At 70.4% G+C, this 56,027-nt stretch carries 53 protein-coding genes, 1 tRNA gene, 5 pseudogenes and 1 riboswitch (2 of these 60 cut by a window edge); of the genes and pseudogenes, 42 read left to right on the top strand and 17 right to left on the bottom strand.

Annotation, left to right across the window (positions count from 1 at the left end):
* The 5 genes from ACFU8W_RS00535 to ACFU8W_RS00515 form a co-directional block, all read right to left on the bottom strand.
* On the bottom strand, positions 1–1,268 hold the 5' portion of the coding sequence (locus tag ACFU8W_RS00535) for a LutB/LldF family L-lactate oxidation iron-sulfur protein (RefSeq protein WP_345515813.1). The gene continues 271 nt to the left of window position 1, outside the view; the window shows 1,268 of its 1,539 coding nt (coding positions 1–1,268); the start codon lies at positions 1,266–1,268; its stop codon lies off the left edge, out of view.
* Positions 1,265–2,032, bottom strand: coding sequence for a (Fe-S)-binding protein (locus ACFU8W_RS00530; protein ID WP_345515814.1), 768 nt, complete (start codon positions 2,030–2,032; stop codon positions 1,265–1,267). Before ACFU8W_RS00530 ends, ACFU8W_RS00535 begins: the two co-directional genes overlap by 4 nt.
* Before the next feature lie 137 nt (positions 2,033–2,169).
* On the bottom strand, positions 2,170–2,895 hold the full coding sequence (locus ACFU8W_RS00525; protein ID WP_384030887.1) for a FadR/GntR family transcriptional regulator: 726 nt from the start codon (positions 2,893–2,895) through the stop codon (positions 2,170–2,172).
* 232 nt (positions 2,896–3,127) lie between these two features.
* Positions 3,128–4,171, bottom strand: coding sequence for a S66 peptidase family protein (locus tag ACFU8W_RS00520; RefSeq protein ID WP_384030885.1), 1,044 nt, complete (start codon positions 4,169–4,171; stop codon positions 3,128–3,130).
* A gap of 48 nt (positions 4,172–4,219) precedes the next feature.
* Positions 4,220–5,002, bottom strand: a complete 783-nt coding sequence (locus tag ACFU8W_RS00515) for a crotonase/enoyl-CoA hydratase family protein (protein WP_384030883.1) — start codon at positions 5,000–5,002, stop codon at positions 4,220–4,222.
* Between the two features lie 166 nt (positions 5,003–5,168).
* Between ACFU8W_RS00515 and ACFU8W_RS00510 the strand changes: the two genes are divergently transcribed.
* Entirely contained in the window at positions 5,169–5,759 is a 591-nt protein-coding gene (locus ACFU8W_RS00510) for a TetR/AcrR family transcriptional regulator (protein WP_384030881.1), read from the top strand.
* A gap of 128 nt (positions 5,760–5,887) precedes the next feature.
* On the opposite strand, the gene ACFU8W_RS00505 is transcribed toward ACFU8W_RS00510, so the two are convergent.
* Positions 5,888–6,994 carry a hypothetical protein gene (locus ACFU8W_RS00505; protein ID WP_384030879.1) on the bottom strand — a complete coding sequence of 369 codons (1,107 nt, stop codon included), beginning with the start codon at positions 6,992–6,994 and terminating at the stop codon, positions 5,888–5,890.
* Between the two features lie 357 nt (positions 6,995–7,351).
* On the opposite strand from ACFU8W_RS00505, the gene ACFU8W_RS00500 reads away from it, so the two are divergent.
* A complete protein-coding gene (locus ACFU8W_RS00500; protein WP_345516508.1) occupies positions 7,352–7,957 on the top strand; it encodes an XRE family transcriptional regulator in 606 nt (201 codons plus the stop codon).
* Between the two features lie 88 nt (positions 7,958–8,045).
* Here the strand turns inward: ACFU8W_RS00500 and ACFU8W_RS00495 are convergent, their stop codons facing one another.
* On the bottom strand, positions 8,046–8,888 hold the full coding sequence (locus ACFU8W_RS00495; protein WP_345516506.1) for an IclR family transcriptional regulator: 843 nt from the start codon (positions 8,886–8,888) through the stop codon (positions 8,046–8,048).
* 211 nt (positions 8,889–9,099) lie between these two features.
* Positions 9,100–10,068 carry a zinc-binding dehydrogenase gene (locus ACFU8W_RS00490; RefSeq protein ID WP_384030877.1) on the bottom strand — a complete coding sequence of 323 codons (969 nt, stop codon included), beginning with the start codon at positions 10,066–10,068 and terminating at the stop codon, positions 9,100–9,102.
* 325 nt (positions 10,069–10,393) lie between these two features.
* Between ACFU8W_RS00490 and ACFU8W_RS00485 the strand changes: the two genes are divergently transcribed.
* The 14 genes from ACFU8W_RS00485 (at position 10,394) to wrbA (ending at position 25,931) form a co-directional block, all read left to right on the top strand.
* A complete protein-coding gene (locus tag ACFU8W_RS00485) occupies positions 10,394–11,329 on the top strand; it encodes a VOC family protein (RefSeq protein ID WP_384030875.1) in 936 nt (311 codons plus the stop codon).
* The gene (locus tag ACFU8W_RS00480) at positions 11,326–12,633 is read left to right on the top strand and encodes an aromatic ring-hydroxylating dioxygenase subunit alpha (RefSeq protein ID WP_384030873.1); all 1,308 of its coding nucleotides are present in this window, start codon (positions 11,326–11,328) and stop codon (positions 12,631–12,633) included. The genes ACFU8W_RS00485 and ACFU8W_RS00480 overlap by 4 nt, the downstream gene beginning before the upstream one ends.
* A complete protein-coding gene (locus ACFU8W_RS00475; protein WP_345516500.1) occupies positions 12,630–12,977 on the top strand; it encodes a bifunctional 3-phenylpropionate/cinnamic acid dioxygenase ferredoxin subunit in 348 nt (115 codons plus the stop codon). The genes ACFU8W_RS00480 and ACFU8W_RS00475 overlap by 4 nt, the downstream gene beginning before the upstream one ends.
* On the top strand, positions 12,974–14,188 hold the full coding sequence (locus ACFU8W_RS00470; protein ID WP_384030871.1) for an NAD(P)/FAD-dependent oxidoreductase: 1,215 nt from the start codon (positions 12,974–12,976) through the stop codon (positions 14,186–14,188). Before ACFU8W_RS00475 ends, ACFU8W_RS00470 begins: the two co-directional genes overlap by 4 nt.
* Before the next feature lie 143 nt (positions 14,189–14,331).
* The gene (locus tag ACFU8W_RS00465) at positions 14,332–14,895 is read left to right on the top strand and encodes a 3-phenylpropionate/cinnamic acid dioxygenase subunit beta (protein WP_345516497.1); all 564 of its coding nucleotides are present in this window, start codon (positions 14,332–14,334) and stop codon (positions 14,893–14,895) included.
* Positions 14,896–14,971: 76 nt separating this feature from the next.
* Positions 14,972–15,847, top strand: coding sequence for an alpha/beta fold hydrolase (locus ACFU8W_RS00460; RefSeq protein ID WP_384030870.1), 876 nt, complete (start codon positions 14,972–14,974; stop codon positions 15,845–15,847).
* A gap of 3 nt (positions 15,848–15,850) precedes the next feature.
* Entirely contained in the window at positions 15,851–16,723 is an 873-nt protein-coding gene (hcaB, locus tag ACFU8W_RS00455) for a 3-(cis-5,6-dihydroxycyclohexa-1,3-dien-1-yl)propanoate dehydrogenase (RefSeq protein WP_384030868.1), read from the top strand.
* 66 nt (positions 16,724–16,789) lie between these two features.
* Positions 16,790–18,367, top strand: coding sequence for a long-chain fatty acid--CoA ligase (locus ACFU8W_RS00450; protein ID WP_384030866.1), 1,578 nt, complete (start codon positions 16,790–16,792; stop codon positions 18,365–18,367).
* Between the two features lie 160 nt (positions 18,368–18,527).
* Positions 18,528–19,073, top strand: a complete 546-nt coding sequence (locus ACFU8W_RS00445) for a GNAT family N-acetyltransferase (RefSeq protein ID WP_384030864.1) — start codon at positions 18,528–18,530, stop codon at positions 19,071–19,073.
* A gap of 352 nt (positions 19,074–19,425) precedes the next feature.
* Complete coding sequence (locus tag ACFU8W_RS00440) at positions 19,426–21,798, top strand: SpoIIE family protein phosphatase (protein WP_384030863.1); 2,373 nt, start codon at positions 19,426–19,428, stop codon at positions 21,796–21,798.
* Positions 21,799–21,917: 119 nt separating this feature from the next.
* Positions 21,918–22,012: riboswitch (TPP riboswitch) on the top strand.
* Complete coding sequence (locus tag ACFU8W_RS00435) at positions 22,004–23,410, top strand: purine-cytosine permease family protein (protein ID WP_384030861.1); 1,407 nt, start codon at positions 22,004–22,006, stop codon at positions 23,408–23,410. Its footprint overlaps the riboswitch before it by 9 nt.
* A gap of 59 nt (positions 23,411–23,469) precedes the next feature.
* Positions 23,470–24,279: a hydroxyethylthiazole kinase gene (gene thiM / locus ACFU8W_RS00430; protein ID WP_384030859.1), complete on the top strand. Its 810-nt coding sequence runs from the start codon at positions 23,470–23,472 to the stop codon at positions 24,277–24,279.
* Positions 24,276–24,953, top strand: coding sequence for a thiamine phosphate synthase (thiE, locus tag ACFU8W_RS00425; RefSeq protein ID WP_384030857.1), 678 nt, complete (start codon positions 24,276–24,278; stop codon positions 24,951–24,953). The genes thiM and thiE overlap by 4 nt, the downstream gene beginning before the upstream one ends.
* Before the next feature lie 369 nt (positions 24,954–25,322).
* The gene (gene wrbA, locus ACFU8W_RS00420) at positions 25,323–25,931 is read left to right on the top strand and encodes an NAD(P)H:quinone oxidoreductase (RefSeq protein ID WP_345516482.1); all 609 of its coding nucleotides are present in this window, start codon (positions 25,323–25,325) and stop codon (positions 25,929–25,931) included.
* 101 nt (positions 25,932–26,032) lie between these two features.
* On the opposite strand, the gene ACFU8W_RS00415 is transcribed toward wrbA, so the two are convergent.
* A complete protein-coding gene (locus ACFU8W_RS00415; protein ID WP_345516480.1) occupies positions 26,033–26,656 on the bottom strand; it encodes a histidine phosphatase family protein in 624 nt (207 codons plus the stop codon).
* A 406-nt stretch (positions 26,657–27,062) separates the two neighbouring features.
* Between ACFU8W_RS00415 and ACFU8W_RS00410 the strand changes: the two genes are divergently transcribed.
* Complete coding sequence (locus ACFU8W_RS00410; RefSeq protein WP_384032015.1) at positions 27,063–27,698, top strand: Imm21 family immunity protein; 636 nt, start codon at positions 27,063–27,065, stop codon at positions 27,696–27,698.
* 130 nt (positions 27,699–27,828) lie between these two features.
* Here the strand turns inward: ACFU8W_RS00410 and ACFU8W_RS00405 are convergent, their stop codons facing one another.
* From ACFU8W_RS00405 to ACFU8W_RS00395, 3 genes are all read right to left on the bottom strand, one after another.
* Complete coding sequence (locus ACFU8W_RS00405; RefSeq protein WP_384030855.1) at positions 27,829–28,473, bottom strand: DsbA family protein; 645 nt, start codon at positions 28,471–28,473, stop codon at positions 27,829–27,831.
* Positions 28,474–28,794: 321 nt separating this feature from the next.
* Complete coding sequence (locus ACFU8W_RS00400; protein WP_384030853.1) at positions 28,795–29,508, bottom strand: SDR family NAD(P)-dependent oxidoreductase; 714 nt, start codon at positions 29,506–29,508, stop codon at positions 28,795–28,797.
* Between the two features lie 520 nt (positions 29,509–30,028).
* A complete protein-coding gene (locus tag ACFU8W_RS00395) occupies positions 30,029–30,331 on the bottom strand; it encodes a muconolactone Delta-isomerase family protein (RefSeq protein WP_345516475.1) in 303 nt (100 codons plus the stop codon).
* A 364-nt stretch (positions 30,332–30,695) separates the two neighbouring features.
* Between ACFU8W_RS00395 and ACFU8W_RS00390 the strand changes: the two genes are divergently transcribed.
* From ACFU8W_RS00390 to ACFU8W_RS00340, 11 genes are all read left to right on the top strand, one after another.
* Positions 30,696–31,313 (top strand): TetR/AcrR family transcriptional regulator, encoded by a 618-nt coding sequence (locus ACFU8W_RS00390; RefSeq protein ID WP_384030850.1) that lies wholly within the window; start codon positions 30,696–30,698, stop codon positions 31,311–31,313.
* Between the two features lie 236 nt (positions 31,314–31,549).
* Entirely contained in the window at positions 31,550–32,584 is a 1,035-nt protein-coding gene (locus ACFU8W_RS00385; RefSeq protein ID WP_384030848.1) for a nitronate monooxygenase, read from the top strand.
* Between the two features lie 247 nt (positions 32,585–32,831).
* A complete protein-coding gene (locus ACFU8W_RS00380; protein WP_384030846.1) occupies positions 32,832–33,008 on the top strand; it encodes a hypothetical protein in 177 nt (58 codons plus the stop codon).
* Between the two features lie 327 nt (positions 33,009–33,335).
* Positions 33,336–33,926: a helix-turn-helix domain-containing protein gene (locus ACFU8W_RS00375; RefSeq protein ID WP_384030844.1), complete on the top strand. Its 591-nt coding sequence runs from the start codon at positions 33,336–33,338 to the stop codon at positions 33,924–33,926.
* Positions 33,927–34,126: 200 nt separating this feature from the next.
* The gene (locus tag ACFU8W_RS00370; protein ID WP_384030842.1) at positions 34,127–35,248 is read left to right on the top strand and encodes an ABC transporter substrate-binding protein; all 1,122 of its coding nucleotides are present in this window, start codon (positions 34,127–34,129) and stop codon (positions 35,246–35,248) included.
* A gap of 3 nt (positions 35,249–35,251) precedes the next feature.
* Positions 35,252–36,130 carry an ABC transporter permease gene (locus ACFU8W_RS00365; RefSeq protein ID WP_384030839.1) on the top strand — a complete coding sequence of 293 codons (879 nt, stop codon included), beginning with the start codon at positions 35,252–35,254 and terminating at the stop codon, positions 36,128–36,130.
* On the top strand, positions 36,127–36,918 hold the full coding sequence (locus tag ACFU8W_RS00360; protein ID WP_345516465.1) for an ABC transporter permease: 792 nt from the start codon (positions 36,127–36,129) through the stop codon (positions 36,916–36,918). Before ACFU8W_RS00365 ends, ACFU8W_RS00360 begins: the two co-directional genes overlap by 4 nt.
* Positions 36,908–38,080, top strand: coding sequence for an ABC transporter ATP-binding protein (locus ACFU8W_RS00355; protein ID WP_384030837.1), 1,173 nt, complete (start codon positions 36,908–36,910; stop codon positions 38,078–38,080). Before ACFU8W_RS00360 ends, ACFU8W_RS00355 begins: the two co-directional genes overlap by 11 nt.
* On the top strand, positions 38,077–39,495 hold the full coding sequence (locus ACFU8W_RS00350; protein WP_384030835.1) for an NAD(P)/FAD-dependent oxidoreductase: 1,419 nt from the start codon (positions 38,077–38,079) through the stop codon (positions 39,493–39,495). Before ACFU8W_RS00355 ends, ACFU8W_RS00350 begins: the two co-directional genes overlap by 4 nt.
* A gap of 17 nt (positions 39,496–39,512) precedes the next feature.
* Positions 39,513–39,893, top strand: coding sequence for a cupin domain-containing protein (locus tag ACFU8W_RS00345; RefSeq protein ID WP_384030833.1), 381 nt, complete (start codon positions 39,513–39,515; stop codon positions 39,891–39,893).
* A complete protein-coding gene (locus ACFU8W_RS00340; protein ID WP_384030831.1) occupies positions 39,890–41,536 on the top strand; it encodes an amidohydrolase in 1,647 nt (548 codons plus the stop codon). The genes ACFU8W_RS00345 and ACFU8W_RS00340 overlap by 4 nt, the downstream gene beginning before the upstream one ends.
* A 34-nt stretch (positions 41,537–41,570) precedes the next feature.
* Here the strand turns inward: ACFU8W_RS00340 and ACFU8W_RS00335 are convergent, their stop codons facing one another.
* Positions 41,571–41,945: a hypothetical protein gene (locus ACFU8W_RS00335; RefSeq protein ID WP_384030829.1), complete on the bottom strand. Its 375-nt coding sequence runs from the start codon at positions 41,943–41,945 to the stop codon at positions 41,571–41,573.
* Here ACFU8W_RS00335 and ACFU8W_RS00330 point away from each other — a divergent pair.
* Positions 41,938–42,210 (top strand): BTAD domain-containing putative transcriptional regulator, encoded by a 273-nt coding sequence (locus tag ACFU8W_RS00330; protein ID WP_384030827.1) that lies wholly within the window; start codon positions 41,938–41,940, stop codon positions 42,208–42,210. The genes ACFU8W_RS00335 and ACFU8W_RS00330 overlap by 8 nt on opposite strands.
* Before the next feature lie 141 nt (positions 42,211–42,351).
* Positions 42,352–43,158, top strand: a complete 807-nt coding sequence (locus ACFU8W_RS00325; protein WP_384030825.1) for a thioesterase family protein — start codon at positions 42,352–42,354, stop codon at positions 43,156–43,158.
* Positions 43,159–43,473: 315 nt separating this feature from the next.
* Here ACFU8W_RS00325 and ACFU8W_RS00320 read toward each other — a convergent pair whose 3' ends face one another.
* Positions 43,474–44,361, bottom strand: a complete 888-nt coding sequence (locus tag ACFU8W_RS00320; protein WP_384030823.1) for a helix-turn-helix transcriptional regulator — start codon at positions 44,359–44,361, stop codon at positions 43,474–43,476.
* A 264-nt stretch (positions 44,362–44,625) separates the two neighbouring features.
* Between ACFU8W_RS00320 and ACFU8W_RS00315 the strand changes: the two are divergent.
* The 7 genes and pseudogenes from ACFU8W_RS00315 to ACFU8W_RS00285 form a co-directional block, all read left to right on the top strand.
* A pseudogene (locus tag ACFU8W_RS00315) lies at positions 44,626–45,211 on the top strand (aldo/keto reductase).
* A 42-nt stretch (positions 45,212–45,253) separates the two neighbouring features.
* A pseudogene (locus ACFU8W_RS00310) lies at positions 45,254–45,550 on the top strand (aldo/keto reductase); the annotation flags it as partial.
* A 126-nt stretch (positions 45,551–45,676) separates the two neighbouring features.
* The gene (locus tag ACFU8W_RS00305; RefSeq protein WP_384030821.1) at positions 45,677–45,820 is read left to right on the top strand and encodes a hypothetical protein; all 144 of its coding nucleotides are present in this window, start codon (positions 45,677–45,679) and stop codon (positions 45,818–45,820) included.
* A 38-nt stretch (positions 45,821–45,858) separates the two neighbouring features.
* Positions 45,859–46,893, top strand: coding sequence for a zinc-binding dehydrogenase (locus ACFU8W_RS00300; protein ID WP_384030819.1), 1,035 nt, complete (start codon positions 45,859–45,861; stop codon positions 46,891–46,893).
* A 74-nt stretch (positions 46,894–46,967) separates the two neighbouring features.
* Entirely contained in the window at positions 46,968–47,183 is a 216-nt protein-coding gene (locus ACFU8W_RS00295) for a hypothetical protein (protein ID WP_384030817.1), read from the top strand.
* A gap of 8 nt (positions 47,184–47,191) precedes the next feature.
* A pseudogene (locus tag ACFU8W_RS00290) lies at positions 47,192–47,545 on the top strand (SDR family oxidoreductase); the annotation flags it as partial.
* Positions 47,546–47,714: 169 nt separating this feature from the next.
* Positions 47,715–47,939: pseudogene (locus ACFU8W_RS00285) on the top strand (alpha/beta hydrolase); the annotation flags it as partial.
* Positions 47,940–47,990: 51 nt separating this feature from the next.
* Here the strand turns inward: ACFU8W_RS00285 and msrA are convergent.
* Positions 47,991–48,506, bottom strand: coding sequence for a peptide-methionine (S)-S-oxide reductase MsrA (msrA, locus tag ACFU8W_RS00280; protein ID WP_345516451.1), 516 nt, complete (start codon positions 48,504–48,506; stop codon positions 47,991–47,993).
* A gap of 202 nt (positions 48,507–48,708) precedes the next feature.
* On the opposite strand from msrA, the pseudogene ACFU8W_RS00275 reads away from it, so the two are divergent.
* A pseudogene (locus ACFU8W_RS00275) lies at positions 48,709–48,965 on the top strand (transcriptional regulator); the annotation flags it as partial.
* Positions 48,966–49,090: 125 nt separating this feature from the next.
* Here ACFU8W_RS00275 and ACFU8W_RS00270 read toward each other — a convergent pair.
* Positions 49,091–49,167, bottom strand: a tRNA-Pro gene (locus ACFU8W_RS00270).
* A gap of 127 nt (positions 49,168–49,294) precedes the next feature.
* On the opposite strand from ACFU8W_RS00270, the gene ACFU8W_RS00265 reads away from it, so the two are divergent.
* Positions 49,295–49,996, top strand: a complete 702-nt coding sequence (locus ACFU8W_RS00265; RefSeq protein WP_384030814.1) for a transketolase — start codon at positions 49,295–49,297, stop codon at positions 49,994–49,996.
* A 73-nt stretch (positions 49,997–50,069) separates the two neighbouring features.
* Positions 50,070–50,966: a transketolase family protein gene (locus ACFU8W_RS00260; RefSeq protein WP_384030812.1), complete on the top strand. Its 897-nt coding sequence runs from the start codon at positions 50,070–50,072 to the stop codon at positions 50,964–50,966.
* An 84-nt stretch (positions 50,967–51,050) separates the two neighbouring features.
* Here ACFU8W_RS00260 and ACFU8W_RS00255 read toward each other — a convergent pair whose 3' ends face one another.
* Positions 51,051–51,428 (bottom strand): MmcQ/YjbR family DNA-binding protein, encoded by a 378-nt coding sequence (locus ACFU8W_RS00255; RefSeq protein ID WP_384030810.1) that lies wholly within the window; start codon positions 51,426–51,428, stop codon positions 51,051–51,053.
* Positions 51,429–51,686: 258 nt separating this feature from the next.
* Here ACFU8W_RS00255 and ACFU8W_RS00250 point away from each other — a divergent pair, with 258 nt between their 5' ends.
* Positions 51,687–55,175: a ThuA domain-containing protein gene (locus tag ACFU8W_RS00250; RefSeq protein WP_384030808.1), complete on the top strand. Its 3,489-nt coding sequence runs from the start codon at positions 51,687–51,689 to the stop codon at positions 55,173–55,175.
* 29 nt (positions 55,176–55,204) lie between these two features.
* Positions 55,205–56,027, top strand: the 5' portion of a protein-coding gene (locus tag ACFU8W_RS00245) for a sugar phosphate isomerase/epimerase family protein (protein ID WP_384030806.1). Its footprint extends 35 nt past the window's final position; the window shows 823 of its 858 coding nt (coding positions 1–823); its start codon is at positions 55,205–55,207; its stop codon lies off the right edge, out of view.

Raw genomic sequence — 56,027 nt, 5'->3', positions numbered from 1 at the left:
TTCTCGGCCGTCGTACCGGACTCTTCGGTGTGCTGGTGGCGCAGTTCGACCAGCAGCGACGGGATGTCGATCTTGACGGGGCAGGCATCGAAGCAGGCGCCGCAGAGGCTGGAGGCGTACGGCAGCGAGCTGTTGGGGTCGTCCTTGGCGGCGTGCATCCCGGCGAGCTGCGGCGTGAGGACCGCGCCGATGGGTCCGGGGTAGGTCGATCCGTACGCGTGACCGCCGGCCCGTTCGTACACCGGGCAGACATTGAGACAGGCCGAGCAGCGAATGCAGTTGAGCGCCTCGCGCCCGATCCGGTCGGCCAGCGCGGCGGTCCGCCCGTTGTCGAGGAGGACCAGATGGAAGTCCTGCGGTCCGTCGCCGGGCGTCACACCCGTCCACATCGAGGTGTACGGGTTCATCCGCTCCCCGGTCGACGAACGCGGAAGCAACTGCAGGAAGACTTCGAGGTCCTGATAGCGCGGCAGCACCTTCTCGATGCCCATGACGGTGATCAGGGTGTCGGGCAGGGTCAGGCACATCCGGCCGTTGCCCTCGGACTCGACGACGGACAGGGTGCCGGTCTCGGCGATCCCGAAGTTGGCGCCCGAGACCGCCACCTTCGTCGTCATGAACTTCTCCCGCAGATAGGCGCGGGCCGCGGCGGCGAGATGTGCGGGCACGTTGTCGAGCCGCGGGTCGACGCCGGGGATCTCCTTGAGGAAGATCTGCCGGATCTCGTCGCGGTTGCGGTGGATGGCGGGCACCAGGATGTGTGACGGTTTGTCGTGGGCGAGCTGCACGATGAGCTCGGCGAGGTCCGTCTCGTACGGGGTGATGCCGGCTGATTCCAGGTGCTCGTTGAGACCGATCTCCTGGGTGGCCATCGACTTGACCTTGATGACCTCCGTGGATCCGGTCGCCCGGACGAGCCGGGTGACGATCTCGTTGGCCTCGACGCCGTCGCGCGCCCAGTGGACGGTGCCGCCGCGCTCGGTGACCTGCTGTTCCAGCTGTTCCAGGAGTTCGGGGAGCCGGTTCATGGTGTCGGTCTTGATGGCCGAGCCGGCGTCGCGCAACTGCTCCCAGTCCGGGAGTTCGCCCGTGACGTTCAGGCGCTTGGCGCGGATCGTGTGGGTGGCCTTGCCCAGGTTGCGGCGCAGCTGCTCGTTGCGCAGCTCGTCGTGGGCGGCCGCGGGAAACTTCCGGTCGCCGCGCAGATTGCCCGTCCCGTACGGGGAGCGGGGCGGGGTGGCGGGCATGCCGAGGAAGGTGCTGCTCATCGGACGGCCTCCGTCAGGACGTACGGCGAGGTGCGGGTGGAGGAGAGGATCTGCGCGAGGTGCAGGGTGCGGGTGCCCGACTTGATACGGGAGAGTCCGCCGCCGATGTGCATCAGACAGGACGAGTCCCCGGCGGTGCACACGGCCGCTTCCGTGGTGGCGATATTGCGCATCTTGTCCTGGAGCATCGCGGTCGACGTCTCCGCGTTCTTCACGGCGAAGGTACCGCCGAACCCGCAGCAGGAGTCCGCCTCGGGGAGCTCCACGAGGTCGATGGAGTCGACGGCGCGCAGCAGCTTCAGCGGCTTCTCGCCGACGCGGAGCATCCGCAGGGAGTGGCAGGTGGGGTGGTACGTGACGCGGTGCGGAAAGTAGGCGCCGACCTCGGTGACGCCGAGGACGTCGACGAGGAACTCCGAGAGCTCGTACGTCTTGGTCTTGACGGTGGCGACACCCGCACGCAGGGCCGCGTCGCCGTATCGCTCGGCGACGATCTCGTGCTGGTGGCGCACGGATCCGGCGCACGATCCCGAGGGCATGACGACGGCGTCGATGGACGGGTCGCCGAACTGCTCGGCGAAGTTCCGCACCAGGGGGACGGGCTCGCGCTGGTAGCCGGTGTTGACGTGCATCTGACCACAGCAGGTCTGCTCCGGCGGGAACACCACTTCATGTCCCAGGCGGGCGAGCAGGACCGCGGTGGATTTCACCGCCTCGGGGAAGAGCGTGTCTCCCAGACAGGTGGCGAAGAGTCCGATACGCATGGGGCCTCTCCGATCGTTTCTCTGGCCTTTGTATGGTCGGACCATACTAGCCTCGGTCCGGAAGGTGAAGGGGCCGGGACATGCGAGAGGGGCGGTGCGCATGCACACCGCCCCTCGATCGCCCGATGTCCTGCGGGCTATTCCTTCTCGTCCACCAGCGTGCCGTGCAGGCTGCGGATGTGCCGCTCGACCAGATCTGCCGCCTTCGCCCCCTTGCCCGCGCGCACCAGCCGCAGCAGCTCGGCGTGCTGAGCGTTGAGCCCCGCCGCCGTGGCCGACCAGTCCTCGGCCGCCTCCAGCGCCCGCAGAATCAGCGGACGTACGGACTCACGCACGGCGGAGGTGAGAGTGGAGGTCAGTTCGTTGCCGGAACTGCGGGCGATCTGCACGTGGAAGCGGGTGTCCAGATCGTTGAACTCGGCCACGTCGACATCCGGCTCCCCCATGCGTACGAGCAGGCGCTCCGCCTCGTCCAGATCCTCGGCGGAGGCGTGGGTGGCCGCCGCTTCGAAGCTGGACCGTTCCAGCACGACGCGCGCTTCGAGGACATCCTCCAGGCTGTAGCTGCCGAGAGCGAAGTGCAGCCGCAGCAGTCGACCGAGGGCGTCGTCGGGGTTGCGCACGATCCGCGCCCCGGCATCCGGGCCGCGGCCGGGCTGGGCGACGAGCACCCCGATCGTCTCCAGCACCCGCAGCGCCTCACGCAGCGCGGATCGACTGACTCCGAGCACCGGTGCGAGTTCACGCTCGGGCGGCAGCCGGTCCCCCGCCCTGAGCTCTCCCGCGAACACCCGCTCCTCGATGCTCTGGAGCACGAGCTCATGCGTACGGGACTGCCGTACGGGTTGCCACTCGACGGGCACCGTTCACCCCCTGCCTCGGCTTTGCTCCCACTATGTCACACACACCATGTGGTCGGACCAAAGATTCGGCGCACCGCGACTGCCCCTGTCGCCTCCCGCCGCACACGGGACGCGGACAAGCTCGGCTACGTGACACCCAGTGCGTTCACGGCGATGTTCCGCCGGACGCCGGGCTCGACCCCTTCGGCATACTTCGCCGACCGGGAAGGAGCCCAGCACGGCAGGTGGGGCCTCAGTAGGTGACGACGATGCGGCGGGCGGTCCCGTCGACGCGGATGTGTCCGCCGTACGGGATCACCACCTGCGGGTCCGTATGGCCGAGGTCGACGTCGAGGACGGCCATCGTGTCGGGGGCGTACTCGCTCAACGCGCGCAGGACCGCCTGCCGTTGCTCCGCGCGGAACCGGTCACCGTCCTCGGCGCCGAGCGGCTGTGCGAACGACCAGCACTTGGCCCGCCCCATGATCAGCGCGGGGAACCGCTGGAGGAGCCCACGCTCTCCCATGCCCCGCAGAATCCTGTAGACCTCGTCGGCGGAGGGCATCTCCTCGGACGTCTCCAGAAAGAGCACGCTGCCGGTGTACTCGTCGACCGGCCGGATCTCGCGGTCGGCCATGAGCAGCCACGACAGGATCTCCAGGTTGCCGCCCCAGCCGGCCCCTTCGACGACCCGGTCTGCGTTGTGCCAGATCCAGCCGTCGGCGGGGCGCATCTCGGGCTCCGAGTCGAAGGTTCGCGGGTCCTCCCAGGGGCGGTTGACGTGGTCGGTCTCCTTCGCCGGAGTCAGTTCGTAGGTTCCCCGGGTGAAGAGGGCGGCTCGCAAGGAGTCGGCGGTCAGGGGGTGCATCGCGCCGGGGCGTCCGAGTTCGACCATCACCGACCCGCCGTGATAGCCGACGATGCCCAGGTTCCGGAGGAGGACCAGCAGGTTGGTGTTGTCGCTGTACCCGAAGAACGGCTTGGGGTTGGCGCGCAGGAGCTCGCGGTCCAGGTGCGGAAGAACGGTGATCTGGTCGTCACCGCCGATGCTGGCGATCACCGCCTTGATCTCGGGGTCGGCGAACGCCGCGTGGATATCGGCGGCCCGCTCGGCCGGAGTCGATCCCATGGTGCGCGTCGCCGGATACTCCACCACTTCGAGCCCGAACTCCTCGCGGAGTCTGCGCAGCCCCAACTCGTAGGGCAGGGGCAGGATTCCGGGCAGTCCGGAGGACGGCGAGATGACGGCGACGCGGTCGCCGGGGCGGGGCTTTTCCGGGTAACTGGGTGTCGTCATCCGGCGAGCGTAGGACCAGCCCGTTCCCGGTGTCAGCCGGGTTTCGGCTCAGTCGGCGAACGAGCCGTGGCGGCCCGCACCGCCTCCGAACCGGTCGGCACCGGCCTGGGTCTCCCCCGCGGTCAGCGGAACCAGGCCGTGTCGGTACTCGGCCGCCAGGGCCTCCGACTCGGAGAGACCGTGCTGTTCGCGTGCGGAGAGCCTGTCGTGGCGCAGGCACAGTTGAGGGAACGCGGCGATCTCCCGGGCGAGTTGCTCCGCCGCGTGACGCGCCTGACCGGTCGGCACGAGCCGGTTGGCGAGCCCGATGTCATAGGCCTCCACCGCCGGGACCGGGCGGCCGGTGAGGATCATGTCCATGGCGCGGCTCTCCCCGATCAGGCGCGGCAGGCGCACCGTGCCGCCGTCCACCAGGGGAACGCCCCAGCGGCGACAGAAGACACCGAGGACCGCGTCCTCCTCGACGACGCGCAGATCGCACCAGACGGCGAGTTCCAGGCCGCCGGCCACCGCATGGCCGGAGACCGCGGCGATGACGGGTTTGCTCAGCCGCATCCGGGTCGGACCCATGGGGCCGTCACCCTCGGCGAGGACCTTGTTGCCGCGTTCGGTGCCGATGCCCTTGAGGTCCGCACCGGCACAGAAGGTGCCACCCTCGCCCCACAGCACGGCGACAGAAGCGTCCGGGTCGGACTCGAACGTCCGGAAGGCGTCAGCGAGTTGGTCCGCGGTCGGCCCGTCGACGGCATTGCGGACCGCGGGGCGGCTGAGGATCACCGTGAAGACGGGGCCGTCGCGCTCGATCCGTACGGCGGGGTGTCCGGTCGTCATCTTCCCTCCCACAGGGGGTCGCACAGGGCCCGGCGGTACGTCCTGCGAAACGCGCGGCACCGCGGCGAACCAGGTCTACGGCAAGCATGGCCGGGACGATAGACCCGTCACATACAGTCCGTCCAGACTGTATGTGACGGATCAGGCGTACCGTACGCTCGCCGACATGCCCGCTCCGCGCCGTACCCAGCAACAACGCCGGGAGGAGACCCGGCTCAGGCTCCTCGACGCCACGATCGGCTGTCTGGTCGAGTACGGCTTCGCCGGCACAACGACCCAACGCGTGCAGGAGCGGGCCGGGGTCTCCCGCGGCGCGCTGCTGCACCACTTCGCCTCGAAGGCCGATCTGCTGGCGGCCGCGACGCATCACGTCGCCGAACTGCGGCTCGCGCACATCCGTACGGAGACGGAGGGCGGCCCGCACGATCGCGAGAAGGGGCTCGCGCTGCTCCGCACCGCGATGTCGGGCCCGCACTTCCTCGCAGGTCTGGAACTGTGGCTGGCGGCCCGCACCGACCCCGATCTCAGAGCGGCGCTGCTTCCGGCCGAGCGGGAGGTGGGCGCGGCTCAGCGTGCGGTGATGGCCGACATCTTCGGCCCGGAGACGGCGGCGCGCGAGGACTTCGCTCTGCTCTGCGAGTCGCTTCTCGTCCTGCACCGAGGTCTCGCCCTCACCAGTGTGCTGCGCGAGGACCCGGCATTCGACGACGCGTTGCTGAGGCTGTGGACGGAGCGGTTTCTGGGGGCTCAGCCCTGAGACTGCGCGCCCCGCAGATCATGGACGTACCGGTTGAACAAGGCGCCGTCCGCTTCCGCGGCCTGCTTGAGGTACGTGTAGCCCGCGGGACGGGGTGGGGCCGGGTCTCGGAGCCTTCCGCCGGCCGACTAGAAGTTGCCCGCGTGCATGTGTTGTGTGGGGCACTCGAGGATCTCGCGCATCCACGGGCTGCGGATGGCCGGCAGCCGGGCCAGGGTGTGCTTGAACACTCCATGGTCGATCCGAAACGAGTCATGGACACTCGGTGTGGGCGGGTCGTCACGAAGGACGTCGTCGGGCATGACATTCGACGCGGGGACGGGCAGCTGCGGCTCGGGGAAGGCCAGCCGGAGCCACACCCCGAACGGCAACGGCACCAGGTACGCCCAGGCGGCCGAGTCGGCTGGGGTCCAGACCTCCCCGGTCTGCGGATGGGACGGCACGAGGAGGATATCGGCGTCCACGTCGGGGGCGGACAGCCCCGGTCCGGCGAGGACGGCGTGCCGCGCCGGCGGACCGGCCGGCAGTAGAGCGTCGAGGGCGCGTTGGAACACCTCCGCGGCCAGGCCGTCCGGGACGGCCACCGTCCGGCCTTCCGAAGCCGCCAGGAGGTGGGCGAGCGCCCACCCGGCCGCCGCCACCCACCGCGGGCTCCAAGACCACCGGTGGCTCGCCCCGGACAGCGATCCCCACGGGGTGATCGGCTCGAACGGGGGCACACCCTTCCCCTCCGCCATCAGCTCCGCCCAGGAGAGCGGTCCGGCGTCGGCGCCTTCCACGGGCCGGCGGCGCACGGCGTCCGGGGCGAGCCACACGGCCTGCCAGAGCGAGCAGTCGTCGATCCGGCTCGCCACCGGCAGACCGCACGCCTCGCAGGCCATGTTGGGGCCGTCGGACCCGTCGAGGCCGCAGCAGGCGCCGCCGCGCTTCTCCGGGATCAGCACGGCGCCACGGGTATCCCCGGGTGCGATGACGATCGCACCGGGCGCGCCGTCGGACAGGGCGTAGACCGGCGCGTAGACGCCACGGGCCGCGGCCTCGTCCGGATCGATCCCTTCCCACCTCCGCCACGGCGGCCCCCAGGGCTCCGGTTCCACGGCGAATGTCCCCGGCTCCATGAGCACCGGGAGCTGAAGGCCGTTCCCGTACTGCTGATGGGCGTGGACCGGCAGGGTGACCTGGGACAACGGGGCGGTCAGCTCGGCGTCACACCCCGCACACACGAAAACGAACAAATGTCCTCCGCTCGGGAAACAGGGGCATCGTCGCAGCTCGGCAGCGGCCGGCCAATGTGTTTTCCGTCCGTCCCTTGCCCGCAGCGCGGCCACGGCGTGAGGCATCAACCCCAGCGCGAACGGGTGCCGACCGTCGCCCATGCCGACGGGTGAGGCGCGGCACGCTGCGGCGGGCTCGGCGCGGCGGTGCACTCGGTGCTTCCCGCGCGGCCCGGCACCTCCGGCACAGAGGGGACGGCGAGGGCCGGGCCGAGCCTCGTGCCGTGACGTGGAACAGCACGGAAGAAATCCTTGCCGAATACATCGATCTCTCGCTCTCCCCGGTCCGCCGCCACTCAAGTGACCTATGGTGGTGCGGTGTCAACAGGAATCACCGTGGTCGCGCGCAACATGCGCATCCTCAGAGAGCAGCGCGGGCTGTCGCTGGCCGAACTCGCCCGGCAGGCCGGTCTGGCCAAGCAGACGCTCTCCAAGGTCGAGCTGGGCACCGGAAATCCCACGGTGGAGACGCTCTTCGCGGTCGCGGCGGCCCTCGGGGTGCCGGTGACCCGGCTGGTGGCCGAACGCGAACAGGTCATGACGGTACGCCGGGGCGGGGACGCCGCCTGGCAGGACCGGGCCGGATACGAGGTCCGGAGTCTCGATCACGTCTACGGTTCCGGTGTCATCGAGAACTACGTGCTGCGGATCCGGGGCGAAGGACGCTCGGAGCCCCACCCGGTGGGCACTCTTGAGCACCTCTACGTCATCAGCGGCCGGGTCAGGGTCGGCCCGGAGGACAGTCCGGTGGAGCTGGTCGCCGGTGACTTCGTACGTTTCCCGGGCGACCGTCCGCATCTGTACGCCTCCCTCGAAGGGGAGAGCGTGGTGCACATCGTGGTGAGCGTGCCCCGGGTCCAGCCGGGCACCGGTGGCGGGCATGGCGGTGTCCGGCGCGGGGGCGGCGCCCCCGCCGAGGGCTGAAACCGGCGAGTGGGCGCCGGAGCCGGGATCCCGGCGGCGGGCGCGGCATTCCGCGTCGGCACCGGTCTCCGGACGGTGTGCGAGCGAGTCAGGCGGCCGCGGACCCCGCCGGGTGGCGGCGGCCGCGCGAGCGGGCCGTGGCGCCCAGTTCTCTGGCCGCCTCGAAAGCGACCCGGCGCAGCTCCGGTGCGACCCGGGCGGGCTCGAAGCGGTGCAGTGCGCCGGAGACCGAGATCGCGGCGACCGGCCGGCCGGCCGCGCCGATGACCGGCACTGCCACGCATGTGACTCCCGGCAGGATCTCCTCCCGGTCGTACGCGATCCCGTCCCGCCGGACCCGGGCCAGTTCGGCCCGGAAGTCCGCCGGGTCGGTCACCGAGTGCTCCGTCGGCGCGGGCAGTCCCTGCGCGATGGCGAGCTCCGCCGCGTCGTGGTCGAAGGCGAGCAGCGCCTTGCCGACCGCGGTGCAGGATGCGGGCATCCGCGAGCCGATCCGGGTGGACGTACGGGCCCGGCGGTGGCCGTGCAGCTTGTTGACGTACATGACGTCCGTGCGGTGCAGCACCGCCAGGTGCACGGTCTCCTGGGTGAGGACGTACAGCTCGGTGAGGAACGGCAGCAGCCGATCCTGCAGCATCAAAGGCGTCGGCCCGTAGACCCGGCGGCCGATGTCGAAGAGCTGGGGCCCGAGCCGGTAGCTGCTCCCGACGCGCTCGACCACATCGTTGCGCTGGAGGATGCCGAGCAGCCGGAACGCGGTCGACTTGGTGAGTTGCGTGCGGCGGGCGAGCTCGCTGACACCGACCTCGCGGTCCTCCTCGGCCAGCGACATCAGCAGGGTCAGCGCCTTGTCCACGGCGGTCTGCTGATCCTGCGAGGAACCGGTGTCCGAGGGGCTCCCGGCATCGGTGATCGAGGTGGGGTCGAGCATGTTCGCCTCCGCACATTCTCCGGCGACCACTTCAGTGGACGTGCGTCCACTTTAGATGACTGTTTCGGCAGCGTGAACAGCAAGGGCTCACCGAAACGGAGAAAGTGGTGCCTCGTATGTCACACCTGAGGGAATGACGAAGCGTCGCTTCATCCACGGATCCGGGCCGATGCGGCCGCTCTCGTCCACCCCGGCCCGGGGACCGCCCCGCTCAAGGCCGGACGATCACCTTCCCCGTGACCTCACCATCGATCATGGCCCGGAAGCCCTCGTGGATGCCGGTCAGCGGGATCTCCCGGTCGATCCGGGGCCGCACCCCGGTGCTCTCCATGAACCGCAGCAGCGACACGAACTCCTGGCGGGTCCCGCCTGTGGAGCCCAGCACCCGCTGCTGGAGGTAGAAGACCCGGTTCAGATCGGCCGGCGGGTTGGCCCCGCTGGTCGCTCCGGCCACCACCACCGTGCCGCCGGCGCGCAGCGAGCGCAGGGAGTGGGCCCAGGTGGCCTCGCCGACCGTCTCCACAACCACGTCGACCTTCTCCGGCAGCCGCTCCCCCGTCGGTACGGCCACATGCGCCCCCATCTCCAGGGCCACGTCCAGCTTCGCCCTCGACCTGCTGGTCGCGTACACCCGGGCGCCGGCGGCCCGCGCCAGGGCGATGGCCGCCGAGGCCACACCGCCGCCCGCGCCCTGCACCAGCACCCGGTCACCGGGACGCACCTGGGCCTGGGTGAACAGCATCCGGTACGCCGTCAGCCAGGCCACCGGCAGACAGGCCGCCTCCGCGAAGGACAGCGCGGCCGGCTTGGGGATCAGATTCCGCCGCGGTACGCACAGGAGCTCGGCGAACGCCCCGTCGTGCCGCTCCGACAGCAGCGCCCGGCCGGGGTCCAGGGTCTCGTCGCCGCCTCCGGCCTGCGGGTCGCCGATCACCGGGTGGACGACGACCTCGTTGCCGTCCTCGTCGTACCCGGCCGCGTCACAGCCCAGCACCATCGGCAGCCGGTCCGCGGGATGACCGACACCGCGCAGCGTCCAGATGTCGTGATGGTTCAGCGCGGCCGCGACCACCCGGACCACCGTCCAGCCGGGCGGGGCCACCGGAGCGGGGACTTCGCGCAGCTCCAGCCCACCGATCGGATCGACGGGGTCCTGGTGTACGGCGACGGCGGCGAGCATCGGTCCTCCTGGAGCGGGGCGTCATCGGATTCCGCGCGCAGAGTGCGCACCGGCGCGGAGCGCGGAACACCGAGCCTTGCCGGACCCGGCATCCGGCGGCCAGCGGTCGTGCCGGAAAGCGGCACGGTCATCCGGTGAACCCGGTGCGCGCCCGCAGCAGGTCCGGTCGGGGCGCCGACGGCGTGACCGGGACCTGTTCCACAGGGCGGCACAACGCATGGCAGCGCCGTCCGGGACGTCGTCTGCTGGATCCCGCCCGTACGGACCGACAGCCCGTCCGGCCCTCGCCCGTACACCCTGACCAGACCTGAAGGGACGGCCCGTCATGCAACTCAGCGGACTGGGATACTTCGGACTCCGAACCCGGCGCGTCGACCAATGGCGCACCTTCGCCGAGAACGTGCTCGGCCTGTCGGCACAGACCACCGAGGACGGGCTGCGGCTGCGCGCGGACGACCGGTCCTGGCGCATCGCCCTGCACGAGGCCGACACCGAGGAGTTCGGCTATGCCGGCTGGGAGGTGCCCGGACCCGCCGAACTGGCCGCGGCCGCAGCTGAACTGGCAGCCGCCGGAGTCGAAGTGACGCACGCCGACGACCAGTTGCTGCGCGACCGCGATGTGCTCGGCCTCGTCCACGTCGCGGACCCCAACGGCGTCCGCGTCGAGATCTTCTACGGTGCCCGGACCGCCGTCACCCCGTTCGTCTCACCGACCGGCGCCCGCTTCGTCACCGGCGAACAGGGCCTGGGCCACGTGGTGTTCTCGGTCGACGACTACGCGGCCACACTCCGGTTCTACACGGAGCTGCTCGGCTTCCGGCTCTCCGACTTCTGCGACCTCGGCCGCAAGCGCATCGCGTTCCTGCACACCAATCCGCGTCACCACTCGCTGGCCTTCGCCGGACTCGTCATCGAGCCCGAGCGCAAGCCCCGCAAGGACGTCGAGCCGGGCGAGCTGTTCCACTTCATGCTGGAGGTCGACGACCTCGACACCGTCGGCCATGCCTACGACCGCTGTCTGGACGGCGCCGCACCGGTCGCCCTGACCCTCGGCCGGCACAGCAACGACAAGATGCTCTCCTTCTACGCGATCACGCCCTCCGGCTTCGAGATCGAGTACGGCCACGGCGCGATCACCGTCGCCGACCCGTGGACCGCGACCCGCGTCGACGGCACCAGTCTGTGGGGCCACCGCCGTCCGTCCAAGCCCGCCCCCGCCGTTCCCCCGGCCGCGGCCGCCCCGGAAGGAGCGAAGGCGTGAACGCTCTGAACCGCACCCCCGCGCCCTCCGTCGACGTCAGCGAGTACTTCGACATCGACCACGGCCTCGTCGATCGTGGGATCTTCAGCGACAGCGGGCTCTACCAGCAGGAACTGCGCCGTGTCTTCGCGCCCAGCTGGCTGTTCCTGGCCCACGAGTCCCAGTTCAAGAAGCCCGGCGACTTCTTCAGCACGTACATGGGTGAGGACCCGGTCATCGTGACCATGGGCAAGGACCGGCGCATCCGGGCCTTCCTCAACGCCTGCCGGCACCGCGGTATGCGGGTCTGCCGCGCCGACGCGGGCGCCACCAAGGCGTTCACCTGCAGCTACCACGGGTGGGCGTACGACACCTCGGGCAAGCTGATCAACGTCCCCAACCGCGAGGGCTACCCGGCCGACTTCGACGAGAGTCGCTGGGGTCTGACCGAGGTCGCCCAGCTGGACACGTACAAGGGACTGATCTTCGCCACCTGGAACCCGGATGCCCCCACGCTGGCCGAGGCGCTCGGCGGCATGACCTGGTACATGGACGCCATGCTCGACCGCGACCCGGAGGGCACCGAGGTCGTCGGCGGTGTCCACAAGTGGGTGCTGGAGGGCAACTGGAAGCTGGCAGCCGAGCAGTTCTCGTCCGACTGGTACCACGTCAACATCTCGCACGCCTCCGCGCTGATGGTCATGTCTCCCACCGGCAAGGGGCCCAAGGCGGAGATCGTGCAGACCCCGGGCCGCCAGTACACCGACCCGAACGGGCACGGCGCCGGCTTCCCGACACACCCCAAGAGCCGGTTCGACGACCGGGTGGTGCACGAGTACTACGACTACGACCGGCTGCGCGAACGCCTCGGCAAGGAACGTGCCGAAGGTCCGATGACGACCGGGCACGCCACTGTCTTCCCCAACTTCTCCTATCTGCCCGTCAACGGCAGCATCCGCGTCTGGCACCCCAAGGGGCCGGACAAGATGGAGGTCTGGGCCTGGACGATCGTCGACAAGTCGATGCCCGACGAGGTCAAGAACGCCCAGCGGCTCTACAACCTTCGCACCTTCGGACCCACCGGCATCTTCGAGCAGGACGACGGCGAGAACTGGAGCGAGGTCCAGGCCACCGCACACGGATTCATGGCCGGCGGCATGACGCTCAACTACCAGATGGGCGTCGGGATGGGGGCCGAGGACGGCGTCCACCCCGGCACCACCGGTCACCTGTACTCCGACGGGGCCGCCCGTGGCTTCTACGCCCACTGGCGCGACCTGATGAACACCCCGGCCTGGCACGAGAAGGCAGCTGAAGAACGATGAACACCACCGACCACGCAGTCCGGGTCGCCGCCGTCGGCGACATCGAGGAGGGCGAAGCACTCCAGGTGCCCGCCGAGCGGACCGGACACAGCGACACCATCGCCGTCTTCCACGACGGCGGCGCCTACTACGCACTCGACGACACCTGCTCGCACGGCCAGGCGTCCCTCGCCGACGGCTGGATCGAGGACGGCGAGGTCGAGTGCCCGCTGCACAGCGCGCGCTTCTGCCTCAGGACCGGCGAGCCGCAGTGCATGCCCGCCACGCTCGCCGCCCGGACCCACAAGGTCGAGGTGCGCGAGGGCGAGATCTGGCTGCACCCCGGTCAGGAGCCCACCGCATGAAGAGGATCGCCCTGGTGGGCGCGGGCATCTCCGCCGTCTCCACCTGCGACGCGCTGCGCTCCGGCGGCTACGACGGCGAGATCGTCCTGCTGAGCAACGAGGAGGGCGTCCCGTACGACCGTCCGCCGCTCAGCAAGGACGTCCTGCTCGGCAGGGCCACCGTCCGCGACGATGTGGCGCTGCGACCGGCCGACTGGTACGAGAAGCAGCGCATCGAGCTGCGGCCCGGAACCGTCGTGACGGCGCTGCGCCCCGACGAGGGCGTACTGGAGCTGGCCGACGGCACCGAGCTGACGGCCGACCGGATCGTCCTCGCCACTGGCGGCACCGCCCGCACCCTGCCGGTGCCGGGCGCCGACGACCCCGCCGTGCACACCCTGCGTACGTGGTCCGAGGCCGAACTCCTGCGTACCCGGCTCACCCCGGGGGCCCGGATCGCCGTCATCGGTGCCGGTCTCATCGGCGCCGAGACCGCAGCGGTCGCGAACGGGCTGGGCTGCCGGGTCACCCTCATCGATCCGGTGCCCGTGCCGCTGACCGCCGTCGTCGGACCCGACATCGCCGGTGCGCTGCACGACCGGCACCGCGCCGAGGGCATCGAGGTCGTCACGGGCGGCGTCGAGCGCGTCGACCGGGCACCCGGCGCCGACGAGGTCACCGTCACCGTGGGCGGCCACGCCTCGCCGATCAGCGCCGACACGGTCGTCGTCGGTATCGGGATCCGGCCGGACACCTCGCTCGCCGAGACCGCCGGGCTCACCGTCGACAACGGCATCGTCGTGGACGCCACCCAGCGCACCTCGCACCCGCGGATCTACGCGGTCGGGGACGTCGCCCGCCGGGCGGACCACCCGGTGCGGCACGAGCACTGGGACGCCGCGCAGCACGGCGGGCGGGCCGCGGCCGCGGGACTGCTCGGGGCGGACGCACCGGCCGAACCGGCCTCGTGGTTCTGGTCCGACCGCTACGGCAGCCGCCTGGAGGCGGTCGGCTCGATGGCCGACGCCGAGGAGACCGTACGCCGCGGCGAGATGCGGTCCGGTGCGTTCACCGTGTTCGGGCTGAACGCGGGACGGGTGGTCGCCGCCGCGGCGATCGACCGGCCCAAGGACATCAAGGCCGCGCAGCGGCTGATCGCCCGCGCCGTCGCGGTCGCCCCGCAACGGCTGGCCGACGAGTCCGCGGAGCTGCGCGCCCTGCTGCGCGGCTGACCGCGGTCACGACCGCTCCCCCGCCGTCCGGAAGGTCGGCCGCATCCCCTGCCGGGCCCGTGCCACGGACCGGCACACCCGCTCCCCGCACCCGCCGCCGTGCGATGGGATAGCCGACGCAGCGCGGCCCGCAAGGAGGATCCATGAGCATCCACACCCAGGACTCCGCCGCCGCCCCCACCGGTGGTGCGGCACTGGACGACATGCTGCTCCACTTCGAGGTGCAGCGCTTCTACACGCTGGAAGCCCATCTGCTCGACCAGCACCGCTATGCCGACTGGCTGGAGCTGCTCGCCGACGACCTGCACTACTGGGCGCCGGTACGCACCAACCGGCTCCGCCGCCAGCAGTCGCTCGCCGACGGCGCCCCGGGCGAAGTCGCCATCTTCGACGAGACCAGGGCCAGCCTCGCCTGGCGCATCCGGCGCTTCGACTCCGGGATGGCCTGGGCCGAGGACCCGCCGTCGCGCACCCGGCACCTGATCACCAACGTCGCCGTGCGCCCGGGCGAGGAACCCGGAAGCTATGTCGCCGAGTCCGACTTCCTCGTCTACCGCAACCGGCTGGAACGCGAGGTCGACCTGTACGCGGGCGGCCGCACGGACCTGCTGCGCCGTGGCGAGGACGGCTCACTGCTGATCGCCCGCCGCCACATCCTGCTCGACCAGAACGTGCTGCTCGCCAAGAACATCAGCACGTTCCTCTGACCGCTCTCCCCCTCCCACCCCCGTACCACCCCGGCAGGCCGCACCCCGCCCGCCCCCGCATCCCCGTGGAGTTCCCGTGACGACTGTCCGTGCACACGACGCCGTACATCCCGAGATCACCGAACACACCGTCCAGACCTCCCTGGGCACGATCTCGGTCAGCGAGGCCGGGCAGGGCCCCGTACTGGTGATGCTGCACGGCGGCGGTCCGGGAGCCAGCGGTCTCGCCAACTACCGGCAGAACCTCGCCGCGCTCACCCCGCACTACCGCGTCGTCCTGCCCGACCAGCCGGGCTTCGGCGGCAGCTACCGGCCGTCCGAGGAAGACCTGGACGCGCGCTCCATCACCGAGATCACCGTGGACGCGCTCCTGCAGACCCTCGACGCCCTCGGCATCGAGCGGTTCCACCTGCTGGGCAACAGCCTCGGTGGCGCCGCCGCGATCGCCACCGCTCTCGCGGCGCCCGCCCGTGTCGAGAAGCTGATCCTGATGGCGCCCGGCGGCGGCTGGCTGCCGTTCGGCCCGACCCCCACCGAGGGCCAGAAAGCGATGTTCCGCTACTACAACGGTGAGGGCCCCACCGTGAAGAAGATGCGGGACTTCATCCGCGTCATGACGGCCGAGCCCAAGCGCTGGGAGGACACCGTCCAGGCCCGCTACGAGGCCTCCCTCGACCCGAGCCACATCGAGTTCTACCACCGCTACAACGCGGCCTTCGGCAAGCGGCACGGCATGGACCCGCTCTGGCGCGACGTGCACCGGATCAAGGCACCGACGCTGCTGCTCTGGGGGCGTGACGACCGCACGATCACGCTCGACGGTGCCCAGCTCATGCTCAAGCAGATCCGCGACGTCCAGCTGCATGTGTTCGGCGGCTGCGGCCACTGGGTGCAGTTGGAGCGGCAGGCCGAGTTCGAGCGGCTCGTCACCGACTTCCTGCAGGAGCGCTGAGCCATGGCCGCACCGGCACAGTCCACCGCCCCGGAAACGGCCGCCCGCTGGCTCGATGGCGACGTCGCCCTGATCACCGGCGGCGCCAATGGCCTCGGTCGGGCCATTGCTCTGCGGTACCTCGCCGAAGGCGCACGCGTCGCGGTGCTCGACCGGGACGCCGAGCAGCTGGCGGCCCTGGTCGAGGCCGCGGGCGCGCACGCAGACCGGGTGCTCGCCGTCACCGGTGACGTACGCTCGACAAAGGACCTGCACGCGGCGGTCGCCGGAGCCGTCGAGCGGTTCGGAAAGCTCGACATCCTGGTTCCCAACGCCGGGATCTGGGACTACCACCGCAGTCTCACCCGGCTGACCGGCGAGGAACTGGCAGAGGCGTTCGACGAAGTCTTCGCCGTCAACGTCAAGGGCTATCTGCTCGCCGTGGAGGCAGCCTGGCGCGAGCTGGTCGCGACCCGAGGCAGCATCATCATGACCCTGTCCAACTCCTCCTTCCACACCAACGGCGGCGGTCCCGTCTACACGGCGAGCAAGCACGCCTGCCTCGGTCTGGTGCGGGAGTTCGCGTACGAACTCGCCCCCAAGGTCCGGGTCAACGGCGTCGCCTGCGGCGGCATGCGCACCCAGCTGCGCGGCCCGGAGAGTCTCGGTCTGGACGAGCGCAGGATCGAGGCGTCGTTCGCCCGTGCCGAGGCCGCCGGCGAACGTCCGCACGTGCCGCTGTACGACGCGAGCGTGGAACCGGAGGACTTCACCGGGACGTACGTTCTCCTGGCTTCACGCCGCAACAGCGGCAACATCACCGGCGCCGTGGTCCCCGTGGACGGCGGCATAGCCGTACGCGGATTCCGCACCGCTGCCGGCGGCGCCGATCTCTGACCGGCCGCCGCACCGCTCTCCCCCTTCACGCCCCCGCCGACAGCCACCGAAGGAGCCGCTCGGGTCATGGTCGACATCAGTCCTGCTGCCGCCGTGCAGCGCAGAGCACGGTACGACTCAGCCGCCCCGGCCCTCGTCTACGAGGACCGGACCATCACGGCGGGCGAACTCGCCGCGACCACCGGCCGGCTCGCCGCCGGGCTCGCGGCCCGTGGTCTGCGGCGCGGCGACCGGGTGGCATTCCTGGGTCTCAACAGCGCCACGCTGCTCGAAACCCTGCTGGCCGCCAGTCACCTCGGCGCGGTCTTCGTACCGGTCAACCATCGGCTGGCCGCTGACGAGGTGCGGCACATCCTCACCGACTCGGGCACCCATACGCTGATCGCCGAGGAGAGCCACCGGTCCTTGGCGGAGTCGATCCTCGCCGAGGTCCCGGTCCGCCGGCCCGTGCTCGTCGACACCGATCCGTCCTGCCCCGCGGCCCCTGCCCCGCCCGCGGTGTGGACCCCGCTGTCCGAGGTGCTGTCCACCGACACGACGCAGCCGGAGGCGGTGCCGGTGGGGGAGGACGACCTGGCCGCACTCATGTACACGTCCGGGACCACCGGCCGCCCCAAGGGCGTCATGCTCACCCACGGCAATCTGTGGTGGAACGCGGTGAACGTCGACACCATGGTCGACACCCGTCCCGGCGACGTGAACCTGGCCGTCGCCCCGCTCTTCCACATCGGCGGGCTCAACGCCCTCACACTGCGCACCCTGACCCGCGGCGGCGTCGTCGTCGTACGCCGCTCCTTCGACCCCGAGCAGTGTCTGGCCGACCTGGTGGCGCACCGGGTCACCAGCATCTTCGCGGTCCCCGCCATGTTCGCGGCGCTCACCCGTGCCCCTGGGTTCCGGGAAGCCGATCTGTCCGCGCTGCGCGCGGTGATCGTGGCGGGCGCCGCCGTACCTCCCCAGCTCATCCGGGACTATGCGGAGTCGCACGGGGTGCTGCTGCAGCAGGCGTGGGGGCTCACCGAGACGGCACCGTTCGCCACATATCTGCCGGCCGCGCGCACCCTGGAGAAGACCGGTTCGGCCGGTCTTCCGATGCCGTACACCGAGGTCTGTCTGATGGTCCCCGGCGGGAGCGGCGTCATCGACGAGCCCCATGTGCGCGGTGAGATCTGCGTGCGCGGTCCCAATGTCGTCGCCGGCTACTGGAACAACCAGCAGGCGACCCGGGAGGCTTTCGACGACGCGGGCTGGTTCCACAGCGGCGACATCGGCTACCGCGACGAGGACGGCCACTACTACGTCGTCGACCGGCTCAAGGACATGATCATCAGCGGCGGGGAGAACGTCTATCCCGCCGAGGTCGAGCGGGTCCTGAGCTCCTTCCCCGGAGTCCACGAGGTGGCGGTCGTCGGCATCCCCGACCCGAAGTGGGGCGAGACCGTCGTCGCCGTACTCACCTGCGAGCCGGGGGTCGAGCCGACGCTCCAGGAAGTACGCAACTTCGGTTCCGACCGGCTCGCCCGCTACAAGCTGCCCACGCGCGTGGTCCTCGCCCCCGAACTGCCGCGCAACGCAAGCGGCAAGCTGGTCAAGGGCCAGGTACGGGACATCGTCACCCACCAGGCCGGGCCGACCGGCGCCTGATCCGTCCCCCCGGCACCCACCGACCGGCCCGGACTCCTCCTCCCCCGGGCCACGGCCCGCCCGTCTCCCCCGACCAAGGGACGGGCGGGCAACTCCCCCGGCCCGGGGCGTCCCGGGCCCTCCGCACGCCGGGATCCCCCCACCACGAAGGGTCGCGCCCATGACACTCACCACCGTCGGCCACCGCCCGCTGCCCGTACCGGCGCTCCCCGGTCACATCGCCGGATGGTCACTGTGCCCCACCGGGTCCGAGCCCGCTTCCGACGCCGCCCCGTTCGGCCCGGCCCCGGCAGGCACCGTCCGCGCGTACACCGCAAGCACCGGCCACGACGGGCCGCCAGTCACGCGCGTGACGATCCATCGGGTGCTGCACCATCCGCTGCGCGGCTGCTACCCGGTAGGCGCACACGATCTGCTGCTGGAGCTCGTCACCACGGAGCCGCAGCCCCCGTCAGCGGCCGACGGCACGGACACCACCGCGCTGCTCGACTCCCTGGTCGCCGCCCTCTTCGCCGCCGATCCGTCCTGCCGCCGCATCATGACGGCGCCCGCCGTCGAGGACACCGCTGCTCAGGAGCAGTACGCCGCCGGGGGCTTCCGCCCGGTGGCCGAGGCCGATGTGCGCGGAGGAACCGTGCTCCTGATGGTCGTCGAACCTGCACAGGTCACCACCATCGCCACGGCTCTGTCCGACATGCCGCACTGACGCGCCACGTCCGCAAATCCGTACTGCCCCTGCTGCCGGCGGCTCCTCCTCGCCGTCGCCGCGCCCTCTGGCGGCCACGCCGCCGGAGGTGACGCCCTTCGGCGACGGTCCGAGGATGCATCTGTACGTCCCGGACAGCGTTCGGGCGCGGTCGGCCGTGCCGGCTGAGGTGCACTGCGCACGAGCTCCGGTCCGGCGTTCCACTCGGGGGCGGCGCGCTCAAGGAGTCGGGCACCACCCCGGTCTTTATCATGGGCAGGGAGAGGCCTGGGACGAGGTGGTGCCGGTGCGCGTACCCAAGGATTCCGGGGGCCTCGACGCAGGGTCGGGAGACCCTTTGTCGGGGGCGTGCATGGCCATCGCATACGTGGCGGAGAACGGCGCGATCTTTCTGTGGAGCCCGCAGGCGGAAGCACTTCTTGGATACCCCGCGGAAGACGTCTGCGGAAAGCCGGCGGTGGATCTGCTGACCGCCCGGGCGGACCGGGAAGCGGCGGTGGCTGCCCAGGTACGGCATACAGCCGGGCAGAGCTGGGACGGCGTACTGGGCATGAGGCACCGCGACGGGCACGAGGTGTCGGTGGCGGTGCGCGTGCGACCGCTGCTCAGCAAGGAGGGCCGGGCCGGCTGGTCCGTCAGGGCCGCCGACGCGCGGGCGGTGGAGCGGGAGGAGGTCGACCGCGCGATCCTGGAGGCGCTCTTCAGCCAGTCCCCGATCCCGGTGACCGTCATGGACACCGAGCTGCGGTACCTGTGGGTGAACGCCGCGACGGAGCGCGTGACCGGCCTGCCCGCCGAGCGGCTCATCGGCCGTCGCATCGGCGATGACTCACCGGACTCGGCCCCGACGATCGACCGGGTCCTGAGCCGGGTGCGGGACACCGGCGAGCCGGTGGTCGACTTCCAGGTGCACAGCCGGCTTGCGTCCGATCCGGACCGCGACCACGTATTTTCCGCCTCCTCCTTCCGGCTGACAGACCCGGCCGGCCGCGTCCTGGGCATGTGCCAGACGTACGTCGACATCACCGACGGCTATCAGGCCCAGCAGCGGCTGGCGCTGCTGACCGAGGCCGGCGTGCGCATCGGCACCACGCTGGACGTGAAGCGCACGGCGCAGGAACTGGCTGACGCGGCAGTTCCCGGACTCGCGGACTTCGTCGCCATCGACCTGCTGGAGGCAACGGTGCGGGGCGAGGAACCGGCCCCCGGGCCGGTGGCAGGGGGGGTGCGTGCGCACCGATCGGGACTCCGCTCCATCCGCGAGCACGCCCCGGAGGCCGTGTTCGTGGTGGGCGAGGCAGTGGCGTTCCACCCGGGCACTCCACAGGTCCGGAGCCTGGCCACCGGGCAATCGGTTCTGGTGCGGAAACTGGACCCCGACAAGTGGTTCGTCCATGACGCCCGGCGGGCCGAGAAGATCCGCAGGTTCCGTTTCCACTCGTACATGGTGGTGCCGCTGCGGGCTCGCGGCATCACGCTGGGTGTTGCCACCCTCGGCCGCAACCAGGATCCTCGGCCCTACGACGAAGGGGACCTGTCCCTCGCCGAGGACTTTTCGTCCCGCGCCGCCGTATGCATCGACAATGCCCGCCGCTACACCCGCGAGCACAACACCGCCCTGGCCCTGCAGCACAGCCTGCTGCCGCACGATCTACCCGATTACCCCGCCGTCGAGACCGCCCACCGGTATCTGCCGGCCGCCGCGCACGCCGGAGCGGGCGGGGACTGGTTCGACGTCCTGCCCCTGTCGGGAGCCCGCGTCGCCCTGGTCGTCGGAGACGTCACCGGCCACGGCCTGCACGCGGCGGCCGTCATGGGGCGGCTGCGCACCGCCGTCCATACCCTGGCCGACCTCGATCTCCCTCCCGACGAGGTCCTCACCCAGCTCGACGACCTCGTCATCCGTCTCATCGAGGAGGATCCCGACTGCGAGGGCGCCACGTGTCTGTACTCCGTCTACGACCCTGTCTCGCGCATCTGCGCGTTCGCGCGCGCCGGTCATCCCCCACCCGTCCTGGTGCAGCCCGACGGTGCGGTGGAGATCCTCGACGACATCCCGCCCGGACCGCCCCTGGGGCTGGGCGGTCTCCCCTTCGAAACCGCTGAACGCCGTCTCGCGGACAGCTCCGTCCTGGCGCTCTACACCGACGGCCTCATCGAAGCACCCGGCTGGGACGTCGACGCCGGGCTCGACCGGCTGTCCCGCACCATGGCCGGCCCCACCCGACCGCTCGAACAGCTCTGCGATGCCGTAGTCGCCTCCCTGCTGTCGGAGCACCGATCCGATGACGCTGCCCTGCTGCTTGCCCGCACCCGCGTACTGGAAGCAGGCCGGGTCGTCTCCTGGGAACTGCCGGTCGACCCCGCGCAGGTCGCCCACGCCCGCAACCTCACTACCCGTCAGCTCGCCACCTGGGGCTTGGAACCACTCACTTTCACCACCGAGCTGATGGTCAGTGAGCTGGTCACCAACGCCATCAGGCACGCGCACGGCCCCATCGCCCTGCGTCTCATCCGCGCCGCAGCCCTCATCTGCGAAGTCTCCGACGGCAGCCTCAGCGCCCCGCATCTGCGCCGCGCGCGCACCGGGGACGAGGGCGGCCGCGGCCTGTTCCTGGTGGCCCAGCTCGCCTCCCGTTGGGGCGCCCGCTACGACCGCGACGGCAAGACCATATGGGCCGAGCAAGCTCTTTCTCCTGTCGAAGCGCCGACTCCGGCGTTGTGACGCTCCAGCAGAGGCCCCCGTGAGCCGACCGCGCATCGGCACCACGGACGAATCCACCGCGTCGTTGCCACGCACTCCTGCGTACAGGTGTTCACAGGGATGAGGTTAGTCTGTCCGTCGTACCGGACACGGGGTGCCCCACCCGAGGGCTGAGATCACACCCGTCGAACCTGAACCAGTTCGTACTGGCGGAGGGATGTCTTCCATGCCTTTGACGCATGTTTCCGGCGGGCTGCCCGCCGACGGCCGGCAGACCGTCTTCGACGGGCGGATGCCGGCGGCCCCCGGCGACCTCCGCGTCGAGACGCACGGCATCGAGCCGGTCCCCGAGAGCAACCGCTACGGCGGTCCCGGGCGCCTGTTCACCGTGTGGTTCGCTCCCAACCTGACCATGACCGGCGTGTTCACCGGCACTGTCGGCATCGCCCTCGGCCTGGACTTCGCCACCGCGCTCGTCGCCGTCGTGCTGGGCACCGTGCTCGGCGCGGTGCCCACCGCTTATCTGGGCACCTGGGGGAGCCAGACCGGCGCCGGTCAACTGCCACTGGCCCGACTCGCGTTCGGCCGGGCCGTGACGGTACCCGGCATCCTGCAGTGGCTGTCCTCGGTCGCCTGGGACGCGCTGATCGGGCTGTTCGGCGGGGACGCGCTCGCGCGGCTGTGCGGCTGGCCGTTCTGGATCGGCGTCCTGGCCATGATGGTGGCCCAAGGGGCCCTCGGTGTCCTGGGCTACGAGGCCATCCACCGGCTTCAGATCGTCATGACCTTCGTGCTCGCGGCCGCGTTCGCGCTGATCGCCTGGCGGTTGCTCGACGGTGTCCACCCGGTCGGCTCGGGCACCGCCCACGGCGCCGACCAGGCCGGCGCGTTCGTCCTGACCAGTACCATCGCGCTGAGCCTGACTCTGTCCTGGGCTCCGTACGCCAGCGACTTCAGCCGCTACCTGCCGCGCACCGCCTCACGCCCACGCATGTTCTGGTTCACGCTGCTGGGCCTTGTGGTGTCCTTAGTGGCGGTCCAGGCCCTCGGGTTGTTGGGCGCGTCCGTACTGACCGACCAGACCGCCGCGGGTGTGGACAGGCTGCTGGGCGGTGGCGCGCTGGGTGCGTTCGGACTGCTCGCCGTGGCGCTGGCGGCCCTCTGCAGCAACGCCATGAACGACTACAGCGGTTCCTTGGCTCTGCAGACCGTCGGAGTGCGCCTCCCGCGCCCGGCGGCCGCCGCCCTCGCCGCCGTGCTCGGCTTCCCCCTGGTGCTGTGGATGCACGCTGCCGACACCACTGCCCGCTTCCAGAACGTGTTGCTGTTCGTCGGTTACTGGATTCCCGGGTTCGTGGCGATCGTCATCGTCGACTGGCTCGCCCGGGCCCGAGCACGGGGCGGCGCCGCGATCGACCTCGCCGCCGAGACCGCCCGGCCGCAGTCCGGATGGCCCCCGTTGCTGGCCTTCGCCGTCGCCTTCGCCGCGGCCGTGCCGTTCATGGACACCAGTCTGTACGTGGGCCCGGTGGCGGCCGCCCTGCACGGCGCCGACCTCTCGTACTACGTGGCGTTCCTCGTCGCGCTCGCCGTCTACGCGCCGCTGCGGCTGCGCCCCCGCCCGCAGGACTGACCTGCCGCCGGCCCCAGCACCCGAACACCCCCTTCCCTCCCCCCACGGAGCGATATCCCATGCCCCCGACATCCGCCGATCACACCGCCTTCGCCCCGCAGGCCCTCGCCCGCGTCCGGGCGGACTCCCCTCTGGTTCAGTGCCTGACCAACTCGGTGGTCACGGGCTTCACCGCCAACGTCCTGCTGGCGCTGGGCGCCTCACCGGCCATGGTCGACATTCCGCAAGAGGCCGGCCCGTTCGCCCGGATCGCCTCGGGTGTCCTGATCAATCTCGGCACCCCGCACGCGGAGCAGCGCTCCGCCATGGTCGAGGCCGCGCGGGCAGCGACGTCGGCCGGTACTCCGTGGGTCCTCGACCCGGTGGCGGTCGGCGCGCTGCCGGTGCGCACCGCGCTGGCACGCGAGCTCCTGGAGCTGCGGCCGACGGTGATCCGGGGCAACGCGTCCGAGATCATCGCGCTCGCGGGCGCGGGCGACGGCGGCCGCGGCGTGGACTCCTCCCATGGCGTCGAGGCCGCCGAGGAATCAGCATGCGAGCTGGCCCGTACAACCGACTGTGTGGTCGCCGTCTCCGGACCCGTGGACTTCGTCACCGACGGGGTTCGCAGTGCCCGGATCGCCAACGGGGACGCCCTGTTGACCCGGGTGACAGGTGGCGGCTGCGCGTTGGGGGCGGTGATGGCAGCCTTCGCAGCGGTCGACGACGACCGGTTCGCCGCGGTGGTGGCCGCCGTCGCCGCGTACACGGTCGCCGCCGAACTGGCCGCGAAGGAGGCCTCCGGGCCCGGCGGCTTCGCCGTCGCGTTCCTGGACGCGCTCGCCGCGCTGGGGGCAGCGGATCTCGCCGAGCGGGCGGCTCTCTCGTGACCACGACACCGGTGGATCTGTCGGTCTACCTGGTTACGGACACGGCCCAGTGCACGGCCCGCGGCCGGAGCGTGGCCGAGACCGTCGCCCTGGCAGTGGCCGGAGGCGTCACCGCCGTGCAGATCCGGGAGAAGCACGCCACCGGGAGGGAGTTCCTGCGTACGGTGCTGGAGGTGGCCGACGTCCTGCCCGAACGAGTGACGCTGATCGTCAACGACCGGGTGGACGTGTACCTGGCGGCCCGAGCCGCCGACGCACGCGTGACGGGGGTTCACGTCGGCCAGTCGGATCTACCACCGGCCGCCGTACGCGACATGATCGGAGAGCACGCGGTGCTGGGCCTGAGTGCGGCCACCCCCGATCAACTGCGCGCCGCCGCCGAGGATCCGGCACGCGTCCACCACGTCGGCATCGGCGCACTGCACGCGACCCGGACCAAGGCGGACGCCCCGGCCCCACTCGGCCATGCCGGCTTCGCCCGCCTCGCCCGGCTCAGCGGCCTGCCCGCCGTGGCCATCGGCGGCGTCACCCCGGCCGACCTGCCGTTCCTGCGGGATTCAGGGGCGGCCGGAGCCGCCGCCGTCTCCGGCATCTGCGCCGCCGAGGACCCGCGCGCGTCGGCCCGCGCGTACGCCCGGGCATGGTTCGGTACCCGGAACGAGAGCCTCGCATGACCGCGTCGGCCCGCGTGCTGCCGATCGACGGATCCGACTCCGGAACAGGAGCCGGAATCCAGGCCGACCCGCACGAGGAATGCCACGTACGCAACTGGCCAAAAGCCGAAAGGCGCCGCGGCACAAGCTCTGCGTGACGATCCGCACACCCTTCCCAGAGCCGACCCTGTACGCCGGCCGGGCCACATCCGCCTGACGCCCCCGCGCGACTTGCCGCCTCGGCCGATCCGAGGCCGCGATCCGCCCTGCGGCGATCAGCCCCATGGCGCCGCACACCTTTGACAGTTCTCGACCGGTCGTCTAGTTTTAAATAGTCGACCGGTCGGCTAGATCCGCCCCCACTTATCCCGCAACGAAACGGAAAGCCCCATGACCACCCCCGTGAAGCTCGCAATCGTCTACTACTCCGCCACCGGCACCATCACCGAGATCGCCAAGGAACTGCACGACGTCGGCATCAAGTCCGGCGCCGAGGTCCGCCTGCTCAAGGCCGCCGAGCTGGCCCCGCAGGCCGCCATCGACTCCAACGCCGCCTGGGCCGCCAACCACACCGCCACCGCCCACATCCCGGTGGCCACCCCCGAGGACGTCGAGTGGGCCGACGCCGTGATCTTCGGTACCCCCACCCGCTTCGGTAACGTCTCCTCGCAGCTCAAGCAGTTCATCGACACCCTCGGCGGCCTGTGGGCCCAGGGCAAGCTGGCCGACAAGGTCTACAGCGGCTTCGTCTCCACGGCCACCCCTCACGCCGGCCAGGAATCCACCCTGCTCGCCCTTTACAACTCCGTCCACCACTTCGGTGGCATCACCGTCACCCCCGGCTTCACCGACCCGGCCAAGTTCGTCGACGGCAACCCCTACGGCACCTCCCACGTGGACGCCCAGGGCAACAACCCCGTCGACGACACCACCCGCACGGCAGCTCGCATCCAGGCCGAACGCGTCGTGAAGATCGCCGCACAGCTCAAGGCCGCCTGACCGTCCACCGGTACGGGCCCCGACGTCGGCACCGCCGGCATCGGGGCCCCGAACCACCTTCTTCGTCTGGTGACTGCCGATGCAGTGGAGGGTCGTTGCCCTCAGACGTGGAGGTCGGGCGGGAAGCCGGTCCAGCGAAGGTCGGCCGGCAGGTGGCTCATGTCGTTGTAGAAAAGCACGGATGAGGGCCGGTCGGACGCATAGCGGATGACGGTCAGCGCGGCGTTGGCGTGGTTGATGCCCATCCAGCGCCACTTCGGGGCGTCGAGGGCAGCCCGGACGAGCCAACCGATAAGGAAGTTGTGCGTGACGACGAGTTCGTGGCGCGGCTCGTTACCGGCGACAGGTCCGGTGAACTGCGCGAGAGCTGCCCGGGCCAGTTCCGGCCCATTTTCGCGTTCCTCGGCTGGGAACTGGGCCAGGCGACCGAGCATGGCATCGGCCGATTCCGACGGCAGCTCCTCGCGCTGTGGCAAGTAGGGGATGTAATCGCCGGCCAGTTCGGACGGCTGCAGGGGGACACTTTCGAGCTGCTCGCAGACCAGCTGCGCCGTCTGCTCCGCGCGCGCGAGCGGGCCGTGGTGGATCGCCGTGAGAGGGGCCTCACGAAGCCGCTTCCCGAGCAGGACGGCTTGGCGTCGGCCGTTGTCCGCCAACTTGCTCTCGTCCTCGGATGCCTCACCGTGCCGCGTGAGGTAGAGGTAGCGGGCAGCTGTTGCCGTCATGGGCGAGTCCTCCGTCAAGGGTTCATGATCTTGCGAACGTCTGGACGGACGCCGGCATGCGCCGTGCGGTTGCGTCGCCGACTGACGCATCCCGAAGCGGCGTCTCCGTCAGCGACGCGTGCTGGTCGGCCGACCTTGGCGGGTTCATGCTTCTCCCTCTCGGTGGTCACCGCCGCTTGCCCGGCGGCGTCGGAGCAACTGGTCGTAGTGGGCCACCGAGGGCAGAGGCCTGGTGCCCGGGTCTCGATGTCAAGCCGCCGGTCGCGGCGAGGGGGCGCGGGTACCCGGTCTCACGCGATCTGGTCCGATGCCATGAACGTGCAGTCCGCCGCAGGGTGTCGGTGAAGCTGCTCCGCGGCCCGCGGAAAGCATTGTCAGTGGCCGAGGTGATACTGACGTGGTGAAGATGTCCTCCTCCACCGAAACCAGTTCAGCCGAGCCTTCCCTCACCTGGGTCGAGTCGATGGGAGGCCCTCTGATCGCCGTTCCGGTTTCCGCATTGGACGGGTGGCGTGGCTGCACGGAGTCGGGGATGGTCATCGGCGACGGGGACGTCGCGGACGACTACGACCGCGCCTGCGAGGTGGACGGCCTGGCCGGCGTGATTGCTGTCGGCGAGGAAGGCGCGCGAGGACTTGTCTTGGCAGACCAGCCCGCAACCACCTGCTATCTGTCGGAACATCACGCCTTCGTCCGGTGGCTCGGAGCCGGCTCCGAGGCCGATCTGATCGCCGCAGCCAAGGCTGTACTCGCCGACCCCACCATCCAGTGGGAGGAGTGCGGTGTCTGGGAGACGAACGGCTCGGTGGTGCTCATGGATTCTGTCACCGCCGGAGCCGAGCTGGACGTCGAGTACCCCAACGGCGGAGGACTGCCGGAGCAGGCCTCTGTCCCGATACCACCAGGCCGCTGGACAGTCCGCGCCGTCCACGCTTCCCCAAACGACGACGCCTGGGTGGGACTGGTCCGTCTCCTGCCGTCTGACGGAGACTCATTCTCATCGGGACGCCGGATCAGGACGCTTCCTCATCAAGTCGGCTGAGGAATCCGTCGAAGAACTGTTCCGAGCCACCCGCCCCTTGGCTGCCGCGTCGTCTCGCCGGCGTGGGTCGAAAGGTCAGCCGGTCGGCGGGTCGGACCCGCCTGCGGCGTCACCACGAACATCATCGCTGTCAGTCGAAGACGGGATCGACGGTGCGGCTGCGCTTGATCTCGTAGAAGCCCGGGGTGGAGGCGACGATGAGGGTGCCGTCCCACAGCCGTCCGGCCTGTTCGCCCTTGGGGGCGGGTGTGACGACCGGGCCGAAGAAGGCAACCTGGCCGGTGTCGGTGTCCGGGCCCGGTACGGCGATGATGGGACTGCCGACCTCCTCGCCGACAAGAGCGAGACCCTTCTGATGCGAGGCGCGCAGCAGTTCGTCGTAGGCATCCGTGTCACCGGTGTCGGCAAGGTCCGCGGGCAGTCCGACGTCTCGCAGTGCGGCTTCGACGGTCGGGCGGGTCCTGGGCTGCTGCTGTCGGTGGAATCGGGTGCCGAGCGCGGTGTAGAGGGGCTCCAGCACCTCGGGGCCGTGGGCTTGCGAGGCCGCGGTCAGGACGCGGACCGGTGCCCATGCCTGCCCCATCAGGTCGCGGATGCGCTCGGGCAGTTCGTCGAGGCGGCCTTCGTTGAGGATGGCCAGGCTCATCACATGCCAGGTGATGGCGACAGGCCGGGCCTTTTCGACCTCCAGCATCCAGCGGGAGGTCAGCCAGGTCCACGGACACACGGGGTCGAACCAGAAGTCGACGGGTGTGCGGGGGCGGGAGTCGTTCACGAGAGGATCCAAACGCGGTCGCGGAGCCCGCGGGACGGGCCGGGGATGGTTCAGCGGTCGGTGGGCAAGTCGGTGGACGCCGTCAGTTCGATGGCTCCGATGCGGGTGCCGGATCACAGCAGGGGCGTGGGACGCCTGCCGCTGTCGCGGATCGTGCGGACAGGCCCGGCCACGAGTGCGGCACCCGGCCCGTGTGCCGCTCCGACGGGCCGGTATGTCGGACCCTGCCACCCCGGCATGCCGCACCCGGAGCGCTCCGCGGCTGCCGGGACGGGGCCTGCCCCCCACACGGTCGAGGGACAGGCAGCAGGGGCCTGCGGCTCAGTGACCTGCGCTCTGGCCGCCGTCGACGGGGAGGATGACGCCCGTGACGAACGGGGCCTTCTCGAGGTAGACCACCGCGTCGACGATGTCGCTCACCTCACCCATCCGGCCGACCGGGTGCAGACCGGCGAGGAACTCGTGGTGCTCCTCGGGGTGCATGGGGGTCTTGATGGTGCCCAGGGCGACGGCGTTGCTCCGGATGCCGCGGGTGGCGTACTCGATGGCCAGGGCCTTGGTCGCCGACTGCAGGCCCCCCTTGGTCAGCGAGGCGAGCACCGAGGTCACCCTGGAGTCGGCCTGGTCGGCCAGGCTGCTCGTGATCTGCACGACGTGACCGCCGCCCTGCTCGAGCATGCGCTCGACCGCGAGCTGGGTGATCCGGAAGAAGCCGTCCACGTTCACGCGGAGCACCGCGTCGTAGTCGTCCTCGGTGTAGTCGGTGAAGGGCTTCGCGATGAAGATCCCGGCGTTGTTGACCAGCGTGTCGATGCGGCCGAACCTCTCGACGCCCGCAGCGATGACGCGCTCGGCCGTAGCGCGGTCGGCGATGTCGCCCTGGATGGTGAGGACCTCCGGGTCCTGCGACTGGGGAATGTTGCGTGAGGTGGCGACGACGGCGTAGCCCAGCTTGCGGTAGGCGGCGACCAGGCCGGCGCCGATTCCCTGAGAGGCGCCGGTGATGACCGCGACCTTCTGACCCTGGCTGCTCATGATGACCTTCTTCAAAGGGGTGGGGAGTCTCGTACCGGCACTAGCCGACCGGTCACCTATAAACTAGACGACCGGTCGAGAACCGTCAAAGATTCGGCGTCGCGAGTGGCAGGGGCGGGGGTACACATGCCGCCGCAAATCGGACTGTCCGCTCCCACCCCACCATCGGGCACGGCAGGGCGGAGAGCGGCGCGCCACGGGTGCACCACCCGTTCCGACGGGTCCGCGCGCTTCACCGGGGCCGGCCGATCCATCCGGGCCTCAGCGCTGTCAGCCGGTACGAACTGCCGGGCGGGCGCGGATTCCGGATGCGGCACGGGGCGGCCCGAGCCGACGCGTCTACGGCCCGGGCCACGAAAGCCCGGAGTGAGCGGAGCGCGCCGCCGGGCGTCGCGACGGGGCGCCGCATCGATTCCTTCATGACACGCACCTCGATGTGTGCGCGTCAGGGCGGGGCGCGACTCCCCGCCGCGACCACGACCGGGCGGCGGGGAGCCGGGCGCGGGGACGAGATGCGCGGTCAGGCGACACCTCCGTTCCCACCCGGGTCATTGGGGTGCGACTGGACGGCGGTGACCACCGCGGTCATCCACGGCCACAGGGGCAGTGTGCCGAGCACCTTCTCGTACAACTCGGCCTCGTCGGCGGCGCGCCACAGACCGACGCTGCGCAGTTCACCCACCGGGCGCCACAGCCTGACCAGGTGACCGGCGGCGGCCAGTTCACCGGCCCGGACGGCTTCGGCCGCGCGACGGCGGTCGACCTCGGCCGGATCGGTGCCCTCGGGGACGGTGGTGGTGAGCCCGACCAGGAACTCCTTCATGTACTTACCTCTCTCTGATGCTGTGGGGACTTCGGCAGCGCCGGGAACACGCAGAAGGGGACAGTGACGCACTCCCGCGGCTCATGGTGCTCGCCGCGGCGAGCACGACCGGCCGGACGACCGGACGGACCGGCCGACGCACACCTGCGACAGGGCCAGCGATGCGGGCCAGGCGCACCGTGGGCGCACCCCGGATGCCGCGGGAGCCGGTGCGGCGATGCACTACTGGTTGCCCACGGCCGCACAGTGCACCGGTGACCCGGGACGACGCCACGACGGCTTCCTCCCTGCCGATGGGTGCAGGATAGCCATGACTAGTCGACCGGTCTAGTAAAATATAGTCGAGCGGTCATATACTGGCGCCATGGGACGGACCAGCGATGCCAAAGAGAAGATCCTCAGCGCTGCGCACTCGCTCATCGAGCTGCGCGGCTACTCGGCTCTGGGCGTGGCCGAGATCTGCAAGACGGCCGGGGTACCCAAGGGCAGTTTCTACTACTTCTTCGAGTCCAAGGAGGCTCTCGCCCTGGCCGTGATCGACGAGCAGTGGGCCGTCCAGCAGAGCGACTGGACCCGCATCCTCAACAGCGGCGCGGAGCCACTGCAGCGGCTGCGGCAGCTGTTCGAGGAGACGGAAGCCGAGCAACGGGCCGGCCAGCAGAGCTGCGGGACCGTTTCAGGCTGCATGTTCGGGAATCTCACCCTGGAGATGAGCAACCAGACCGAAGCTGTCCGCAAGCATCTGCAGGAGATCTTCGATGCCCAGGTCGAGATGGTCGACTCGGTCATCACCGAGGCCCTCCAGCGTGGCGACGTCACCGTCACCGACACGCGTGAAGCTGCCCGATCGGTGGTCGCGCAGCTCGAGGGCCAGGTCTTGTTCGCCAAGCTCTACAACAACACTTCCCAGCTCAGCGCCCTCTGGACGAACTGCCTGGCGCTGCTGGGCGCTCGCCCGGCGCAGGCCCCGGCCGACGCCTGACACGACGGCTGCAGACCTCGATCTGCGGCTGTCGCGGCCGACGGGCGGGGCAGGGGCAGCTCCGGAAAGTCCATCGGCCCGGTGGCGAGCTGCCCGCCGGGCCGGGCGACACGTACGGCCTCGCACGACATGCCAAAAGCCGGACCGAGGCCCGTCCCGCGGACCAACCGGAGTTCGGATCGCCCGGCGACCCGACAGAGCGGGCATCACCACCTCACAGGAGGAAGACACCCATCATGGTCTCGCCACTGGCCGCTCTCGGGGTCAGCATCCCGGTTCTCGCCGCGCCGATGGCCGGCGGCCCCACCACGCCCGCGCTGGTCACCGCTGCGGCCCGGGCGAACAGCCTCGGGTTTCTTGCCGGCGGCTACCGGACCGCCGGCGCCCTGGCCGAGCAGATTGCCGAGGTCCGGTCCGACGGCGCGCGCTTCGGGGTCAATCTGTTTGTGCCCAACCCCGTCCAGGTCGACCCGGAGGCCTTCCGCCGCTACGCGCGCACCATCGCCCCCGAGGCCCGGACCTATGGCATCGACATCCTGGCGACCGGAATCGTCGAGGACGACGATCACTGGTCGGACAAGATCGACCTACTGCTGTCCGACCCGGTACCGGTCGTCAGCTTCACCTTCGCCGTCCCGGAGGCAGCGGTGATCGCCGCGCTGCGCGCCGCTGGGACGCTGGTCGTCCAGACGGTCACCTCGGCTGCGGAGGCCCGCCTGGCCGCGGAAGCCGGCGTCGATGTGCTGGCCGTGCAGGCCTCGGCGGCAGGAGGGCACTCCGGCACGCTCACCCCGCAGCACATTCCGGCACCCGTTCCCCTGACCGACCTGTTGGGCGAGGTGCGCCAGGCAGTGCCCCTACCGCTCGTCGCCGCGGGCGGAGTGGCCACCCCGGCGGACGTGACCGGGGCGCTGCGCGCCGGAGCCGCGGCGGTCATGGTCGGCACCGTCCTGCTGCGTGCCGACGAGGCCGGCACCTCACGACCCCACAAGGCCGCACTGGCCGACCCGGCGCGGCGCCGGACCACCGTGGTGACCCGGGCCTTCACCGGGCGCCCCGCAAGGGCACTGCGCAACGGCTTCACCGACCGCTACACCGACCTCGCCCCGGCCGGCTATCCCGCACTGCACCACCTGACCAGCCCGATGCGCAAGGCGGCCGCCGCCGCGGACGATCCCGAACGGATCAATCTGTGGGCCGGCACCGGATACCGCCATGCCACCGCCGAGCCCGTCGGCCAGATCCTGCAGCGGCTGGCGTCCGGACTCTGACCGGCGCACCATGACCGACGCCCGGCACACTCCGGGCGACTCGGGCGCAGGGCAGGTCCGACAGGCGCAGCATCTCCGTCGAGCAAGTGACGAATGCGAGCGCATGGTCGAGGTAATACGGCCACCGGAGGCCCCACGGCGGGTTCACCGCCCCCTGGGTGACTTCCATGACGCACCTGGCCCTCGTCGGCCGCGCCGGCTCACAGCCGACCTGGAGCCGCCACCAAGCCGCCGAGGAGACGACGCGATGTGTTCTGCACCCGAGAGTCCCGAGGCCGCCGAAACGGCGCGCCGCGCACAATTCGGCAAGCTGCCGGAGCGAATCCCCCTCGAAGAGACGGTCGAGGAACGGGCGGCCACGGCGCCGGACTCGGCGAAAGAAACGTACAACGCCGAGGACTGGCTTGTCCGTTACTGCCCGTGAGCCCCGTCGGCCACACCACGTCGGCCACACCGCATTGCAAGCCGGGCGCCCATTTTGTGAGCTCCCCTAGGACCGACCGGCAATTGGGGGGCGGCGCCACGGGGCTGGGGCACGCAGCGTTGTGACGGCGAAACCCCTGATGACGAAGGTCTCCTCAGCGGCGTCCAGGATCCGCTCGCGCCGCTGCGCCCTACCACGAGCCCGCACGCGGTGGTCACGTTCCGGTGACGGCACAGGGAGGGTCTTGTATCGCAGATCACGTCAGCGTACGGTCCGTATCACCCCAGCGAACAAAGTGTTCGCTGAAGACGCATCAGGTGTTCACTCATGACTGATCGTTCGTCGCCGGACCCCTCCGCCAACGCTGCCGACACGGCCCTGGGGACCCGCATCCGGGAGTACCGGATGATGCGGCGGATGTCGCTGCGCGCCCTGGGGGAGGCAGCCCAGGCCAGCCCCGGGTTCCTCAGTCAGCTGGAACGTGGGCAGGCGAACTCCTCCATCGGCATGCTGCGGCGGATCGCCGTGGCGCTCGGCGTCACCGTGGCCGACCTGTTCGACCAGGACAGCAGGCCCGGTCCGAGGGTGGTGCGGCGGGCCGACCGTCCGATGCTGCACACCGCTCCGGGAAGTCGCAAATTACTCATTTCACAGCGCCCGCTCAGCCATCTGGAGGTGTACGCGGGCGAGTTCGACCCAGGGGCCTCCACCGGCGACGACGCCTACACCCATGGCGACTCGCAGGAGATCCTTCTGGTGATCAGTGGTGGCGTGCGGGTCGAACTCGACGGCCGTGCCCACGACCTGGAGGCCGGCGACAGCATCGAATACCGCTCCTCGGTGCCGCACCGCGTGGTCAACAGCCATGAAACGCCTGCGGAAGTCCTCTGGATCATCAGCCCACCGACACCGGACTGACTTCTTCCCACCGCACCCCGCCCACCCGTCGCACTCCCCTTCCCCCAGGTGCGCCGCGCCCTCTCCCCAGAGGTGCGCCTCATGCGCCCTCCTGCCGCCCCCTTCCCTGACGTGCCCCTGTCGCCGCGCGCTTCTGTCGCCGCGCCCTCCGCGCCCTCATCGTCCTCTGGTGCCTTCACCGTTCCTTCTTGGAGTCAGTAATGCCCGGAATATCCCGTAACATCCTCAGGTGTACCGCTGCCGCCGGTGCCCTGCTGCTGTCCCTCACCGGCTGCTCCGGCACCGGCCCAGCCGCGGCCGACGTCGACCTGGGCCCCGGTCCGGCCGTGGCCGGCAAGGTCAAGAAGGGCGCGCTCGACGGCGTCACCCTCACCTTCGCCTCCTACGGCGGCATCTACCAGGACGGCCAGGAGGCCGCGGCCGTCAAGCCGTTCGCCACGAACTCGGGGGCCAAGGTGCTCTCCGACGGTCCCACCGACTACACCAAGGTCAAGGCCCAGGTCGACGCCAAGAACGTCACCTGGGACGTGGTGGACGCCGACACCCTCTGGGCCGAGCGCCAGTGCGGCAAGCTGTTCATGCCGCTCGACAGCGACATCGTCGACACCTCCAAGCTCCCCAAGGGCATGGAGGGCAAGTGCTCCGTGCCGGCCATGAGCTACGGCGTGGTCCTGATGTACGACAAGAAGAAGTTCGGCGACAACCCGCCGAAGGACTGGGCGGACTTCCTCGACACGGCCAAGTACCCGGGCAAGCGCGCGATACCCGGCTTCGCGTCGGACGCGGCCCCGGGTGCGCTGGAGGCGGCGCTGATCGCAGACGGGGTCGCTCCCGACCAGCTGTATCCGCTGGACGTCGACCGGGCCCTGAAGAAGCTGACCAACGTCCGCTCCTCGCTGGTCTTCTGGGACACCGGTGCCCGCTCCCAGCAGTTGCTGGAGTCCGGCGAGGTCTCCATGGCCATGGTGTGGTCCGGCCGCGCCTACTCCGCGGTCAAGAACGGCGCCCACTTCGCGCCGCAATGGAACCAGTTCCTGCCGGTCTCCGACTCCCTCGCCGTTCCCGTCGGCGCGAAGAACCCCAAGGCCGCCATGGCGCTGATCAACTACTACCTGGGCGCCACCCAGCAGACCAAGCTCACCGAACTGACCTCCTACTCGCCGATCAACTCCGACGCCAAGCCCAGGCTCGACGAGCTCGCCTCGCAGTACGTGACCACCGGCCCCGAGCGGGAGGCCCAGGCGCTCAAGATCGACAACGCCTGGTGGGCGAAGAACCAGGAGCAGATCATCCAGAAGTGGTCCGACTGGCTGGCGCGGTAACCCATGACCGCCCTGATCGAGATCGCCTCCCCGGCCACCGGCGGCCGGCCCCGCAAGGGCGCCGACGGCCGGTGGGGGTGGCTGCTGCTGCCCGCGGTGGTCCTGCTCGCCGTGCTCTTCCTGGTGCCGCTGGGTCTGATGGCCTGGCGCAGCGTCACCGAGCCGACGCCCGGCTGGGGCAACTACTCCTGGTTCCTCACCAGCGACGTCGCCCTCGCCACGCTGGTCCGCACGCTGACCGTCGGCGCCGTCGTCACCCTGGTGACGCTGGTGCTCTCCTACCCGTACGCCTACCTGATGACCGTGGTCGGCTCCCGCGCGCGGATCTGGCTCACCCTGCTGGTGCTGCTGCCCTTCTGGACCAGCCTGATGGTGCGCACCTTCGCCTGGGTTGTGCTGCTCCAGGACAGCGGCGTGGTCAACCAGCTCCTCGGCACCGTCGGACTGGGCCCACTGCAGCTGATCCGCACCCCCGCCGGAGTGGTGATCGGCATGTCCCAGGTGCTGATGCCCTTCATGGTGCTGCCGCTGTACGCGGTGATGAGCGGCATCGACCGCCGGCTGCTGGACGCCGCGCAGGGCATGGGCGCACGCCCGGTCGTCGCGTTCCTGCGGGTCTTCGTGCCGCTGTCGCTGCCCGGCGTGGGCGCAGGCGCGCTGACCGTGTTCATCACCTCGCTCGGTTTCTACGTCACCCCGGCGCTGCTGGGCTCGCCCGACCAGGCGCTGATCTCGCAGCAGATCTTCACCCAGGTCAGCGGGCTGCTGGCATGGGGTCGCGGCGGAGCGATGGGCGTGGTGCTGCTGGCGGTGACGCTGGTCCTTCTGGGACTGGTCGGCGTCGTCCTGCGATTCACCCGTAACCGCGGAGGTGCCCGATGAGGACCGGACCCGCGCGGATCGCGCTCTGGACGTTCAGCGCCCTGGTGGGCTGCTGGCTCATCGCGCCGACGCTGGTGGTGATCCCGCTCAGCTTCACCGACAAGGCGTCCCTGGTGTTCCCGCCGAGCGGCTGGTCCACCCGCTGGTACACCAACTTCTTCACCGACCCCCGGTGGATCGACGCGCTGCTCTCGTCGCTCCAAGTCGGCGCCCTGGTCGCGCTGGTGGCCACTGTTCTGGGCACCGCCGCCGCGATCGCACTCACCCGGTCCGGCTCGCGCTGGGTGAAGGGGTCGTACGGGCTGCTGCTGGCCCCCATGATCGTGCCGACCGTGGTGGTGGCCATCGGCGTGTATGCGCTTTTCCTGCAGTACAACCTGCTGGGCACCCTGCTCGGCTTCGTCACCGCCCACACCGTGCTGGCCCTGCCGTTCGTGATCATCCCGGTGACGGCGAGCATGCGCGGCTTCGACCGGCGGCTGGAGGACGCCGCGCTGATCTGCGGCGCCAACCGGTGGGGCGCCATCCGGCAGGTGACCCTGCCGCAGATCGCCCCCGGTGTCGTCTCCGGTGCCCTGTTCGCCTTCGTCACCAGTTTCGACGAGGTCGTCGTCTCGCTGTTCATCCAGAGCCCCTACCTGCAGACCCTGCCGGTCAAGATGTTCGCCAGCGTGACCCGGGACACCGACCCCACCATCGCCGCGGCCGCCACTTTGATCATCGTCTTCACCACGGTGCTCGTGCTGGCCGCCACCTTCGCCACCGCCAGGAGGAACCGTGTCCGCTGAGTCCAGCCTCATCAAGGCGCGCGGAGCCCGCATCGAACTGGCGCAGGTGCGCAAGGAGTACGCGGACTCCGTCGCCGTCGACGACGTCTCCCTGGTCATCGAACCGGGCGAGTTCATGACCCTGCTGGGCCCCAGCGGCTCCGGCAAGACCACCACCCTCAACATCATCGCCGGTTTCACCGCCGCCACCTCGGGCACGCTGACCATCGGCGGCAAGCAGATGCAGGACCTGCCGCCGCACCGACGCGACATCGGCATGGTCTTCCAGCACTATGCGCTCTTTCCCCACATGACCGTGGCGGAGAACGTCGCCTTCCCGCTGAAGCAGCGCAAGGTGCCCAAGGCCCGCCGCACCGAGATGGTCGAAGCGGCCCTTCAGACCGTGCGGCTCGGTGGCTACGGCCACCGCAGGCCGCGCGAACTCTCCGGCGGCCAGCAGCAGCGGGTCGCCCTGGCCCGGGCCGTGGTGTACGAGCCGAGCGTGCTGCTGATGGACGAGCCGCTCGGCGCGCTCGACAAGAAGCTGCGCGAATCCCTCCAGTTGGAGATCAAACGGGTGCACCAGGAGGTCGGCTCCACCTTCGTCTTCGTCACCCACGACCAGGAGGAGGCGCTCGTCCTGTCGGACCGCATCGCCGTCTTCGACGACGGGGGCATCCAGCAGGTCGGCACCGGGAGCGAACTCTACGAAAAGCCCCGCAGCCTCTTCGTGGCCGAGTTCCTCGGCGAGTCCTCCGTCATCCGGGGACGCGTCGAGCCGGACGGCGACGACTCCCGCCTGCGGGTCGGCGACCGCACCGTAGGCGCGCTCGGCCGGCCGACGGAGGACGGCACGGCCGCCATCGTGGTCCGCCCCGAGCACCTGCGAGTGCAGCCGGCCGCGGCGCCGGTGGCCTCCGGGGTCAACGCGCTTCCCGCCCGGGTCACCCAGGAGATCTACCTGGGCTCCGGCCGAAAGCTCGAACTCGCCCTGCCCGACGGCACCATGCTGCTCGCCCGCGAGCAGGCCGACCGGCTGTCCGACGTCCGCCGCGGTGACGAGGTCACCGTGGTCTGGGACGTCGAACGAGGCGTCCTGCTCGACGACACGACCGGCACCACCCACCCACCCACTTCCGGTGACCGGATCCCGGTCGCCGCCGCGGAAATGAGCGGACGATGAGCACGACCACTCCGGGCGGCACCCCCGCCACCAGCCCCACCTTCGTCAACGGCGCCGTCTCCTTCTGGTACCGGGAGGGCGGCGTCCCCGCCCGCCGACCGGCCCTGCCCGGCGATCTGGACGTGGACGTCGCGCTCGTCGGCGGCGGCTACACCTCCCTGTGGACCGCCTACTACCTCAAGCAGGCCCAGCCCGACCTCAGGATCGCCGTCCTGGAGAAGGAGTTCGCCGGTTTCGGCGCCTCCGGCCGCAACGGCGGCTGGCTCAGCGCCGAGCCGCCCGGTCAGATGCGCCGCTACGCCAAGTCGCACGGCCGGGAGTCGGCCGTCGCCCTGCAACGCGAGATGTTCTCCTCCGTCGACGAGGTCATCCGGGTCGCCGCCGAGGAAAGCATCGAGGCCGACATCCAGAAGGACGGTCTGCTGCACGTCGCCACCAACGCCGCGCAGGAGCGGCGGCTGCGCGAAGGGCTGCCGCCGCTGCGCGCCGAGGGCTGGGGCCACGACGACCTGGTCGAACTCGACGCGGACCAGCTCGCCGAGCGGGTCCGCGTGGCCGGCGCCCGCTACGCCCAGTGGAGCCCGCACTGCGCCCGCATCCAGCCCGCCAAGCTGGTGCGGGGCCTGGCCGACGTGGTCGAGCGGATGGGCGTGGCTATCTACGAGGGCACCGAGGTCACCGAGATCCGCCCGCACGAGGCGGTCACCCCGCACGGCACCGTCAAGGCGACGTATGTCATCCGGGCGCTGGAGGGATTCACCGCCGGGCTGCGCGGTCACCGCCGGGTCTGGCTGCCTATGAACAGCAGCATGATCGTCACCGAGCCGCTGCCCGCCTCCGCGTGGGACGAGATCGGCTGGCACGGCGCCGAACTGATCGGGGACGAGGCCAACTCGTACTGCTACATCCAGCGCACCACCGACGGCCGCATCGCCATCGGCGGGCGCGGCATCCCGTACATGTTCGGCTCCCACGTCGACCAGCGCGGCGAGACCCGGGCCGCCACCCAGCTGCAGCTGCAGGCCATCCTGCGGCAGCACTTCCCGGCCACCGAGGGCGTCGGGATCGACCACACCTGGTCCGGTGTGCTGGGCGTGCCGCGCGACTGGTGCGCCACCGTCCACTTGGACGAGCGGACCGGTCTCGGCTGGGCCGGCGGCTACGTCGGGCACGGCGTGACCACCACCAACCTCGCCGGACGCACTCTGCGCGACCTGATCCTGCGTCAGAAGACCGATCTCACCCGGCTTCCCTGGGTCGACCGCAAGGTGCGCGGCTGGGAGCCGGAGCCGCTGCGCTGGCTGGGCGTGCGCAGCCTCTACGTCGCCTACCGCGCCGCCGACCGGCACGAGAACTCCGGCCTGGAGCGCACCTCCGTCATCGCACGCGTCGCCAACGTCATCAGCGGCCGCTGAAAGGAGCGACCCACATCATGGACACCACCGCCCTCGTCCCCGCCGTCACCTTCCTCGCCGACGCGGAGAGCGCCGACCTTCCCCCCGCGAACCCCAAGCCCACCAGCACCACCGGCCAGCAGGAGACCACCCGCCCCCTGTGGCAGTCCCCCGACGGACTGGTGGAGGTCGGCGTCTGGGAGTGCGACCCCGGCCATTTCACCGCCACCCGCGAAGGCTACGACGAGGTCTGCCAGGTGCTGACCGGGTCCGCCACCGTGCACACCGAGGGCGGAGAGGCCGTCGAGCTGGTTCCCGGCTCCACCCTGGCGATGCCGGCCGGCTGGCGCGGCACGTGGCAGGTGCAAGAGACCCTGCGCAAGGTGTACGTGCTGCGCACGCACGGAGCCGGTGCATGACCCTCGTCCTGCACGGCGGCCGCGTGTGGACCGGCGACCCGCGGCGCCCCCACGCCACGGCCGTCGCCGTGTCCGGCGGCCGGATCACCGCTGTGGGCACCGATGCCGAGGTACGCCGGGCCGTCGGCCGGCCCGCCGAAGCCGTCGACCTGGCCGGCCGGACCGTGGTGCCCGGCCTCCAGGACGCGCACATCCACCCCGTCTGGGGCGCCCTGGAGGCGCTGCGTTGCGACCTCACCGGCGCCACCGACGCCGAGAGCTGCGTCGCGGCCGTCCGGGAGTACGCGGCCACCCACCCCGGGCAGCCGTGGATCCTGGGCGGCGGCTGGACCATGGACTGTTTCCCCGGCGGCTGGCCCACCCACGAGCCGCTGGACGCGGTCGTCCCGGACCGGCCGGTCTTCCTGCCCAACGCCGACCACCACTCGGCATGGGTCAACTCGGTGGCACTGGAGCGCGCCGGGATCGACGCGGCCACCCCGGACCCGCCGGCCGGGCGGATCGAGCACGACGCGGCCGGCCGGCCCACCGGGGTGCTGCACGAGAGCGCCATGGACCTGGTGGCCCGGCTGCTCCCGCAGGACACCGTCGAGGAGCAGGTCGCGGCGCTCCGCCACGCGCAGGACCACCTCTTCGGGTACGGCATCACCGGCTGGCAGGACGCCATCGTCGGCGCCTACGGCGGGGCCGGCGACACACTCGCCGCCTACCGCCGGGCCGACGCCGGGGGACTGCTGAAGGCCCGGGTCACCGGCGCCCTGTGGTGGGACCGCAACCGCGGCCTGGAGCAGCTGGACGACCTGGTGGCGCGCCGCGGCGAGCCCGGCCACCGGTTCCGGGCCGGCGCGGTCAAGGTGATGCAGGACGGAGTACTGGAAAACGGCACCGGCGCCCTGCTGGAGCCGTACCTGGACTCCTGCGGGTGCGCCACCGGCAACCTCGGCCACTCCAACGTACCCGCCGAACTGCTCGCCCAGGCGGTGACCCGGCTGGACGCGGCCGGCTTCCAGGTGCACTTCCACGCGATCGGTGACCGCGCGGTGCGCGAGTGCCTGGACGGGGTCGAGGCCGCCCGTCGCGCGAACGGGCCGCGTGACCGGCGCCACCACATCGCCCATGTGCAGCTGGTCGACGACGCGGACATCGGCCGCTTCGCCGAGCTGGGGGTGGCGGCCAACGTCCAGTCGCTGTGGGCGACCCACCACCAGCAGACCGACGAGCTGACCAACCCGCTGCTGGGCGAGGGACGGGCCGGCCGGCAATACCCCTTCCGTCGGCTGCTGGACAGCGGCGCCCGGCTCGCAGCGGGCAGCGACTGGCCGGTCACCACGGCCGACCCGTGGCAGGCCATGCACGTGGCGGTGCACCGCACCGAACCACCCGGCTCGGCGCACGCCGAGTGGCCGAACGCCGACCGCCCGTTCGTGCCCGAGGAGCGGCTGGAGCTCACCGACATCCTGCGCGCCTACACCGCAGGCTCGGCCTGGGTGAACGGCAACGACGACGAGGTCGGCCTGGTGCGCGAGGGCATGGCGGCGGACCTCGCCGTCCTCGACCGGGACCTCTTCGCCCCCGACGGGTACGTGGCCGGCGCCCGCTCGGTGCTCACCCTCGTCGCGGGGGAGGCGGTCCACGCCGAGTGAGTGGTCGGACGGCGGAGTGGGTGATGGTGCCGGTCTACTGGCCGACGGCCGCATCGGCGGGCACCGTGATGACCGCGGTCGGGTTCCGGCTGCAGCTCTCGTGCCCTGAGCTCCTCCTGGACCCGAAGGAGGGTCCGGACCAGTACGCGATGTCGCCGGTGGGGATCGTGCCGCCGGTGGTGGTCAGGGCGGCGTCGCTCGTCGGCTGGATCGGGGGGGGGAGCATCCGCCCGCCGATGCGACGAACGCCCTGCAGCGCCTGGTTTCCCGGCTGCGAAAGGCACTGCCGGACGGGGTGGTCGAGGGGCAGACGGACGGCTACCGGTTGACGGTGGAGCCCGAAGCCGTCGACGCCGTGCCGTGCGAACGCCTCGTCATCGCGGGCCGGGCCCGCACCGAGGATGGTCACGGAGCTGACCGACCTGGTGGCCGCGCACCCGGTGCGGGAACGGCTCGTCGCCGCACTGATGCGCGCCCTCGTCGCGGTCCGCGAGCTCACAGCCGGCGCAGGCCCAGGACCGGCGCCCCGGCCGCCGGCCATGCAGATCGCCTGCGAGGCGAACTGGGTCGGCGGCGGACTTGTCGGCGGCCACCTGGTCTTCGGCCGCCGCACCATGCTCAGCGTCGGCGCCGGAACGACCGTCTACGTCGTCCTGCTCAACGCCTGCGCCTGACCGGCCCACCGACACGGTGATTGCACTGTGCACTTTCTCACAGAGCGAGACGAGGCCCATGTCGGTAGCGTCCCGAGCAGCTGACGTGACGACAGCTCTGGCTGCCCCTGGTAGTCCGTTACACCTGAGGAGAAACAACCGTTGTCCATCTCGACCACGCCGCGGGCCAGTTACTTCGAAGCCATCGACGACCACCGCTACAAGCCGACGACGCACGCGGGCGGGGCCTGGGACCCCGACGAGCAGCACTTCAGCCCGCTGGGCGGGCTCGTCGTCCACGCCCTCGACCGTCACCGGGCAGTCGGCCCGGACGACGGCCTGGTCCTCTCCCGGATCAGCTACGACATCCTCGGCCGCCTCGCCCTGGACGAGTGCGAGATCCAGGTGGAGACCATCCGCCCCGGCCGGTCCATCGAACTCCTCGAAGCAGTCGTACGGATCGCCGGCCGCCCGGTCGTCCGGGCCCGCGCCTGGTTCCTGGCCAGCTTCGACACCACCGCGGTCGCGGGCGGGCCCGACGACCGCCTCACCCCGCCGGAGTCACTCACCACGTGGCCGATGTCCGAGGTGTGGCCCGGTGGCTACATCGCGTCCCTTGACGTCCGCCCGGTCGCGCCGCCCCGGCCGGGCCGTACGACCGCCTGGGTCTCCACGCCACTCGATCTGGTCGCCGGCGCTCCCGTCAGCCCGCTCGCGTCGTATCTCACCCTGATCGACACCGCCAACGGAATAGCCGTCCGGCAGCCGCCCACCGCGTGGATGTTCCCCAATGTCGACCTGACCGTCCACCTCCACCGCCAACCACGAGGCGCCTGGACGGGCCTGGACACCACGGTCACCTTCGGCCCCTCCGGACAGGGCCTCACCAGCACGGTCCTGCACGACGTCGACGGCCCGGTCGGACACGCCCAACAGATCCTCACGGTCCGCCCCCAGCCGGGAACATGACAAGTCTGGAAAGCCACCACATCGCCGACCTGGCCGGACGCTCCGGCCCCGGTCGGCTCGGAGCGAGAGTACGGCGGAGGTCTGCCTGACACGCTGCATCGGAATCTCCGTCCGGACGCCCTGCACGCCTTTGATACGTGTCAGATGGTCGAGCTGGACCTTCCGGTGGGCGTCGAGGTCGGCTGCACCGCGCGGTGTTCGTGTCGACCGCCGCCGGCTTCAAGGGCGAGGGCCGCGCGGCAGACATGATCTCCTACCTCACAGCTGCAGTGAGCGACACGTCGAGTGGGACGGCTGCCCGGTCCCGTGCTGCTGTCACTGACGATACGGGGCGGCCTCTTCGCTCGGGGTCCGGGGCGCGGTGAGGTCGAGCAGCAGCATGGCGTCGTGGTCGGGGGTGCCCGGCTCGGCGAAGTACACACCCAGGCGTTGACCGGGCGTTCCTTCGAGCTGCATGGCCTGGAAGCCGAGAGTGAGATCGCCGACCGTGGGATGGTGGAAGGTCTTGGTCGCGTACTTGCGTCCGGTGACGTCGTAGCGTTCCCACAATCCGGCGAAGTCACGGCTCTTGAGGAGGAGTTCGCCGACCAGCGTGGTCAGGTCGGGGGCGTCGGGGTCGGTCCCGGCGAGCGCGCGCAAGCGGGCGACGCAGCCGCGGATCTGGTTGTCCCAGTCGGTGAGGACGTCGCGGGCGGCGGGGTGGAGGAAGAGGTAGCGGGCCAGGTTGCGCTGCTTGACGGGCCAGTCGCCGATGCCGGCGTACAGGGCGAGGCCACCGGGGTTCCAGGCGAGCAGGTCCATGCTGCGGCTGACGACGTAGGCGGGGTTGGGGCGCAGCGTCTCAAGGAGTTGTTTGATGTGCGGGCGCACGGTGCGGCTGGGCGCGGGCGGGGGTTCGGGGGCGTAGCGGGCGGCACGGGCGGCGAGTTCGCGAAGGTGCTGGTGTTCGTCGTCACCCAGGTGCAGGGCACGGGCGAGGGAGTCGACGACCTCGGGGCTGGGCCGGGTTTCCTTGCCACGTTCCAGCCGGGCGTAGTAGTCAATGCTGACTCCGGCCAGGGTGGCCAGTTCCTCGCGGCGCAGGCCGGGGGTGCGGCGCGCCCTGGGCCCTTTGGTGAGGCCGACGGACTCGGGGCTTGTCTGGGTGCGGCGGGCGCGCAGGAAGCGTCCCAGCTCGGTGCCGCCGTGCTGCTCGGGTGCCATGCCTTCAGTCTCACACCGCCGTGACCTGGGCGGCGGGTGCAAGGGGGGACCTGTCACACCACGGCTGGCCACTCAGTGGCACGGCTCGGCCTTCCTGAAGATCGCGTACGGCGGCACTGTGGATGACGTGTTCGGAGGACCGTCCGAGCAGCACTGCACCGAGCCGTACCCGGCTGTCGCCCCGCCCTCTGAGCACCGCACCGGGAACTCGGGTTGCGAGGGGCGACAGCCATGGAAGGGAACGGCCAGGAGAGGAAGACCGCGATGCACCACCTCACACTGCGTGACGTGGAGGTTTCCCGGATCGGGCTGGGCACGATGGGGATGTCGCACGGCTGCACCGACTCCGGGACCGACGAGGCGGAGTCCGTCCGTACGATCCACCGGGCTTTGGAGCTGGGCGTCACCTTCAACCCGCGGCATCGAGGACCGCGTCCTGCCCGTCCTGCGGGAGTTGAACATCGGCCTGGTGCCCTTCGCCCCGCTCGGCCACGGCTTCCTCACCAACACGATCCGCTCCACGGACGGCTTCAAGGAAGGTGACTTCCGGCACGGCAACCCGCGCTTCACGGGCGAGAACTTCCAGCGCAACCTGCGCATCGCCGACGAGGTCCAGCGCACCGCCGCCGAGGCCGGGGCCACGCCCGCCCAGGTCGCGCTGGCCCGGCTGCCGGCTCAGGGCGACGACATCGCTCCCATCCCCGGCACCAAGCGAGTGCACCGGGTCGAGGAGAACGCCGCCGCCGACGGCATTCGACTCTCCGACGAGCATCTCGCGCACCTCGGCAACCTGCCCCCGGCGGCCGGCGAGACCCACCCGCAAGGCGCCCGGCAGATGCTCGAGCGCTGATTCCGGGCCTCACCCACGACAACGATCCGACCAGAGGAACCCATGCAGACCGTCACCCTGAACAACGGCGCCACGATGCCGATCCTCGGCTTCGGCGTCTACCAGATCCCGCCCGAGCAGACCGAGCAGGCCGTCACCGAGGCTCTCGCCGCCGGCTACCGGCTGCTCGACACCGCCGCCGCGTACGAGAACGAGGAAGCCGTCGGCCGCGCCATCAAGAACAGCGGCGTGCCACGCGACGAACTGTTCGTCACCACGAAGCTGTGAGTCCAGGACGCACCCGCCGAACAGAACACCGGACGCGCCTTCGAGACGTCGCCGGCCAAGCACCGCCTGGACTCCTGACTCCCCCTCACCCAGCTCATTCGGGCACTCGGAAGGACACCCCCTGACCTCCTGGACCAGCTCCGATCCGGAGCGGATCGGCACAGCCGAACGGCTGGACCTGCGATCCGAACGCGCCGAGTGACGTTCCCCGAGGCGGATCCGAGCCAATGCGCGGGCGTGGATGCCGCCCACCGCGCCACGTACGGACGCTGCACCAGCATCGTCGAACACGTCCTGACCGACCGGGCGTCGGCCGCCATCCTCCGCCTGGAATCGCGCTGAACCCGCTACCACCCCCACCTCTTCGAGGAGTTCCGCTCATGCGAGCCACCCTGCTGTACACCGCCGGCGACGTACGCGTCGAGGACGTCGCCGACCCGAAGATCCAACAGCCCACCGACGCGATCGTGCGGATCGTGCTGTCCTGCATCTGTGGCAGCGACCTGTGGCCCTACAAGTCGCTGCCGCCTACCGACAACCCACGCCACATGGGGCACGAGTTCCTCGGCGTGGTCGAGGAGACCGGCTCCGAGGTGCACGGCCTCAGGCCCGGTGATGTGGTGGTGGCCCCGTTCGTCTGGGCCGACAACACCTGCGTCTACTGCCGCGAGGGTCTGCAGACCTCCTGCCTGCACGGCGGGCAGTGGGGCGTCAACGGAGTCGACGGCGGTCAGGGCCAGGCCGCGCGGGTCCCGTACGCCGACGGAACCCTGGTGAAGCTGCCCGTCGGCGAGGACTCCGAGCTGCTGCCGGACCTGCTGACGCTGTCCGACATTCTGTGCACCGGCTACCACGCCGCCCGCACCGCCGGAGTCGAGCACGGCGACAGCGTCACCGTCGTCGGCGACGGTGCCGTGGGCCTGGCCACCGTGCTCTCCGCCAAGCTCCTCGGCGCCGACCAGGTCGTCCTCATGGGCCGCCATCGGGCACGTACCGAGCTGGGCCGTGACTTCGGGGCCACCGATGTGGTCACCGAGCGCGGTGACGAAGGCGTCGCCCGGGTGCGCGAGCTGACCGGTGGCGAGGGCACCCGCAAGGTCCTGGAGTGTGTGGGCCTCAAGGACGCACTCGTGCAGAGCCTCGGGGTCGTACGCGCCGGCGGCACCATCAGCCGTGTCGGCGCCCCGCAGTACCCCGAGGTCCCCTTCGGTTTCGGCGACTTCATGCGCAATATCACCCTCACCGGCGGCGTCGCCCCGGCCCGCACCTACATCGAGGAACTGATGCCGCACATCCTTGACGGCTCGATCCGCCCCGGCCGCGTCTTCGACCGCACGGTCGGCCTGGAGGACGTCGCCGACGGCTACCGGGCGATGAACGACCGCGAAGCGCTGAAAGTCCTCGTCCGTCCCTGAACCCGGCACCCGGCACCCGGCACCAGCGGTGAGCACAGGAGCATCCACCATGAACCAGAAAACCCCGCCCACCGGTGACCACCCGTGTCACCGATGTCGCCGACCACGACGCGGTGGAGTCCCTGGCCGATGCGGCCGCCGCGCTGGGCCCGGTCACCCAGGTCGTGCACACTGCGGGCGTCTCCCCCACCCAGGCCACCGTCGAGCGGATCCTGCAGGTCGACCTGCTCGGCACCGCCATGGTGCTCGATGCCTTCGCCCGCGTCGTCGCTCCGGGGCGGGCCTGGTGATCGCCAGCATGGCCGGGCACCGCGAAAGCCCGTACGCACCGGAGATCGAGCACGCGCTCGCCACGACCGAGACGGCGAAACTGCTGGAGCTGCCGTTCCCGCAGAGGGAGCAGATCGGTACGACCGTGCACGCCTACGCGCTGTCCAAGCGGGCGAACTCGCTGCGGGTGCAGACCGCTGCCGCCGCGTGGGGCAAGCGACAGGCCCGGCTCAACGCAGTGAGCCCCGGCGTCATCATCACCCCGCCGGCCCTGGATGAACTGGCCGGGCCGCGCCGCGAGTGGTTCGAGCAGGTACGCGAGGTGTCGGTCGGCGGACGCTTCGGCACGCCCGACGAGGTCACCGATGCCGCCGCATTCCTCCTCGGCCGCCAGGCCGGCTTCATCACCGACGCCGACCTGTTGATGGACGGCGGCGTCACCGCCGCGCTGCGCGGCGGAGAGCTGACCGTCCCCTGCCCCCTGCGCGGGGGCGGCGGAGAGATGCTGGTCGACGGCCCAGGAGGAACGTACCTTCAGCAAGGCCGTCGGCCTGGGCACCGGCGCAGCCGCGGTCTCGCTGTCCGGCCTTCCGGTGGGTGCGTCCGCCGCGACCGACGCGGCCGCTTCGCACCAGTCGAGCGGTGTACCCGCTCCCACCGTGCCCACCATCACCCCCGGCGCCCGCAGCGGCTTCAGCACGCTCAAGCACGTCAAGGCGGGCGTCCTCGACATCGGTTACGCCGAGGCCGGGCCGACCCACGGCCCGGTCGTCATCCGTCGGATGCGCGGCCGTGAAGGGCGGTGCCCTTCACGGCCGCGCCGGTGTTCAGGACTCGGCGCGCTTGGGCAGCCGCCAGTTCGGGCGCGGGAAGTGGCAGGTATAGCCGTCCGGGTATCGCTGGAGGTAGTCCTGGTGATCCGGCTCGGCATCCCAGAACGCACCGGCCGGCACCACCTCGGTCACCACCGGCCCCGGCCACAGCCCCGACGCCTCGACGTCGGCGATGGCGTCCTGAGCGACGCGCCGCTGCTCGTCATCGAGGTAGAAGATGGCGGAGCGGTAGCTGAGGCCCACGTCGTTGCCCTGCCTGTTCTTCGTGGTCGGGTCGTGGATCTGGAAGAAGTACTCCAGGATCGTGCGGTAGTCGGTGGCCGTGGGGTCGAAGACGATCTCGATCGACTCCGCGTGCTTTCCGTGGTCGCGGTAGGTGGGGTGGGGAGTGTCGTCGTCGCCGCTGTAACCCACCCGGGTGCGCACCACCCCGGGAAGCGACCGGATCAGCTCCTGCATGCCCCAGAAGCAGCCGCCCGCCAGCAGCGCCCTCTCCTCGACGTCGCTCATGGTCATCACCCTTCTGTCCGCATCCGTTCGCGCGGGATCCAGCCTCGCATACCGACCGGGAAACCCCACGCCTTTCGTCACCACCTTAACAGGTGACGGGCTGCATGACAGATTCGCCACCAGTCAAGGCGGTGACAAAATCCGGCGAGGGGCGGAATACCTGAGAGGGGTTTGTCGTGCTGAGCATCAAGGGTGGACGCAAGCAACTGATGACGACCCCGACCTCGCCCACCTCATCGGCGAACCGACCATCCAGGAACCCGACTTCCGCACCTGACGGGCCGAACACCGCGTCAACAGCGCGAGCTACGGCGCCAAGCGCCACCGCCACCATTGCGTCGGCGACGTCACCCTCGACTGCGACACCTGGACCGGCCCCGGACCACGCCTGATGATCCTCACCGCCGAACCCGGCACCCCCACGACGCCCTACGCATCCTCAGCTCCTGGGCCGCCCAACTGCTTGACCGAAACCCGACCGGCTCCGAACGGGGCGCGCGACCACACCGCCACCACGACGCCCCGGACGCACGAAAGGCCGCCCTCCCACGAGTGAGAGAACGGCCTCCGACCTGCGAAAAGCATGGTCGGGACGACAGGATTTGAACCTGCGACCCCTTGACCCCCAGTCAAGTGCGCTACCAAGCTGCGCCACGTCCCGATGCTCGCCTGACCTGGGCTTTCCCCCTGGCCGAACGCGCATGAGAACAATACCGCACTTGAGCCGGTGCTCACGAACCTCTTTCCACGCTTGACCTCAACCATGCTTGAGGTTGAATGCTGCACCCATGACGATCAAGACCGCCACTCCGGCGCACACATACCGTGACCTGAACCGCCTGATGAGCCTGATGACTGGCGACGAGAAGCACGGGCCCGCGGCCACCTCCACCCTCGATGCCCTGTGGGTTCTGTACGACCAGGTGCTGCGCGTCACCCCCGGCACCACCGAGGCCCCGGACCGGGACCGGTTCCTGCTCTCCAAGGGGCACGGACCGATGGCGTACTACGCCGTCCTCGCCGCGCACGGCTTCCTCGACGAGGACCTGCTGCCCGGATTCGGGGGGTACGAGTCGCCGCTCGGCCATCACCCGGACCGGATGCTCGTCCCTGGCGCCGAGATCGGCAGCGGTTCGCTGGGACACGGATTGCCGCTGGCTGTCGGCAGTGTGCTCGGGCTCCGGGCACAGGGGCTGACCCAACCCCGGGTCTGGGTGCTGATCGGGGACGCCGAGCTGGACGAGGGCAGCAACCACGAGGCGATCGCCTACGCCGGTCCGGCCGGACTCGAGCAGCTGCACACCCTGGTGATCGACAACGCCTCCGCCACCTTCGGGTGGCCCGGCGGCATCGCATCCCGGTTCGAGGCGGCCGGCTGGTCGGCCGAGACCGTGGACGGGCACGACCACGAGGCACTGTACGCGGCATACACGGCACCGCATCCCGGGCAGCCGCGGGCCGTGGTCGCCCGCGTCTCCCCGAAGAACTGACCCCCGCACCACCGCACACCAGCGATTCAGCGATTCAGCGATTCAGCGATTCAGAACGAGGGAGAACCGACCCATGGACACCATGCGTGACCGTTTCATCACCACCGCGTCGCGACTGCTGGACGACGACCCCAGGCTGGCCGTCGTGCTGGCCGAGATCAGCCGGGACGGCTTCGACCGCGCCAAGCGCGCCCATCCGGACCGGGTGATCAATGTCGGAATCCGGGAGCAGCTGCTGGTCGGCGCGGGGGCCGGACTGGCACTGACCGGGATGCGACCGATCATGCATACGTTCGCCCCGTTCCTGGTGGAGCGGCCCTTCGAGCAGGTGAAGCTCGACTTCGGACATCAGGGCGTGTCCGGGGTGCTGGTCAGCGCCGGAGGTTCCTACGACTGGCCCGCCGGCGGCGTCACCCATATGGCGCCCGGCGATGTCGCGCTGATGGGCACCCTCGACGGCTGGACGGTGCAAGTGCCGGGCCACCCCGACGAGGCGGAGGCCCTGCTGCGGCAGGCTGCCGCCGGGGAGGACAAGGTCTACCTGCGGCTCTCGCTCCAGCAGAACGAGCGGGCCCGGGCGGTCGGTGCCGGGTTCACGCCGGTGCGGGAGGGGAGCAACGGGGCGGTGATCGCCGTCGGCCCCATGCTCGACAACGTCCTGGCAGCGACGGACGGCCTGGATGTGACGGTGCTGTACGCGACAACCGTGCGCCCCTTCGACGCGGCGGGACTCCGGCGCGCGGTCGGGGGCCGGGAGACGGCGGACGTGGTGATCGTCGAACCGTACCTGGCGGGCACGTCGACGGGCGCCGCCAACGACGCGCTCGTCGATCTGCCGCACCGGGTGCTGGGGCTCGGGGTGGGGAAGGCGGAGCTTCGCCGGTACGGACAGATGGACGAACATCTCGCCGCACACGGCCTGGATCCGCACGGACTGCGGGAGCGGATCACCGGCTTCCTGGGCGGCTGACCGGGGCGGGGCGGCGGCGGCAGCCGATGCGCTTCCGGAGCCGCGCCCAACACGTCCCACACCCCTCCCCCTCTCCGGAAGCTGTCAGGCGGCGCCCTCGCCGTCGGCCACGGCCCGGCCCAGATCCGGATGGGCGTCCTGCAGTTTTCGGGGTGCCGCCTGGCGCCAGGAATCGGCGAGGATCGCCGTCAGTTCGTCCACGTCGTCCAGTGCGGCGAGCCGCACCCGGAGCCACGCGTAGGTGTCGTCGTGGCCCTTGCGCGTGAAGAACTTCTGCGGTTCGGCGGCGATCAGCTCCGCCCGGTCCTCGACCGGGCACTTCACGCCCATCGTCATGTCGTCGTCGCCGAGCGCGGCGAAGATCTTCCCGGCCACCCGGAATGTGGGCTGTCCCCAGGCCAGTTTCTCGGCCGTGTCGGGCAGAGCGAGCGCGATGGTGCGGACGTCGTCGGCGGTGGTCATCCACGGTCTCCGATCCGGTGAACCAGGCAGGTGCGGTCGGAATCGACCGTAGCGCCCGGCACTGACAATCGCCCTGAGCGCGGGACCCGGCCGCCGCCCCGAGCCGTCCACAGCAGGGCCGCACCCCCTCACAGCAGAGTCACAGAGAGCCCTGCCGACCCATTGACCCCGCGGAAGACGTGAACCTACTCTGAACGGCGTACTTCAGAAAGCGCTTTCTACATCCCGTAGTCGGCATCTACCGCACAGGGAGCGCCCATGAGTCACCATCCGTTCAGCAGACACCCGTCGCGAGGATTGCCCTCATCCCTCCTCGCCCTCACCGCACTTCTCGCCCTGGTCCTCGGCCTGTTGGTGGCTTCGCCGCCTCGCGCCCACGCGGCCCCGTTCCGGGTCCTTGTCTACTCCGAGGTCACCAACTTCAGGCACGACTCGATTCCTGCGGGGATCGAAGCGATCAAGAAGCTCGGCACCGAGAACGGCTTCGAAGTCGAGGCCACCGACGACTCGGCCGTATTCAATGACTCCGATCTCGCCCGCTTCCAGGCCATCGTCTTCAACAACACCAACTCCACGCCGCAGAGCGGCAACTTGCTGAGTACCGACGAGCGTTCCGCGCTCCAGAAGTACATCCGTGCGGGCGGTGGCTGGGTCGGGCTGCACGCCGCGTCGGCGAGTGAACGCGACTGGGACTGGTACGAGGGCCTGGTAGGCGCGATCTTCGATCAGCATCCCGCGGTGCAGACCGGCCGGATCAAGGTACTCGACCATGCGCACCCCTCCACCAAGGGCCTTCCGGACCTCTGGGAGCGTACGGAGGAGTGGTACAACTGGCGTACCAATCCGACCTCCAAGGTGCACACGCTCGCGCAGATCAAGGTGCGCGACGGCATCACCGGTCTGGACGAGGGCGTGGACCATCCGTGGTCCTGGTGCCAGAACTACGACGGCGGCCGCTCCTGGTTCACCGCCGGCGGCCATGCCGCGTCGGCCTTCCAGGAGGAGGGCTTCGTCAAGCATCTGCTGGGCGGCATCGAGTGGGCCGCAGGCGCCAAGTCCGGTGACTGCACGGCGACTCGGACCGGTTCCTTCCAGCGCACGGCACTGGCCACCAGCGACCTCGCCGACCCGTTCGAACTGGCGGTCGCCCCGGACCGCCGGGTGTTCTTCGCCCAGCGCACCGGGAAGCTCAAGGTCATCGACCAGCAGACCATGAAGGTCACAACGGCACTGGACTTCGCGTACACGCCCGAGATGACCAGCCAGTCCGACGGGCTGCTCGGTCTCGCGCTCGATCCGGGCTTCGCCACGAACAACTGGCTCTATCTGCTGCATTCCGACAAGACCGAGAAACGGCTCAACCTCTCCCGCTTCACGGTCACGGGCAACACGGTCGACCCCGCCTCGGAGAAGAGGCTGCTGACCATTCCGACCTGGCGCGGCGAGGGCCGGGCCAACTCCCATATGGCCGGGTCGCTCGCCTTCGACAAGAACGGGAATCTGTACGCGGCGACGGGTGACAACACCGACCCGTTCGCGTCGGACGGGTTCAGCCCGATCGACGAGGGCGATGGCCGCCGCGCCTGGGACGCCCAGGGCACGGCGGGCAATACGAACGATCTGCGTGGCAAGGTCCTGCGCATCACCCCGAAGGACGACGGCACATACACCGTCCCCGACGGCAATCTCTTCGCGCCCGGTACGGAGAAGACCCGCCCGGAGATCTATGCGATGGGAATGCGCAACCCGTTCCGGATCACCACGGATCCGGTGAGCGGCGCGCTGATGGTCGCCGACTACGGCCCGGACGCCAAGGCCGCCGTCGCCAATCGCGGGCCGGAAGGCACGGTCGAGTACACCCGGATCACCAAGGCGGGGAATTTCGGCTGGCCGTACTGCATCGGCAACAACACCCCGTTCAACGACTACGACTTCACAACGAAAACGTCCGGTCCGAAGTTCGACTGCGCGGCGATCGTCAATGACTCGCCGAACAACACCGGGCTGCGGAATCTGCCGCCCGCGCAGCCCGCGACGGTCTGGTACGCCTACTCCGCATCCGCCGAGTTCCCGGAGCTCGGGACCGGCGGCGGTGGCCCGATGAGCGGTCCGGTCTACGACTACGACCCCGACAACCCGTCCCGCACCAAGTTCCCCGAGTACTTCGAGGGGAAGTGGTTCACCTACGAGTTGACCCGGCAGTGGTTCAAGACATTCTCCTTCCAGCAGAAGGACCAGACCTTCAGCAATCCGCGGTTCGCTCCCGTCAAGGCCGGTGAACTCCAGTCGATCAACGGCGTCTTCGCGGACATGAAGTGGAACCAGCCGTTCGATGCCGACTTCGGTCCCGACGGGTCGCTGTACGTCATCGACTTCGGGCTCGGCAGCGGCACCGGCCGTGGCGGCAGCAACGAGGGGTCGGGCATCTACCGGATCGACTACGTCGGTGACGGACGGCTGCCCGACGCGAAGATCACCGCCAGCCGGGACAACGGTCCGGCGCCGCTCACCGTCGCGTTCTCCAGCGCCGGTTCCGGGCTGCCGGACGGCCGACCTGTCACGTATGCCTGGGACTTCGACGGCAACGGCACCACGGACTCGACGGAGCCGAACCCCTCGTACACGTACCAGACCAAGGGGCTCACCACGGCGCGGCTGACCGTCACCGGGCCCGGTGGTCTGACCGCGCAGGCGGTGCAGGACATCACCGTCGGCAACACCCGGCCCGAAGTCACGATCAAACAGCCGCCGAACGGGGGGATGTTCAGCTTCGGCGACACCATCCCGTTCACGGTGAAGGTGAAGGACAAGGAGGACGAGAGGAACGGACAGCCGATCGACTGTTCGCGGGTGGTCGTGCAGTCGCAGCTCGGCCATGACACGCATCTGCATCCGCTCGACAACTACACCGGCTGCGCGGGCGAGATCGTCACGGATGCCGGGGACAGCCACGGCGCGGGTCAGAATCTGTACTACGGGATCACCGCCCGCTACGAGGACAAGGGCGCCCCGGACGCCCCGGCGCTCACCGGCTCTACCTCACTGACACTGCGCACCGCGTTCCGTGAGGCGGAGCACTTCACGGCGACGGGCGGAGCCCACGACGGGGTGGTGGTCGGCAACAGGACCGACGCCTCCGGCGGGAAGCGGCTGACAGAGATCGAGGACGGTGACTGGATCAGCTTCGATCCGGTGCATCTGAAGAACATCGACTCGGTGACGGTCGGCGCGGCCTCCGGCGGGATCGGTGGCACTGTCGAGTTCCGGGCGGGTTCCCCGACGGGGCAGCTGCTCGGGAAGGTGACCGTGCCGAACACCGGGGACTGGGGCAAGATCGTCTCGCCGACCACGGCCCTGGAGGACCCGGGGAGCAGCGTGAAGCTGTACGCGGTGTTCACCAACCCGGAGTGGTCGAGCGACAAGGCCGACCTCTTCGCCGTGGACTGGCTGCACTTCAACGGGTCCGGCGTCGAGAAGAAACCCGGTACGCAGGTCACGGTGAAGGCGGACCCGGCCACAGGCACCACTCCCCTCGCCGTCGCGCTGAGCAGTGTGGTCAAGCCGGCGGCCGGGCGCACGATCACCTCCTACCACTGGGACTTCGGCGACAACGTCAAAGCCACAGGGCCCGAGGGCGCCACGGCAACGCACACCTACGGCCGCAAGGGTGCGTACACCGCGCATCTGACGGTCACCGACGACAAGGGCGACACGACCACCGGTTCCATCCGCATCGACGTGAGCTGAGCAGCGTCGACTGAGAGGAAAGAGACGATATGAACGGCACACGACGTGCGTTTCTCGGTACGGCTCTGGGCGTCGCCGCGGCTGCCGGGGTCGGTACGATCCCGGCGGCCGCCACGGAATCCGGGCCCTCCCGCCCCATCCCGCCGTCCGGGATCGGCATGCACCTGTACACCATGCGGACCCCTCTGGCGACGGACTTCCGAGGCACGCTGGAGCGGCTGGCGGAGATCGGGTACGCGACGGTCGGGGTGAGCGGCCGGCACGGCAAAAGCGCGGCCGACATCCGGCGGATGCTGGACGAGACACGGCTCAAGGCGGTCCTCGAACATGTCGCGTACGACATCGTGAAGGGCGCCGGGCTGCCGCAGGCGCTGGAGGACATCCATACGCTGGGCGGCAAGTGGATCGTCGTGCCCAGTCTGCCCGGATCGCTGCACAGTCCGGCCGGATACCGCGAGGCGGCCCGGGAGTTCAACAAGGCAGGACTGGCCGCCCGCGAGTCCGGACTGAAGCTGCTCTACCACAATCACGGCACGGACCATCAGGTGGTGAACGGGGTCAGCCTGTACGACATCCTGCTCGCCGAGACCGATCCGGAACTCGTCGGCTTCGAACTGGATCTGTACTGGGCGGCCAACGGTGGCGCCTCGGCGCCGGGCGAGATGTTCGTACGCCATCCCCGGCGCTTCCCGGCGCTGCATGTGAAGGACATGGCGCCGAACGGGAGCTTCGCCGATGTCGGGTCGGGGGTGCTGGACTTCCCGGCGATGTTCGACACCGCGCGGCGGGGCGGGGTGAAGCAGTGGCTGGTGGAGCACGACTCACCGGCTGATCCGTTCGCCTCGGCGCTCG

The sequence above is a fragment of the Streptomyces sp. NPDC057565 genome, assembly GCF_042801455.1.
In the GTDB taxonomy this organism is placed as follows: Bacteria; Actinomycetota; Actinomycetes; order Streptomycetales; family Streptomycetaceae; genus Streptomyces; species Streptomyces yanii.
The sequence above is the reverse complement of the archived record's forward strand: the minus strand, read 5'-3'. Positions and strand labels throughout refer to the sequence as shown.

Bases quoted from the DNA above. Each gene is read 5' to 3' on its own strand.
- ACFU8W_RS00530 (WP_345515814.1), bottom strand. From the start codon at position 2,032: ATGCGTATCGGACTCTTCGCCACCTGTCTGGGAGACACGCTCTTCCCC.
- ACFU8W_RS00520 (WP_384030885.1), bottom strand. From the start codon at position 4,171: ATGACGACACCCAGTTACCCGGAAAAGCCCCGCCCCGGCGACCGCGTC.
- ACFU8W_RS00515 (WP_384030883.1), bottom strand. From the start codon at position 5,002: ATGACGACCGGACACCCCGCCGTACGGATCGAGCGCGACGGCCCCGTC.
- ACFU8W_RS00510 (WP_384030881.1), top strand. From the start codon at position 5,169: ATGCCCGCTCCGCGCCGTACCCAGCAACAACGCCGGGAGGAGACCCGG.
- ACFU8W_RS00495 (WP_345516506.1), bottom strand. From the start codon at position 8,888: ATGCTCGACCCCACCTCGATCACCGATGCCGGGAGCCCCTCGGACACC.
- ACFU8W_RS00490 (WP_384030877.1), bottom strand. From the start codon at position 10,068: ATGCTCGCCGCCGTCGCCGTACACCAGGACCCCGTCGATCCGATCGGT.
- ACFU8W_RS00485 (WP_384030875.1), top strand. From the start codon at position 10,394: ATGCAACTCAGCGGACTGGGATACTTCGGACTCCGAACCCGGCGCGTC.
- ACFU8W_RS00475 (WP_345516500.1), top strand. From the start codon at position 12,630: ATGAACACCACCGACCACGCAGTCCGGGTCGCCGCCGTCGGCGACATC.
- ACFU8W_RS00470 (WP_384030871.1), top strand. From the start codon at position 12,974: ATGAAGAGGATCGCCCTGGTGGGCGCGGGCATCTCCGCCGTCTCCACC.
- ACFU8W_RS00465 (WP_345516497.1), top strand. From the start codon at position 14,332: ATGAGCATCCACACCCAGGACTCCGCCGCCGCCCCCACCGGTGGTGCG.
- hcaB (WP_384030868.1), top strand. From the start codon at position 15,851: ATGGCCGCACCGGCACAGTCCACCGCCCCGGAAACGGCCGCCCGCTGG.
- ACFU8W_RS00450 (WP_384030866.1), top strand. From the start codon at position 16,790: ATGGTCGACATCAGTCCTGCTGCCGCCGTGCAGCGCAGAGCACGGTAC.
- ACFU8W_RS00445 (WP_384030864.1), top strand. From the start codon at position 18,528: ATGACACTCACCACCGTCGGCCACCGCCCGCTGCCCGTACCGGCGCTC.
- ACFU8W_RS00440 (WP_384030863.1), top strand. From the start codon at position 19,426: ATGGCCATCGCATACGTGGCGGAGAACGGCGCGATCTTTCTGTGGAGC.
- ACFU8W_RS00435 (WP_384030861.1), top strand. From the start codon at position 22,004: ATGCCTTTGACGCATGTTTCCGGCGGGCTGCCCGCCGACGGCCGGCAG.
- thiM (WP_384030859.1), top strand. From the start codon at position 23,470: ATGCCCCCGACATCCGCCGATCACACCGCCTTCGCCCCGCAGGCCCTC.
- wrbA (WP_345516482.1), top strand. From the start codon at position 25,323: ATGACCACCCCCGTGAAGCTCGCAATCGTCTACTACTCCGCCACCGGC.
- ACFU8W_RS00415 (WP_345516480.1), bottom strand. From the start codon at position 26,656: ATGACGGCAACAGCTGCCCGCTACCTCTACCTCACGCGGCACGGTGAG.
- ACFU8W_RS00410 (WP_384032015.1), top strand. From the start codon at position 27,063: ATGTCCTCCTCCACCGAAACCAGTTCAGCCGAGCCTTCCCTCACCTGG.
- ACFU8W_RS00400 (WP_384030853.1), bottom strand. From the start codon at position 29,508: ATGAGCAGCCAGGGTCAGAAGGTCGCGGTCATCACCGGCGCCTCTCAG.
- ACFU8W_RS00395 (WP_345516475.1), bottom strand. From the start codon at position 30,331: ATGAAGGAGTTCCTGGTCGGGCTCACCACCACCGTCCCCGAGGGCACC.
- ACFU8W_RS00390 (WP_384030850.1), top strand. From the start codon at position 30,696: ATGGGACGGACCAGCGATGCCAAAGAGAAGATCCTCAGCGCTGCGCAC.
- ACFU8W_RS00385 (WP_384030848.1), top strand. From the start codon at position 31,550: ATGGTCTCGCCACTGGCCGCTCTCGGGGTCAGCATCCCGGTTCTCGCC.
- ACFU8W_RS00380 (WP_384030846.1), top strand. From the start codon at position 32,832: ATGTGTTCTGCACCCGAGAGTCCCGAGGCCGCCGAAACGGCGCGCCGC.
- ACFU8W_RS00375 (WP_384030844.1), top strand. From the start codon at position 33,336: ATGACTGATCGTTCGTCGCCGGACCCCTCCGCCAACGCTGCCGACACG.
- ACFU8W_RS00370 (WP_384030842.1), top strand. From the start codon at position 34,127: ATGCCCGGAATATCCCGTAACATCCTCAGGTGTACCGCTGCCGCCGGT.
- ACFU8W_RS00365 (WP_384030839.1), top strand. From the start codon at position 35,252: ATGACCGCCCTGATCGAGATCGCCTCCCCGGCCACCGGCGGCCGGCCC.
- ACFU8W_RS00360 (WP_345516465.1), top strand. From the start codon at position 36,127: ATGAGGACCGGACCCGCGCGGATCGCGCTCTGGACGTTCAGCGCCCTG.
- ACFU8W_RS00350 (WP_384030835.1), top strand. From the start codon at position 38,077: ATGAGCACGACCACTCCGGGCGGCACCCCCGCCACCAGCCCCACCTTC.
- ACFU8W_RS00345 (WP_384030833.1), top strand. From the start codon at position 39,513: ATGGACACCACCGCCCTCGTCCCCGCCGTCACCTTCCTCGCCGACGCG.
- ACFU8W_RS00340 (WP_384030831.1), top strand. From the start codon at position 39,890: ATGACCCTCGTCCTGCACGGCGGCCGCGTGTGGACCGGCGACCCGCGG.
- ACFU8W_RS00330 (WP_384030827.1), top strand. From the start codon at position 41,938: ATGGTCACGGAGCTGACCGACCTGGTGGCCGCGCACCCGGTGCGGGAA.
- ACFU8W_RS00320 (WP_384030823.1), bottom strand. From the start codon at position 44,361: ATGGCACCCGAGCAGCACGGCGGCACCGAGCTGGGACGCTTCCTGCGC.
- ACFU8W_RS00300 (WP_384030819.1), top strand. From the start codon at position 45,859: ATGCGAGCCACCCTGCTGTACACCGCCGGCGACGTACGCGTCGAGGAC.
- msrA (WP_345516451.1), bottom strand. From the start codon at position 48,506: ATGAGCGACGTCGAGGAGAGGGCGCTGCTGGCGGGCGGCTGCTTCTGG.
- ACFU8W_RS00265 (WP_384030814.1), top strand. From the start codon at position 49,295: ATGACGATCAAGACCGCCACTCCGGCGCACACATACCGTGACCTGAAC.
- ACFU8W_RS00260 (WP_384030812.1), top strand. From the start codon at position 50,070: ATGGACACCATGCGTGACCGTTTCATCACCACCGCGTCGCGACTGCTG.
- ACFU8W_RS00255 (WP_384030810.1), bottom strand. From the start codon at position 51,428: ATGACCACCGCCGACGACGTCCGCACCATCGCGCTCGCTCTGCCCGAC.
- ACFU8W_RS00250 (WP_384030808.1), top strand. From the start codon at position 51,687: ATGAGTCACCATCCGTTCAGCAGACACCCGTCGCGAGGATTGCCCTCA.